The sequence below is a fragment of the Pseudomonas sp. ICMP22404 genome (assembly GCF_006227205.1).
Lineage (GTDB): Bacteria > Pseudomonadota > Gammaproteobacteria > Pseudomonadales > Pseudomonadaceae > Aquipseudomonas.
Window position 1 is genome coordinate 461374 of sequence record NZ_VCNG01000004.1, and the last position, 57671, is coordinate 519044.

The following is a 57671-nucleotide window of genomic DNA, read 5'->3' on the forward strand; positions in this document are numbered from 1 at the left end:
ATGCAATTGCTCGAGGTAGGCCAGCCAGTCGCCCAGGGTGCGTTCAGTCATAGCCCGGCAGGCACCGGCGGAACCACCATCGGTTCGATGGGTGCGGCGACGTACTGAGGCGTCGGCAGGCCCATCAGTTGAGCCAACAGGTTACCCAGGCGCGGACGCAGCTCCTGACGATGGATGATCATGTCGATGGCACCGTGCTCCAGCAGGAACTCACTGCGCTGGAAGCCTTCCGGCAGTTTTTCGCGCACGGTTTGCTCGATGACCCGCGGGCCGGCGAAGCCGATTAGGGCTTTCGGCTCGCCGACGATCACGTCGCCCAGCATTGCCAGGCTGGCGGAAACGCCGCCGTAGACCGGATCGGTCAGCACCGAGATGAACGGAAGGCCTTCTTCGCGCAGACGCGCCAGGACGGCGGAGGTCTTCGCCATCTGCATCAGCGAGATCAGCGCTTCCTGCATCCGCGCGCCGCCGGAAGCAGCGAAGCAGATCATTGGGCAACGGTTTTCCAGGGCATAGTTGGCGGCGCGAACGAAACGCTCACCGACGATGGCGCCCATGGAACCACCCATGAAGGAGAACTCGAAGGCCGAGACCACCACCGGCATGCCCAGCAGGGTGCCGCTCATGGACACCAGGGCGTCTTTCTCGCCGGTCTGCTTCTGGGCCGCGGTCAGGCGATCCTTGTACTTCTTGCCGTCGCGGAATTTCAGGCGATCCACGGGTTCCAGGTCGGCACCCAGCTCAACACGGCCTTCGGCGTCCAGGAAAATATCGATACGGGCACGCGCGCCAATGCGCATGTGGTGGTTGCACTTGGGGCAAACGTCCAGGGTCTTTTCCAGCTCCGGGCGGTACAGCACCGCTTCGCAGGATGGACACTTGTGCCACAAACCTTCAGGCACCGAGCTTTTCTTCACCTCGGAACGCATGATCGAAGGGATCAGTTTGTCTACCAACCAGTTGCTCATGCTTTCTTTCTCCAGTACCGGCGGCCCGAACGCTCTGGTTCGCGGCCCCGCGTATGCCCTTGAGCTAAATTCATTGTGCGGCGAGGGCCGAAAAGCCACCACGGTCAGCGCGAAACATGACCTGCGTGCAGCCCAACCTTCCTCAACCATTCCTGCAACCGCTGCACCGCGGTTGCCGCTACGCTATCGGCCCGCCCGGAGGCGGTGCCTGCCTGCTTGTACAGTGCAGGTATGGACGGCGGCAGTCTGCCAGCCGTCACATTGGCAACTGGCTGCTGCGCACAGCGGCCATGAACGCCCGGATCTTCGCCGGATCCTTGATGCCCTTGCCCTGCTCCACCCCGCCGCTCACATCCACCGCGTAAGGACGAACCTGGCGAATTGCTTCGGCCACGTTGTCAGCCGTCAGGCCACCGGCGAGGACGATCGGCTTGCTCAGGCCACGGGGCACCAGCGACCAATCGAATGCTTCACCGGTACCGCCGGGAACGCCCTCCACATAGGTGTCCAGCAAAATGCCACTGGCGCTGGCAAACGTCTCGCACGCAGCCGCGATGTCATCCCCCGCCTTGACCCGCAGCGCCTTGATGTAGGGACGGTGCCAGCCTTCGCAATCGGCCGGCCCCTCGTCGCCATGGAACTGCAACAGCCCCAGCGGCACCGCATCGAGTATCTCGCCCAACTCGCAACGACTGGCATTGACGAACAGGCCGACCGGGGTCACGAACGGCGGCAAGGCCTGGATGATCGCCCTCGCCTGCTGCACAGTCACCGCCCGCGGGCTCTTGGCATAGAACACCAGCCCGATGGCATCGGCTCCGGCCTCGACAGCTGCCAGCGCGTCCTCGACGCGGGTGATCCCGCAAATCTTGCTGCGAACGACCGACATGTTGTCAAAACCCCAGCTAAATCCGTGAAAGTCCCGGATGGTAGCAAATGCAGCGGAGGGCGTCAGCCGTCGAGTTCCGAGAAGCCCGTGAGGAAATGTGGCCCGATGTAACGCTCCGGCAGCTCGAACTCGTCGCGGTATTCAACCTGCACCAGGTACAAGCCAAACGGATGCGCCGTCACGCCGCCGGACCGGCGGATGCGGCTGTCGAGCACTTCCTTGACCCACTCCACCGGCCGCTCACCGGCACCGATGGTCATCAGCACGCCGGCGATGTTGCGCACCATGTGGTGCAGGAATGCACTGGCGCGGATATCGAGCACGATCATCTTGCCGTGACGGGTCACGCGCAGGTGATGCAACTCCTTGATCGGCGACTTGGCCTGGCACTGACCGGCACGAAAGGCGCTGAAATCGTGAACCCCGACCAGGTACTGCGCGGCTTCGGCCATGCGCTCGACGTCCAGCGGACGGTGGTTCCAGGTGATTTCCTCGTTCAGGTGCGCCGGACGGATCTGATCGTTGTAGATCACATAGCGATAACGCCGGGCGATGGCCTTGAAGCGCGCATGGAAATGCGCCGGCATCACCTTGGCCCAGCTGACGCTGACGTCATGGGGCAGGTTGATGTTGGCCCCCATGACCCAGGCCTTCATCGAACGCTCGACCTGGGTGTCGAAATGCACCACCTGGCCGCAGGCGTGCACGCCGGCATCGGTGCGCCCGGCGCAGTGCAGCGCCACCGGTGAATCGGCGACTTTGGACAGCGCGTTTTCAAGGGTTTCCTGCACGGTCGCAACGCCAGAGGCCTGGCGCTGCCAGCCGCGATAACGCGAGCCTTTGTATTCAACGCCCAGGGCGATCCGGAAAAAGCCGTCAGCCGCCATTTCGGCAGCCGGGTTGTCTATGTTTGCCAAGGAATTACAGCCTGCTGAGGTACGCAAAGGCGGGCATTATAAGGCCGGCGGGGTGGGATGCCAGTGCAACCGTTGATCCGGTGCCGGATGTGCTGGCCTTATCGCGAGCAGGCTCGCTCCCACAGGGATTTGCAGCGCTCACAAAACTTTGTGGGAGCGAGCCTGCTCGCGATGAGGCCCACCTGAACGCCCCAAACAAAAACGGCAGCCTCAATGGCTGCCGCTCCTGTCACTGCGAACATCTCACGCCAGGCGCGCCAGCATCTCCTGCGCTTCGCTCTTCTGGGTGGCATCGCCTTCGCTGAGGACTTCGCCGAGGATATCCCGGGCACCATCATGGTCGCCCATGTCGATGTAGGCCTGGGCCAGGTCGAGCTTGGTGGCTACTTCATCGGTGCCGCTGAGGAAGTCGAAGTCCGGCTCATCTTCGACACCGGCCAGGGCGTCTTCCGCCGTGAAAGTTGGCTGGCCCAGGCTGTCGGACAAGCGATCCAGTTCAGCGTTGACATCGTCCAGCTCGGACTCGAAGGCATCCTTCGGCGCGTCCATTTCGTCGGCCAGGGACAGATCGAAATCCGCTGGCAGTTCGAGATCGTCGGCCGGGGTGTCGAGCAAGGCTGGCGCCTCGGCCGCAGGCTCGTCCAGGCCCTTGAGATCGTCGCCCAGGTCCAGCAGGAAATCCTCGTCGTCCAGGGCTGGGGCCGGCGCATCGGCGCCCAGGTCCAGGTCGAACTCCGACAGATCGTCCAGGCTTTCGTTGGCTTCAGTCTGTTGCTTGAGCACCGATTCGAAGCTCAGATCGTCGTCCATCGGGAAAGCATCCAGCTCCGGTACCGGCTCAGGTGTCGGCGCCGCTGGTGTGTTTTCCAGGTCATCCAGGCTCAGATCGAAGGCATTGTCCAGCTCTTCATTGGTTGCCGGCGTTTCTTCCAGCAGCTCCTTGACATACTGGGCGTCCAGCTCGGCAGCCACCGCCGCCGCGGCCAGACCGGCGCTGGTGGCAACCACCATGGCCGGGAAGCGGCTCTTGAGTTGCTCGACCTGGGCGAAGTTTTCACCATTGGCCACCAACTGGCGTTCCTGGGCGACAAACGCGTCGCGGTCGCCCTGCAGACCATAGACTTCCATCAACTTCAGACGCAGGTCGCTGCGCTGTGGCTCAGCCTTGATGCCTTGCTCGAGCTGATCGGCAGCCTGGTTCAAGCGACCGCGATCGATGTGGGCCTGAGCCTGGTCCAGCACGTCGTCGAAACGATCGGCAGCGGGGGCGACCAAGGGCGCGGCGATAGGTGGCGAGACCACCACCGGCGCGACCACAGGGGCCGGCTGGGGAATGGGCTTGGGCGCCGGCGCAGGAGCTGGCTTAGGGTCGAGCTTGACGCTTGGCGCGGGTACTTCAATGCCCTCGAAGCTGCTCGGGGGCAGATCGAGCTCCGGGGAGAAGTCGGCCTCCTCCTCGAGGGCTCGGGCCATGCGCAGATGTTTCTCGGCTTCTTGCTGGGCCTTGCGGCGGCGGGCCAGCAACAGCAGCAGTAACAGCAGGACCAACGCACCACCACCGATCAAGCCGAGCAGGATCGGGTTGGTCAGCAGGTCGTTGTATTTTTGTTCGCTGGGTACCGCCGGGGCCTCGGCCGGAGCAGCCGGTGGCGTCGCCTCGGGCGTCGCTTCGGGAGCGGCTTGCGGTGCTGGTGCCGGTGCCGGAACCTGCGCCGAGGGTGCGGGCGTCAACTGCGCCGACATCGCCGGCGGCACTTCGTTGGCTGGCGGAACCGCGGCCCCTTCGGCCTGCATCTTCGCCAGTTGATTATTCTTCAGCTCGATCAGGCGCTGCAGCTTATCCAACTGGCTCTGCAGATCCGCCATGCGGCTTTTCAGCTCTTCATTGTCACGACGAGCCGAGTCGAGGCTTTCCTGGGTGACCGCGAGCTTGTTGCTCAGGGCCTGGGCATCGCCGGCAGCCCCCTTGCCTTTGCCCTTGCCTGCCTTCGCAGACTCCGCCGTCACCAGGCTCAGGTTATCGCGGCCAGCGGTCTGTGCCGGTGCGGCTTCACTCTGACCACGCTTGGTCGCGTCCAGTTGCTGCCGGCCACCAGGTGCCGCGGTCGCACGGCCTTGGCGTCCCTGGCGCCAGGCGGCGTTCTGCGCAGCCACTTCGGCAATGGCCTGGGGTTGCGGCAACGCAGTGCTTTGCACCGGATCCGGCATGCGCAGGACCTGGCCGGTCTTGAGCAGGTTGATATTGCCGTTGATGAAAGCGTGCGGGTTCAACGCCTGGATCGCCAGCATGGTTTGCTGGACCGACCCACCGTTGCGGGCCTTGGCGGCGATTTCCCAGAGGGTATCGCGCGGCGTGGTGGTGTACTGGGACGACTTGGTGGCGCCAGTGACCGGCGTCGACACTACCTGGGGCGGTTTCGGTCGGGCAGCCTCGGCAGCCTGGGGCGAGAACTTGGACGGGTCGAGCAACACGCTGTAGTCACGCAGCAGGCGGCCGTTGGGCCACATCACCTGCACGAGGAACTTGACCAGCGGCTCGGACAGCGGCCGACTGGAGGTCACCCGCAGGACGCTCTTGCCATTGGCGTTGATCACCGGGGTGAACGTCAGGTCATTGAGAAACGCCTGGCGGTCGACGCCGGCTTTGGCGAAATCTTCAGGCGAGGCCAGGCTCGGCACGACTTCGGCGGCGGTCAGTTGCTGGACATCGAGCAGCTCGATCTCCGCGACCAGAGGCTGGTTCGGCGTCGACTTCAGGGTCAATTCCCCGAGCCCGAGCGCTTGCGCCATACCGGAGGACAGCGCCGAGGCGGCCGCTATTGCTAACACCAGTTTGCGAACTTGAACCATAGCCTCTTCCTTTGTTTGAACATTCCTCGGCCAGCGAGAAGGTATTGATGTCGCTGCCGCAAGGCATTTCGCGCCCCCCCAAAACGACGGGTGCACGATCGTTTCTACTCATGCCCGGGAACGTCCCCAGCGGGAGATTTTCGCCTTCAGCGTCCAGGCCAAGCATAGCGCCCGCCTAGAATCATTCGACAAATTGTTGCCAAGTATCTTTTACAGCAGGTCTTTTATCAACAACTCCGCCACCTGCACTGCGTTGAGCGCCGCGCCCTTGCGCACGTTATCCGTCGTCAGCCACATATTCAGTTCCGTCGGATCGTCGATACCGCCGCGCACACGCCCTACATAAACCACATCCTGCCCCACCGCATCGCCAACCGGCGTCGGGTAGTCGCCCTCCTCCACCAGTTCGATGCCGGGGGCCGCTTCCAGGGCCGCGTTGACTTTCTTCAGGTCGACGGCGTTCGCAGACTGCACGGTCACGCTAAAGCTATCGCCAAAAAACACCGGGGCTTGAATGCAAGTGACGGAAATCTTTAACAAAGGTTGATCCAGCACCTGGCGCAACTCACGCACCAGGCGTTTTTCCAGCGGTGTATGGCCCTGTTCGTCCGGGGTACCGACCTGGGCCAACAGGTTGAACGCCATCTGCCGGTCGAAGAAGGTCGGCTCCAGTGGACGGGCGTTGAGCAACTCGGCGGTCTGGCGCGCCAACTCGCTCACGGCGACTCGACCCTGGGCCGACACGGCGAGGCTGGCGGTCAGGCTGATGCGCTGTAGATCCAGGCATCCGCGCAACGGGGCCAGCGCCACGGCCAGTGCGGTGGCCGATGCACTCGGGCTGCTGACCTGGAACGGCTTGCCGAGGCCCGCCAGCACCTGGGCGTTGGCTTCCGGCACGATCTGCGGTGCCTGTTCCGGCGGCAGGGCACCGGACAGGTCGATGAGCGCGCAACCGGCGGCCGTGGCACGCGGGGCGAAGCTCAGGGTCACCGCCGGACCGGCCGCGAAAAATACCAATTGCACTTTGCTGAAATCGAACTCGTCGACTTCTCGTACCCGCACGTTTTTGTTGCGGAACATCACCGAACTGCCTGCCGACTCACTGCTGGCCAGCAGGTGCAGGTTGCCAACGGGAAAATCCCGCTCTTCGAGGATCTGGATGAGGGTTTCGCCGACCGTACCGGTGGCGCCGATCACGGCGATGTCAAAGGACTGGCTCATGGGGTCTACCTCGGGTAATGCGTGGGGAGCGGCACTTTACCGGGTGGCTGGTATGCAGGCAATTGGCGGGGAGTTCTTGCGCTGACTGCATCAACCAAATCGCGGGCAAGCCTTGCTCCCACAAGCCCGGTGCTCATTGAAGACCCACTGTGAGAGTTTCATTGTGGGAGCATAGCTTGCTCGCGATGGCGATCTCATTGCCGATGCAACACCCATAAAAAAACCCGCACCTCTCGCAAGGCACGGGTTCTTTCACAGCAGCAAGGATCAACGCTCGAGCAAGATCCGCAGCATGCGACGCAGCGGTTCGGCCGCGCCCCACAGCAGTTGGTCGCCGACGGTGAAGGCACCGACGAATTGCGAGCCCATGTTCAGCTTGCGCAGGCGTCCCACCGGCACGTTCAGGGTGCCGGTGACCTTGGTCGGGCTCAGCTCCTGCATGCTGGTTTCGCGGTTGTTCGGCACCAGCTTGACCCAAGGATTGTGCTGGCTGATCAACCCTTCGATGTCGGCGATCGGCACGTCCTTGTTCAGCTTGATGGTCAGCGCCTGGCTGTGGCAGCGCATGGCGCCGATGCGCACGCAAATGCCGTCCACCGGGATCGGGCTCTTGAAGCGACCGAGGATCTTGTTGGTTTCGGCCTGGGCCTTCCACTCTTCGCGGCTCTGACCGTTCGGCAGCTCCTTGTCGATCCAAGGAATCAGGCTGCCGGCCAGCGGCACACCGAAGTTCTCGGTCGGGTAGGCATCGCTGCGCATCGCCTCGGCGACCTTGCGGTCGATGTCCAGGATGGCGCTGGCCGGGTTGGCCAGGTCATCGGCGACGGCGGCGTGGGTCGCGCCCATCTGCTTGATCAGCTCACGCATGTTCTGCGCGCCGGCACCGGAAGCCGCCTGATAGGTCATGGCGCTCATCCACTCCACCAGACCGGCTTCGAACAGACCGCCCAGGCCCATCAGCATCAGGCTGACGGTGCAGTTGCCGCCGATGTAGTTCTTGGTGCCGGCGTCCAATTGCTGGTCGATGACCTTGCGGTTGACCGGGTCGAGGATGATCACCGCGTCGTCCTGCATGCGCAGGCTGGAAGCAGCGTCGATCCAGTAGCCCTGCCAACCGGCCTCGCGCAGTTTCGGGAAGACTTCGCTGGTGTAGTCGCCGCCCTGGCACGTCAGGATCACATCGAGGGTCTTGAGCTCTTCAATGCTGTAGGCATCCTTGAGCGCACCGGTGTCCTTGCCCACGGACGGGCCCTGGCCACCGACATTGGAAGTGGTGAAGAACACCGGCTCGATGAGATCGAAATCCTGCTCTTCCAGCATTCGCTGCATGAGCACGGAACCGACCATGCCCCGCCAACCGATCAGACCTACACGTTTCATCGCAACTGCACCTATACAAAAGTGGGCCACCGTCGAAGCGGTGGACCGGAGAGATTACAGATTCCGCAGCGCGGCGACTACCGCGTCGCCCATTTGCTGCGTACCGACTTTGGTACAACCGGCCGACCAGATGTCGCCGGTGCGCAAACCCTGGTCCAACACCACGCTGACGGCCTTTTCAATGGCATCGGCGGCGTCATTGAGGTTGAAGCTGTAGCGCAGCATCATCGACACCGACAGGATAGTCGCCAACGGGTTGGCAATGCCCTGCCCGGCAATGTCCGGCGCCGAACCGTGGCACGGCTCGTACATGCCTTTGTTGTTGGCATCCAGGGAGGCCGACGGCAGCATGCCGATGGAACCGGTGAGCATCGACGCTTCGTCGGACAGGATGTCGCCGAACATATTGTCAGTGACGATCACGTCGAACTGCTTCGGTGCGCGCACCAGTTGCATCGCGGCGTTGTCGACGTACATGTGGCTCAGTTCGATGTCCGGGTAATCCTTGGCCACCTGCTCGACCACTTCGCGCCACAGTTGGCTGGACGCCAGCACGTTGGCCTTGTCCACCGAGCACAGCTTCTTGCCACGCACGCGGGCCATGTCGAAGCCGACCCGGGCGATACGGCGGATTTCGCTCTCGCTGTACGGCAGGGTGTCGTAGGCCTGACGCTCGCCATTATCCAACTCGCGAGTACCACGCGGGGCACCGAAGTAGATACCGCCGGTCAGTTCACGGACGATAAGGATATCCAGGCCCGAAACGATTTCCGGCTTCAGGCTCGAAGCGTCGGCCAGTTGCGGATAGAGGATCGCCGGGCGCAGGTTGCCGAACAGGCCCAGTTGCGCACGGATCTTCAGCAGGCCGCGCTCGGGGCGGATGTCGCGCTCGATCTTGTCCCATTTCGGGCCACCCACGGCACCCAGCAGCACGGCATCGGCCGCGCGGGCACGGTCCAGGGTTTCATCGGCCAGGGGCACGCCGTGCTTGTCGATGGCAGCGCCGCCGATCACGTCGTGGCTGAGCTCGAAGCCCAGGCCGTACTTGTCGTTCGCCAGTTCCAGGACCTTGACCGCTTCGGCCATGATTTCCGGGCCAATACCGTCGCCTGGGAGAATCAGAATCTGCTTGCTCATGCTTTCCTCGTTTGTTGTACCGGCGCGCCAGGTTTTCTACTTCCGGGCACCAGGAAAAATGCTATCGCTCGGCCCACAGCACCAGTACATCCGTACTGAAAGAACCATCGGCCTCAATTTCGAAATATTCACGCACTTCATCGCCCATCGCGCGTTGCAGCTCGAGAATCGCACCACGCATCACCTCGGGTGTGCGCATGCGCTCGACCCAGGAGTGGTATTCCAGGCGCAAGCGTTGGCGAGAGGTGCTGCTCACCTGCAGCCCCGCTTCGCTGACCTGGCGCAGCCACTCGGCGGCCGAATAGTCACGCACATGGCTGGTGTCGCGCAGTACTTCGACGCTTTGCAGGTAGGTATCCAGCAACGGCGTGCCGGGCGACAGGATATCAATGAACGCCATCACCCCACCCGGCTTGAGCACGCGGCGCACTTCGCGCAACGCCAAACCCAGGTCGCTCCAATGATGCGCCGAATAGCGGCTGAACACGAAGTCGAACTCGCCATCGGCGAACGGCAAGCGCTCGGCGGCACCGCACACCGTGGCGATGTTACCCAAGCCACGCCCCACTGCCGCCGTGGCCACCACGTCCAGCATCTGCTGGGACAGGTCATAGGCCACCACTTCACCGGCCAATGGCGCCACGTGAAAACTCACGTGGCCGGCGCCGCATCCCAGGTCCAGCACACGGGCATTGTCCTTCCCCGCCAGTGCCGCCTGCAGCAGCGCGAACTCGGCGCCCTGGGCGTGCACGGCACTGCTCAGATAGGCCGAGGCCTGTTCACCGAATTGCTTTTGTACAACCTGACTGTGGGCGGTGCTGGTCATGGGATGTCCTTAGGGTGTTGTAGTGCCTGGGCTGGCCTCTTCGCGAGCGGGCTCGCTCCCACAGGGTTTTGGGTACACCGCAAATCCAATGTGGGAGCGAGCCTGCTCGCGATAACGTTGTCACGCCTTACGCGAAATCAAGCATCGCGAAACAACCAAGGCTGGCTCGCCCGATGCTTCGCTTCGAACGCGGCAATCGCCTCGCTGTCCTGCAGGGTCAAACCGATGTCGTCCAGCCCGTTGAGCAGGCAATGTTTGCGAAACGCATCGATCTCGAAGCTCAACACCTTGCCGTCGGGACGGGTCACGGTCTGGGCTGCGAGGTCGATCTGCAACTGGTAGCCCGGGTTGGCCTCGACCTGCTGGAACAGCTCGTCCACTTCAGCATCGCTGAGGATGATCGGCAGCAAACCGTTCTTGAAGCTGTTGTTGAAGAAGATGTCGGCGTAGCTCGGCGCGATGATGCTGCGGAAGCCGTACTCTTCAAGAGCCCATGGCGCGTGTTCGCGGCTCGAACCGCAACCGAAGTTCTCCCGGGCCAGCAACACGCTGGCGCCCTGGTAGCGCTCGGCGTTGAGCACGAAGTCCTTGTTCAGCGGCCGCTTGGAGTTGTCCTGGTAGGGCTGGCCCACATCCAGGTAACGCCATTCGTCGAACAGGTTCGGACCGAAGCCGGTGCGCTTGATGGACTTCAGGAATTGCTTGGGAATGATCTGGTCGGTGTCGACGTTGGCACGATCCAGAGGCGCGACAAGACCAGTGTGCTGGGTAAAAGCTTTCATGCTGCGCTCTCCTTCAGATCAATTCACGAACGTCGACGAAACGGCCGTTGACGGCAGCCGCCGCGGCCATGGCCGGGCTGACCAGGTGGGTACGCCCACCAGCGCCCTGACGGCCTTCGAAGTTACGGTTGGAGGTGGAGGCGCAATGCTCGCCCGACTCCAGGCGGTCCGGGTTCATCGCCAGGCACATCGAGCACCCTGGCTCACGCCATTCGAAACCGGCTTCGATGAACACCTTGTCCAGCCCTTCCGCTTCGGCCTGGGCCTTCACCAGGCCCGAACCCGGTACCACGATGGCCTGTTTGATGGTCGAGGCGACCTTGCGGCCCTTGGCAATCACTGCTGCGGCGCGCAGGTCTTCGATCCGCGAGTTGGTGCAGGAACCGATGAACACGCGGTCGAGCTGAATGTCGGTGATCGCCTGGTTCGCGCTCAAGCCCATGTACTTCAAGGCGCGCACGATGGAGTCGCGCTTGACCAGGTCCATTTCCTTGGCCGGATCCGGCACCTTCTGATCCACCGCCAGGACCATCTCGGGCGAAGTGCCCCAGCTGACCTGCGGCTTGATCTGAGTGGCATCGAGCTCGACCACCGTGTCGAACCTGGCGTCGGCGTCCGACACCAGGTCTTTCCAGGCCTCTACCGCCAGGTCCCACTCGGCGCCTTTCGGGGCGAACGGACGACCCTTGACGTACTCGACGGTCTTTTCATCGGCAGCCACCAGGCCCACGCGGGCACCGGCTTCGATGGACATGTTGCAGATGGTCATGCGGCCTTCGACGGACAGGTCGCGGATCGCGCTGCCGGCGAACTCGATGGCATGGCCGTTACCGCCAGCGGTGCCGATCTTGCCGATCACAGCCAGGACGATGTCCTTGGCGGTCACGCCGAACGGCAGCTTGCCCTCGACGCGCACCAGCATGTTCTTCATTTTCTTGGCCACCAGGCACTGGGTGGCGAGCACATGCTCGACCTCGGAGGTGCCGATGCCGTGGGCCAAGGCACCAAAAGCGCCGTGGGTGGAGGTGTGGGAGTCGCCGCAGACCACGGTCATGCCGGGCAAGGTCGCGCCCTGCTCCGGGCCGATGACGTGGACGATGCCCTGGCGTACGTCGTTCATCTTGAATTCAACGATGCCGTATTCGTCACAGTTGTCATCGAGGGTCTGAACCTGCAAACGCGAAACCTGGTCGACAATGGCTTCGATACCGCCCTTGCGCTCCGGGGTGGTCGGCACGTTGTGGTCCGGGGTCGCGATGTTGGCATCGATCCGCCATGGCTTGCGCCCGGCCAGGCGCAGCCCTTCGAAGGCTTGTGGCGAGGTCACTTCGTGGATGATGTGACGGTCGATATAGATCAGCGCCGAGCCATCGTCGCGCTGCTTGACCAAATGCGAATCCCAGAGCTTGTCGTAGAGCGTTTTGCCGGCCATCAGACGGTTCCTCATCAGCTTGTTTCTATGCCCCGGGTCTTGAACGACTCAATAACCCTTTGGCTTGTGAGGCTGATGGTATGGGGCTACATTAAATAACTCAAATTCATAATTTTTATACTTTGCATAACCAACAGGAATTCGACAAAGACTGCCATGGACCTCGCCAACCTCAACGCCTTTATCGCCATTGCCGAGACGGGCAGTTTCTCCGGCGCCGGTGAACGCCTGCACCTGACCCAGCCGGCCATCAGCAAGCGTATCGCCGGGCTGGAACAGCAGCTCAAAGTCCGCCTGTTCGATCGACTGGGGCGTGAAATCGGCCTGACCGAGGCGGGTCGGGCCCTGCTGCCACGGGCCTATCAGATCCTCAATGTGCTGGATGACACCCGTCGTGCCTTGACCAACCTGACCGGCGAAGTCACCGGCCGGCTGACGCTGGCCACCAGCCATCACATCGGCCTGCACCGCCTACCGCCTCTATTGAGGGAATTCACCCGACGTTATCCACAAGTGGCCCTGGACATTCAGTTCCTGGATTCGGAAGTGGCCTACGAAGAAATTCTTCACGGACGGGCGGAACTGGCGGTCATCACCCTCGCCCCCGAGCCGCATGCGCTGATGCGTGCCACGCCGGTGTGGGACGACCCCCTGGATTTCGTGGTGGCGCCGGAACATGCGCTGCTGGACAACCGCGCGGTCAGCCTGGCGGACATCGCCCTGCACCCCGCGGTTTTTCCAGGGGGCAACACGTTTACCCACCACATCGTCCGGCGCCTGTTCGAGGCCCAGGGCCTGACACCGAACATCGCCATGAGCACGAATTATCTGGAAACCATAAAGATGATGGTCTCCATCGGGCTGGCCTGGAGCGTCCTGCCGCGCACCATGCTCGACGATCAGGTGGCGCGCATCCCTTTGCCGGGCATACAGCTCAGTCGCCAGCTAGGCTATATCGTGCACACTGAACGGACGCTGTCGAATGCTGCGCGCGCTTTCATGTCCTTATTGGACGCACAAATCGATCTGCCAGGGACAAGGGCATAGGTTGTGCTACTCCTATAGAGCCGAAAATGCCTGCGCTTAACGCTCACTGCCCAAGGCTCGCTAGATAATGCCCAAACCCGCTGACCATCTCCCGCCCCTGCCGCGTATCCAGGCGCTTGACCCGAAACGGTCGGAGCAAAGCTGGGACAGCGCGCCGCAGTTGCTGGCCGCGCTGAACGGAGCGCGCCTGGGGGCCTGGTCGTGGGACATCGATACCGGGCGGATCAGTTGGTCCAGGGGCACCCAGGCGCTGTTCGGCTTCGACCCGCGCCAACCGCTGCCAGGGGATGTGGATTACCTGGACCTGCTATTGCCCGAGGACCGCACCAAGGCCATCCGCGCCTTTCACGCGGCCGTGGCCGGCGCGCCGCTGGAACAGGCGATGCACCATCGCATTGTCTGGCCCGACGGCAGCCTGCACTGGCTGGAAATCAGCGGCAGCGTATCGCCCGACAAGCACGGACGCCCACGCATGATCGGGGTCATCCGTGAGATCACCCACCAGCGCGAGCGCGAACAGGCCTTGCGCAGCTCGGAGAAACGCTTTGCCACGCTCTTTCACCTCTGCCCGAACATGGTGCTGCTGACCCGCCAGGAAGACGGGCTGATCAGCGAAGCCAACCAGTATTTCGAAAGCCTGTTCGGCTGGCCGGTGCACGATGTCATCGGCCGTACCACCCTGGAACTGGGCCTGTGGGTCGATCCCAGCCAGCGGGCAAGACTGGTGGAAGCCACCAAGGCCAAGGGCGAACTGGTGAGCATGGAGGTGGAATTCCGCGCCAGTAACGGCCAGATCCACAACGGCATCCTCAGCGCGCAAAAGGTCGAACTTGAAGGGCAGCCCTATCTGCTGAGCACGTTTCTCGACACCACTGAACGCAAACTGGCCGAACTGGCCCTCAAGGACAGCCAGGAACGCCTCGACCTGGCCCTCGACTCGGCGCAGTTGGGCACTTGGGACTGGCACATACCCAGCGGCATGCTCTACGGCTCGGCCCGTGCCGCGCAGCTCCATGGCCTGGAGCCCAAGCCGTTCCACGAATCATTCGACGCTTTTTTCGAAGGGGTGCCCGACGAAGAGCGCAACAACATGCGCAATGCGTATCGCAGCCTGCGCGAAGGCCCGGCGGGCAATTATCAACTGACCTACCGCGTGCAATTGCCGGATGGCAGCTCCCGTTACCTGGAGAGCCGCGCCCGCCTCTACCGCAACGAAGACGGCAGCCCCCAGCGCATGGCCGGCACCTTGCTGGACATCACCGATCAGGTCCAGCGCGAGCAGAGCCTGGCGGCGTCCGAGGAAAAATTCGCCACGCTGTTCCAGGTCAGCCCCGATCCGATCTGCGTCACCCACCAGGAAAGCAGCCGCTTCCTTGAGATCAACTCCAGCTTCACCCAGACCTTCGGCTGGTCCGCCAGTGATGTGATCGGCCGCAGTGCCGACGAAATCGGCCTCTGGGACGCCTCGGGCAACAGCCTGCAACGCATCGAACGGGTGATTCGCGAGCAATCGCTGAACAACGTTGCCATTGTCGTCCATCACAAGAACGGCCAGCCGCTGACCTGCGTGATCTCCAGCCGGCAGATCAACGTCAGCAACCAGCCCTGCATCGTCACCACCCTGCGGGACATCACCCAGCAACAACGCTCCGAAGCGGCCCTGAAGGCCAGCGAGGAAAAATTCGCCAAGGCGTTCCACTCCAGCCCTGACGCCATCACCATCACCGAACGCGAAAGCGGCCGCTACCTGGAGGTCAACGACGGTTTCTGCCGCCTGACCGGCTACCGCTCCGACGAGGTGATAGGACACACGGTGTACGAGGTGGGCATCTGGGCCGAGGAAAAACAACGCGCGTCCCTGCTGGCCGAATTGCAACTCAAGGGCCGTGTGCACCACCAGGAAATGCTCGGACGCAACAAACGTGGGGAATTGCTCACGGTTGAGGTGTCGGTCGAGCCCATCATGCTCAACGAAACGGACTGCCTGTTGCTGACCGCCCGGGACGTGAGCCTGCTGCGCAACGCCGAAGCCCAGATCCGTCACCTGGCCTATCACGATCCGCTGACCAACCTGCCCAACCGGGCCTTGCTGATGGACCGGCTCAGCCAGCAGATCGCCCTGCTCAAACGCCATAATTTGCGCGGTGCGCTGCTGTTCCTCGATCTTGACCACTTCAAGCACATCAACGACTCCCTGGGGCACCCAGTGGGTGACACCGTGCTGAAAATCATCACCGCGCGCCTGGAAGCCAGCGTTCGCCTGGAGGACACCGTCGCACGACTGGGCGGTGACGAGTTCGTGGTGTTGCTCAGCGGCCTGGAAGGCACCCGCAACGAAGTCAGCGAGCAGGTGCAGAAGCTGGCCGACACCCTGCGCGAACTGCTTTCAGAGCCGATGTTCCTCGACGGCCAGCGATTGCAGGTCACGCCCAGCATCGGCATGGCGCTGATTCCCGACCACGGTTCCACCCCGACCGATCTGCTCAAGCGCGCAGACATTGCGCTCTATCGCGCCAAGGATTCGGGGCGCAACACCTCGCAGATGTTCCACGCCACCATGCAGAAGGCGGCCAGTGAACGGCTGCGCATGGAAACCGACCTGCGCCAGGCCCTGGCCCGCGACGAGTTCAGCCTGCACTTCCAACCTCAGGTCGACGCCCGGGACAACCGTATCGTCGGTGCCGAAGCGCTGGTGCGCTGGCATCATCCCGAACTGGGCGCACAGTCGCCCAACGAGTTCATCAAGGTCCTGGAAGACAGCGGGTTGATCCTGGAAGTGGGCACCTGGATCCTCGATGAAGCCTGCAATGGCTTCAAGCAATTGATTGCGAAGGGCAAGATCGATCCGCAGCGGTTCAGCCTGTGCGTGAACATCAGCCCGCGCCAGTTTCGTCAGAGCGACTTCGTCGAACGCATCGAAAACAGCCTCACGATCCACGGCCTGCCCTGCACCATGTTGAAACTGGAAATCACCGAAGGCATCGTGATCCAGAACCTGGACGACACCATCGGCAAGATGCGCCGCCTCAAGAAGTTGGGGGTGAGCTTCGCCATGGATGACTTCGGCACCGGTTATTCGTCGCTGACCTACCTCAAGCGCCTGCCGGTGGACACACTGAAGATCGACCAGTCATTCGTGCGCGACGCCACCAGCGACCCCAACGACGCCGAGATCATCCGCGCCATCGTCGCCATGGCCCGCAGCCTCAACCTGGAAATGATTGCCGAAGGCGTGGAAACCCTGGAACAACTGCACTTCCTGCAGGGGCTCGATTGCCATCTGTACCAGGGTTACCTGCACAGCCGGCCGTTGCCGTTGGATGCGTTCGAGCGGTTGCTGCCGTAACGAGTGCAGCTGTCTTCTGTGGCGAGGGGATTCATCCCCTCGCCACAATAAAATCACCGGCATGAAAAAGGGCGCCCTTTCGGCGCCCTTTTTCAATTGCGATGCATCAGTTCTGCAGCGCGGGTTGTTGCTGCGCACCGTTGATCGGGATGCGCTTGGCTTTCGCCTCTTCCGGAATCACCCGCAACAGGTCGATGCTCAACAGACCGTTGCTCAGGCCCGCGGACTTGATCTCGATATGATCCGCCAACCGGAAGGACAGCTTGAATGCACGCTGGGCGATGCCCTGATGCAGGTAGGTCACGCTGTCGTTGCTGGCCTCGCGCTTACCGCCGCTGATGGTCAGCACACCTTTTTCCACCTGCAGGTCCAGGTCTTCTTCCCGGAAGCCAGCGGCGGCGACTACGATACGGTATTCATCATCACCGTATTTTTCCACGTTGTAGGGTGGATAGCTGCTGCCCGGTTCGTTGCGCAGGGCGGTTTCGAACAGGTCGTTGAAACGGTCGAAGCCCACCGAGGAACGGAACAGAGGGGCCAGCGAAAATGCAGTACTCATGATTCAAATCTCCTGAAAATTTCAGCAAGGTTTTTTGTCTCCGCGACCCGAATTCGGCATCGCGTACCCCTTATCTAGGGGTCGCCAAATACTTTTCAAGAGCTTTTTTCGAAATTTTTTTCAGGCCGCTTCGGTGCGCTGCACACCCAGCAAATGGCCCACGGCATCGAGCTCGGTTTCCCGACGCAGCGCGGTAAACAGCTCGACCGCTTCAGGATAATTGCGGGTCAGCATCGCCAGCCACTGCTTCAACCGTCCGGGCGCCTGACGCGGCGTCAGCTGTTCGACCACTTGTACCCAGAAATCCTGGAGCATCGGTTGCAGCTCTGCCCAGGACATCTGCACCACCTCTTCACCAGCGCGGGCGGCGGCGATCTGTCGGGCCAGGTCCGGACGGGAAACGAGGCCACGACCGAGCATGATGTCCTCTACGCCGCTGATTTCACGGCAACGCCGCCAATCCTCGACGCTCCAGATATCCCCATTGGCGAACACCGGCACCTTGACCACTTCCTGCACCCGGGGGATCCACTCCCAATGGGCCGGCGGCTTGTAGCCGTCAGTCTTGGTCCGCGCGTGCACCACGATGTGCGCCGCCCCGCCTTCGGCCAGCGCCGTGGCGCAGACCAGCGCACCGTCCGGACTGTCGAAGCCCAGGCGCATCTTGGCGGTGACCGGAATGTGCTTTGGCACCGCGCGACGGACATGTTCGACGATTTCGTTGAGCAGCTCCGGCTCCTTGAGCAATACCGCGCCGCCCCTGGACTTGTTCACCGTCTTGGCCGGGCAGCCGAAATTCAGGTCAACGACTTCCGAACCCAACTCACAGGCCAACGCAGCGTTTTCCGCCAGGCACACCGGGTCGGAGCCCAGCAACTGCACCCTCAGCGGCACGCCGGCGGCGGTCCGGGCGCCGGTCAGCAGCTCCGGGGCGAGCTTGTGGAAGTAGGCCGGCGTGAGCAGGCGGTCATTGACGCGGATGAACTCGGTCACACACCAGTCGATACCACCGACGCGTGTCAGGACGTCCCGCAGGATGTTGTCGACCAACCCCTCCATGGGCGCCAGGGCAATTTGCATGGGAAAACGCACTCAACGAAAAAACGTGCGGCAGTTTACCGGATTCTGTGGGACCAAGCGTGCTTGCGATAGTGGTGGGTCAGTTTGCAGTGTGCTGGATGTACCTCCGCCATCGCGAGCAGGCTCGCTCCCACAGGGGGCTATGGATGGCCGCCATGGGTCTGCTGGCCTAGGCCGATGTGGGAGCGAGCCTGCTCGCGATAGCGGTGGATCAGTTGGCGAGAATGCTGGATGTACCATGAGCCGCGAGCGCCGGGCCGTAGCCTTCGATGAACTCCGGCGGCATGCGCTTGGGCTTGCCGGTGGAGAGCTCAATGCAGACGAATGTGGTCTGCGCCCGCAGCACGGTGGTGTTGTCGCTGGGGCGGATCAGCTGGAAATGCCGGGTCATCTTCAGTCGCTGGTCCCAGTCGACGATCCAGGTGGCCAGCTGCAGTTCGTCGCCTTCGTAGGCAGCCGCCAGGTAATCGATTTCATGACGCACCACGGCCATCGCCCGGTCCAGTCGGCGGTACTCCGCCAGGTCCAGCCCCAGGCGCTGGGAATGGCGCCAGGCACAGCGTTCGAGCCAGGAGACGTAGACGGCGTTGTTGGCGTGGCCCAGCCCGTCGATGTCTTCGGCGGCTACTTGAAGATCCATGATGAACGGTGTTGCCCGATCCCAGCCCATGCCCCTCTCCCGATCGATGTGAATCGGGGCAGTGTACCCGATCCCTGTGGGAGCCGGGCTGGCCCGCGATGGCGGCGGGTCAAACTGCATCAATGTCGAATATACCGACGCGATCGCGGGCCAGCCCAGCCCCCACAACTCAGGCCGATTGCCGTGCCTGCAGATTGCGCCCGGCCAGCAGCGATAACACGCCATCGATGACACGGGGATCGGCCAGCACCCGCTGGTGCCCGCCCTGGGGCAAGCGCAGCAGGCGGCTGTCAAACCAGGCCTCATGAATCAACTGCGACTCGTTGACCGAGACGGAGGTGTCGTCCTCGGCGTGGACGATCAACCCCGGCACATCCAGCTGATAATGCGCGACGTCCAGCTTCGAGGCGCGCATGCCCACGTCCTTTTCCACCTGACGAATGAACGCCGAACGCGCCTGGGGTGGCAGGCCCACCAGCCGGGCGAAGCCACGCAGCACCCCAAGAATGCGTGCGGGTGCGGCGATGCTGACCAGGGTCTCGGTGCGCAACCCCAACTGGACCGCGAGCATGGCACTGGCCCCGCCCATGGAATGCCCGATCACCGCTTGCAGCGGCGGCAGTTCCGCAGCGGCCTCGAGCATCGCCCTGGCGAACGACAGGAGATTCGCCTCACGGCCAGGTGAGCGGCCATGGGCCGGGCCGTCCAGTGACACCACCGTGTAACCGGCGCCCACCAGCGCCGTAATCAAAGCGGCGAACTGCGTAGGCCGCCCTTCCCAACCATGCATCATCAAGACGGTCGGGCCTTTGCCCCAGCGCAGGGCCGAAAGACCGAAGCGCAAGGTGATGCGCTCGGAGCTTGCCAGCAATGGCAATTCCCAGTCCCGTGGTGGCAGGTTCCGGGGATGCATGAACAGCGCGCGCATTTTCCTTGCCACCAAACGCGGAGCCACCCGACCCAGCGTGCCATTGACGCCACGAATCCAGCTCAATCTGTCCATCGCTCTTCTCCCACGGCTTGCGCCTTAGCTCACCGCACCGCAGATTTGGCGGCGCGCAGCACACGATCCGATAACTCCCCCGGCCCCAACGCCCTTGCCAGGGCCAGGCCACCGACCATCAAGGCAATGTCGGCGAGAGCCTTGTCGGCGTCTTCCGGGCTGGCCGCCAATTGCGCGGTCATTAATTCGATGTGTTCGTTGAGCACTTCACGAAACGGATCCGGCAGCCGTCCCAACTCACCGATCGATGCCGGGATCGGACAGGCGTTCTCAGTGGAGTCCCGATGCTTGCGCGACAGGTAGAACGCCGCCACCAGGGCGCGTCGCTCTTCGCCGGTCAGTTCGGCATCCATGTCGGCGATCAGGCCGCGACGCCGGCTGAGCAGTTGCTTGAAAGCCTCCAGCATCAACGCATCCTTGCTCTCGAAATGGGCGTAGAAGCCGCCCACCGTCAGCCCGGCCGCGCCCATGACCTCGCCCACGCTCGGCTCGGCCGGACCACGCTGAATCAGCGCATCGCTGGCGGCCTTGATAATGCGTTCACGGGTCTGTGCTTTTTTATCGCTCATCGTCGCCTCCGAATATTACGATCACAATATTATCAACATAATAATTTTCCGCAAGCAGAAACTCAGTCCACTGGTCAGCAGTGTCTTTTCGAGGATAGGAGAATTGGCTGAACGCCAGACAAACAAAAGGGCCATTCAAGAATTGAATGACCCTTATAAAATCCCGCAGAGCGGGTAATCGTGGCGTCCCCTAGGGGACTCGAACCCCTGTTACCGCCGTGAAAGGGCGGTGTCCTAGGCCACTAGACGAAGGGGACACAAACCTTCTTGCTTGATCAGTGCTGAGTACTGATCGATTCAAGGCCGGTGTGGCCAGACCTTGAACCTGACGATTGGTGGAGCTAGACGGGATCGAACCGTCGACCTCTTGCATGCCATGCAAGCGCTCTCCCAGCTGAGCTATAGCCCCAGATTTTTCGCCTCGCGGCGGAGCGACATTTTGCAACATCGCTTCTGTAAAACTGGCGTCCCCTAGGGGACTCGAACCCCTGTTACCGCCGTGAAAGGGCGGTGTCCTAGGCCACTAGACGAAGGGGACGCAAACCCTTCTAACTGCTGATCAACGCTGAGTGTTGATCGCTTCAAGGCCGGTGTGGCCAGGCCTTGAAGTGTAAATTGGTGGAGCTAGACGGGATCGAACCGTCGACCTCTTGCATGCCATGCAAGCGCTCTCCCAGCTGAGCTATAGCCCCTCATCGCTGAGGACGGGGCGAATCTTAAGGGCGTATCGGAGGGCTGTCAAATTTATTTTCAACAAATTTGAAAATTTTTTGCCGGGATAACAACCACTTACCGACAAACCCCGGAAAACCGGGGTATGCCCTGCCCTAACGACCGCTTAGGCAATCGCGCCCAGCAGTTTTTCCCACTCCTTGTTTTCCTTCTTCGACACGCCACCGAGCAGATCGATGGCCTGGCGCAGGCGGAAGCGGGTCAGGTCCGGCCCCAGGATTTCCATTGCATCAAGCACCGACACCGAGCTGGCCTGGCCGGTAATGGCGGCGAACATCAGCGGCATGGCGTCACGCAATTTCAGCTCCAGGGATTCGACCACCGCCTGGATAGTCGCGGTGATGCTGTCCTTTTCCCATTGGCGCAGGCTTTCGAGCTTCCACAGGATCAGTTGCATCAGCTGGCGCACCTGATCGCCCGAGAGCTTCTTGGACTCGAACAGCTTCGCATCCGGCGTCACGCCGCCGGCAAAGAAGAAGCCGGCCAGCGGCGCGATCTGGCTGAACGTCTCCACCCTGCCCTGCACGTGGGGAGCGATCTTCATCATGTACTCGGGGTTCAATGCCCACTTCTGCACGCGTGCGGCGAACTCTTCCACCGGCAGGTCGCGCAGCCACTGGCCGTTGAGCCAGGACAGCTTCTCGATATCGAAGATCGGACCGCCCAGGGACACCCGCGACAGGTCGAAATGCTCGACCATTTCCTGCAGCGAGAACTTCTCGCGCTCGTCCGGCATCGACCAGCCCATGCGGCCCAGGTAGTTGAGCATCGCCTCGGGCATGAAGCCCATGCGCTCGTAGAACGTCACCGAGGTCGGGTTCTTGCGCTTGGACAGTTTGCTCTTGTCCGGGTTACGCAGCAGCGGCATGTAGCACAACTGCGGTTGCTCCCAACCGAAGTATTCGTAGAGCAGGATCAGTTTTGGCGCCGATGGCAGCCACTCTTCACCACGCAGTACATGGGTGATGCCCATCAGGTGATCGTCGACCACGTTCGCCAGGAAGTACGTCGGCAAGCCGTCGGTCTTCATCAGCACCTGCATGTCCATGCGATCCCACGGGATCTCGACATCGCCACGCAGCATGTCCGGCACCACGCAGACGCCTTCGCTCGGCACCTTCATGCGGATCACATGGGGTTCGCCAGCAGCCAGGCGACGGGCGACTTCTTCCTTGGACAGCAGCAACGCGCGGCCGTCGTAGCGTGGGGTTTCGCCACGAGCCATCTGCTCGGCGCGCATCTGGTCCAGCTCTTCAGCGGTGCAGAAGCATGGGAACGCGTGCCCCATGTCCACCAGTTGCTGGCAATACTGCTTGTAGATATCGCCACGCTCGCTCTGCCGATACGGGCCGTGCGGCCCGCCAACGTCCGGGCCCTCACTCCAGTCGATGCCGAGCCAGCGCAGGGCGTCGAAAATCTGCTGTTCGGACTCGCGCGTCGAACGCAACTGGTCGGTGTCCTCGATCCGCAGGATGAACTCACCGCCGTGCTGCTTGGCAAAGCAATAGTTGAACAAAGCGATGTAAGCGGTGCCGACATGGGGATCGCCAGTGGGCGAAGGCGCGATGCGGGTACGGACGGTGGTCATGGCATGTCTCGGAAAGAAGGTAAAAGCGAAGATCAAACAAGAGGCGAATGGTAGCAGGCGATGGTAGGCGGGCTCCAGTCAAAGGGATTTGTGCATCTGTCAGACCGCGTCGTCCTCAATCGCGAGCAGGCTCGCTCCCACACTGGACTTGTGGCGTTCACAAATCCCTGTGGGAGCGAGCCTGCTCGCGATAAGGCCCTTAAGGCCACTGCAAAACTCAGACAGTGAGCAAACGCTCGCGCAACTTGCCAATCTCGTCCCGCAACTGCGCCGCCGCCTCGAACTCCAGGTCTCTTGCCAGTTGGTACATCTTCTCTTCCAACTGACGGATGCGCTTGGTGATTTCGCTCGGTGAGCGCAGTTCCGCTTCGTAGCGGGCACTTTCTTCGGCGGCCTTGGCCATGCCCTTGCGCTTCTTGCTGCGCGAACCAGGCACGGTGGCACCTTCCATGATGTCGGCCACGTCCTTGAACACCCCCTTGGGCGTGATGCCGTTGGCCAGGTTGAAGGCGATCTGCTTGTCACGACGGCGCTCGGTCTCGCCGATGGCCCGCTCCATGGAGCCGGTGATGCGGTCGGCATACAGGATCGCCCGACCGTTGAGGTTACGCGCCGCCCGACCGATGGTCTGGATCAGCGAACGCTCGGAACGCAGGAACCCTTCCTTGTCGGCGTCGAGGATCGCCACCAACGACACTTCCGGCATGTCCAGGCCTTCGCGCAGCAGGTTGATGCCCACCACCACGTCGAAGGTGCCCAGGCGCAGGTCGCGGATGATCTCGACCCGCTCCACCGTGTCGATGTCCGAGTGCAGGTACCGCACCCGCACGCCATGGTCGGCCAGGTAATCGGTGAGGTCCTCGGCCATGCGCTTGGTCAGGGTGGTCACCAGGACCCGCTCGTCGATGGCCACGCGCTTGTTGATTTCCGACAGCAGGTCGTCGACCTGGGTCAGCGCCGGGCGCACTTCGACCTGCGGGTCCACCAAGCCGGTCGGGCGCACCACCTGCTCGACCACGCGGCCGGCGTGCTCGGCCTCGTAGTTGCCGGGAGTGGCCGAGACGAAGATGGTCTGCGGACTCACGCTTTCCCATTCATCGAAGCGCATCGGCCGGTTATCCAGCGCCGAAGGGAGGCGGAAACCGTATTCCACCAGGGTTTCCTTGCGGGACCGGTCGCCTTTGTACATCGCGCCGACCTGAGGCACGCTGACGTGGGATTCGTCGATGACCAGCAAGGCGTCGGCCGGCAGATAGTCGTACAAGGTCGGTGGTGGCGCCCCCGCCGGGCGGCCCGACAGGTAGCGCGAGTAGTTTTCGATGCCGTTGCAGTAGCCCAGCTCGAGGATCATCTCCAGGTCGAACCGGGTCCGCTGCTCCAGGCGCTGGGCTTCCACCAGCTTGTTGTTCGAGCGCAGGTACTCCAGGCGCTCCTGGAGTTCGGCCTTGATACCGTCAATGGCATCCAGCAGGGTTTCCCGCGGCGTGACGTAATGGCTCTTGGGGTAGAAGGTGAAGCGCGGCAGCTTGCGGATCACCTCGCCGGTCAGCGGGTCGAACGCCGAAATGCTCTCCACCTCGTCATCGAACAGCTCGATGCGGATCGCCTCCAGGTCGGATTCCGCCGGATAGATGTCGATTACATCGCCGCGCACCCGGAACGTCGCCCGGGCGAAGTCCATGTCGTTGCGGGTGTATTGCAGGTCCGCGAGACGGCGCAGCAAGGCACGCTGGTCGAGTTTGTCACCGCGATCCACGTGCAGCACCATCTTCAGGTACGTTTCCGGACTGCCCAGGCCATAGATGCACGACACCGTGGTGACGATGATCGCATCCTTGCGCTCGAGCAATGCCTTGGTCGCCGACAGCCGCATCTGTTCGATGTGATCGTTGATCGAGGCGTCCTTCTCGATGAAGGTGTCCGACGACGGCACGTAGGCTTCCGGCTGGTAATAGTCGTAGTACGAGACGAAATACTCCACCGCGTTGTTCGGGAAGAACGCCTTGAACTCACCATACAGCTGCGCCGCCAGGGTCTTGTTCGGTGCCAGCACTAGGGTCGGGCGCTGCACCTGGGCGATCACGTTGGCGATGCTGAAGGTCTTGCCTGAACCCGTCACACCGAGCAACGTCTGGTGGGCCAGCCCCGCCTCGATGCCTTCGACCATCAGGCGGATGGCTTCCGGCTGGTCGCCAGCGGGCTTGAATCGGGTGACTAGCTGGAATTCAGACATAACATAACCCCTGGGTTCACGCCTGTCGGCCAGGCGACGGGAATGAAGAAGACCGAAACGACTGATGTCGTCCGAGGAAAAAACTGGAATGCAGACAATGTGGAGGTGAATGCCTTCGCTTTCAAGACGGACGTCCTACACGCCTTGGAGTCTTTGACGCGCCAAAGGGACTAACGGTCGAAAAAAATCGAAAATACTTACCGTAAAAACCGAATCGCCTGTCGCCCTGTCCGGTGATGGCCTCTATACTAGCTCCCCGTTTGTGCACCGCTCTAGTGCATCCGGCTGGAGCGCCACACGTCCCCTCACACTCCATTCAGAGCCGCGCACTAATGAGCCTGTTTTCCGCTGTCGAATTGGCACCCCGCGACCCAATCCTGGGCCTCAACGAAGCATTCAACGCTGACACCCGTACCGATAAGGTCAACCTGGGCGTGGGTGTTTACTGCAATGAAGAGGGGCGCATTCCGCTTCTGCGCGCCGTTGTCGAAGCCGAGACGATTCGCGTGGCTCAGCACGTTTCCCGTGGCTACCTGCCCATCGACGGCATCGCGGCCTATGACCAGGCGGTCCAGACCCTGCTGTTCGGCAAGGACTCGCCACTGATCGCCTCCGGCCGCGTGATCACCACCCAGGCCGTGGGCGGCACCGGCGCACTGAAGATCGGTGCCGACTTCCTCAAGCAACTGCTGCCTGACGCCGTCGTGGCCATCAGCGACCCGAGCTGGGAAAACCACCGCGCCCTGTTCGAAACCGCTGGTTTCCCGGTGCAGAACTACCGCTACTACGACGCCGCCACCCACGACGTGAACCGTACCGGCCTGCTGGAAGACCTCAACGCCCTGCCCGACCGCTCGATCGTTGTGCTGCACGCCTGCTGCCATAACCCGACCGGCGTGGACCTGAGCCCCGAGGACTGGAAAAACGTCCTGGCCGTGGTCAAGGCCAAGAACCATGTGCCGTTCCTGGACATGGCTTACCAGGGCTTTGGCGATGGCATCGACGAAGACGCCGCGGCCGTGCGCCTGTTCGCCGAATCGGGCCTGACCTTCTTTGCGTCCAGCTCGTTCTCCAAGTCGTTCTCCCTGTACGGCGAGCGCGTCGGCGCCCTGTCGATCGTCAGCGAATCGAAGGAAGAAAGTGCTCGCGTGCTGTCCCAGGTCAAGCGCGTGATCCGCACCAACTACTCCAACCCGCCGACCCATGGCGCCAGCATCGTTGCCGCCGTGCTCAACAGCCCCGAGCTGCGGGCCCAGTGGGAAGCCGAACTGGCGGAAATGCGCTTGCGGATCCGTGGCATGCGCAACCAGATGGTGGACATGCTGGCCAAGGCCGCTCCACACCGGGATTTCAGCTTCGTCGCACGCCAGCGTGGGATGTTCTCCTATTCAGGCCTGACCGTTGAACAAGTGACGCGCCTGCGCAACGAGTTCGGCATCTATGCCCTGGACACCGGCCGCATCTGCGTGGCCGCGCTGAACCAGAGCAACATCGATGCGGTGACCAAGGCGATTGTTCAGGTGATCTGAAAACCCGCATAAAACCTGTGGGAGCGAGCAGGCTCGCTCCCACAGTCGTTTTTTGCGGCATGATCCTTACTTGTGTGAAGCGGTAACAAGTGTTTGAGGGAAGCCCACGACCGCTTAAACACACCGCCCACCATCCAAAAGCTTGACTTCTCTTTTCCAATCAGTAACATACGCGTCATTCCGCGATAGCTCAGTTGGTAGAGCAAGTGACTGTTAATCACTGGGTCCCTGGTTCGAGTCCAGGTCGTGGAGCCAGACAGCAAGATCAAAAGCCCCTGGATCGAGAGATCCAGGGGCTTTTTTGTGGGCGAAAAACGTGCTGGAGGCCATATAAGGCCCACCAGCGTCGCTACCGGAACAATATTCCGGCGCCAAAAAGGCATTATGGTCTGAATCCTGCTTTGTTTTTCTTCAACCCGAGCTGTCACATGAGCGTCATGGCCGTGCCGCAAGCTGGCCCTGTCCGTCAACAACAGCTTCATAACAACAAGGACGAAGGTATGCCCACGCAAAATCCCCACCGCATCGTCGGCCTGTGCACCTCTGGCAAGGTGTACAACGTGCTGACCGAGCTCAAGCACCTGGAAGGCCACCGCACTGCCAAGTTCCTTTCGTTGTTGACGGAAAACCTGGTGCGCAAGGGCGTGCTCAATGAACGGGAAGTGGTGCATATGCTCGATCTGGTCGTCGATTGAGCGGCATCGATTCCTACTATTGAAGCAGTTGATTTTCCCCCTTGCCGGCTGAGTCGTAAGGTAACCCCATCGATAGATGGAGGTTCCCATGCTCAACATTCAAATCATGTCTGTCATTGGCAGCGCCGTCCCCGCCGCACTCCGTGAACGTGGCCTGTTGGCTTGCTGGTACCTGGTCCAGGACGGCGTGACCATCAGCGGCCCGCTGACTTCCCTGCCCGCCGCCCAGGCCTTGTCGCAGCGCATCGGCACTTACATGCTGAGCGCCTGATAGGCGCAGTTAGGGCAATTTCACCCGGGGCGCACTTTCGACAAACAAGGCCCAACAGGAAATGAACAGAGCGGCAATGAGCGGCCCGATCACGAACCCGTTCAGCCCGAACACCGCCAGGCCGCCCAGCGTCGAGACGAGCACCATGTAGTCAGGCATCTTGGTGTCCTTGCCCACCAGGATCGGGCGCAGGAGATTATCCACCAGGCCGATCACGAACACGCCGAACAGCGTTAGCACAACGCCTTGCCAGATCGCCCCGGAGAGCAGGAAGTACACAGCCACCGGCGCCCAGACGATGCCCGCCCCCACCGCCGGCAACAGCGACAGGAGGGTCATCAACACGGCCCAGGGCAACACCGTCGGAATCCCCAGGATCCAGAAGATCAATCCGCCCAGCGCCCCTTGGGTGATCGCGACCAACAGGTTGCCCTTGACGGTCGCCCGGACGACCCGATTGAACTTCAATTGCAGACGACGCTTCTGGTATTCCGCCAAGGGAACGGCCGTGCGGACCTTGCGCACCAGTTCCGCGCCATCGCGCAGGAAGAAGAACAGCAGGTAGAGCATGACGGAGAAGCTGACCAGGAACTGAAACGTACCCTGGCCGAAGCTGAAGGCCTGGGTGGCGAAGAACTCGCTGCCCTGCATGGCGCTCTTGACGATCTTGTCCCGCAACCCACTCAGGTTGCCCAGGCCGAAGCGGTCAAGCAGATGCTGGAAGTACGGTGGCAAGGCGTCCTTGAACCGCGCCAGGTAATCGGCAATGTCCAGTTCCCCGCTTTCCAGGCTCTTGTACAACGCCGTGCCTTCCTGGACCAGCAAGGTGCTGATGACGATCACCGGCAGGATTGCGATGACCACACAGATGCCCAGCGTGCACAACGCAGTGACGTTGCGCGGCCAGCCGAATTTCAGTTGCAGGCGACGTTGCATCGGCGCGAAGACAATGCCGAGGATGATCGCCCAGAACACCGCGCCATAGAACGGCAGCAAGATCCAGATGAAAGCGATGCTGACCAGGATCAACAGCAACATCTGGGATTTGTATTGCAGGCTCTTTCGGTTCATTTGCTTTCCATGTCCCAGGCTCGATAAGTGTTAGTCCGTCGGGACTCGCAGGAGTGCCGTTGCGTTCACCGGCGCCATTGATCCAGATCAATAACGCCAGGCCGACCGTGACGTACCCTCGCCGCTTTTTGCGATCAGACGCCACCATGCCCCTCGTAGCCCCCGAACTGCTCGCCCCGGCCGGCACCCTGAAAAACATGCGTTACGCCTTCGCCTACGGCGCCGATGCGGTCTACGCCGGCCAGCCGCGCTACAGCCTGCGGGTGCGCAACAATGAATTCGATCATGCCAACCTGGCCTTGGGCATCCGCGAAGCCCAGGCCATGGGCAAGCGCTTCTACGTGGTGGTGAACATTGCGCCGCACAACGCCAAGCTGCGCACCTTCCTCAAGGACCTCGAACCGGTGATCGCCATGGCGCCCGATGCGCTGATCATGTCCGACCCGGGATTGATCATGCTGGTGCGACGGCATTTCCCGCGGATGCCGATTCATCTGTCGGTGCAGGCCAACACGGTGAACTGGGCGAGCGTCGAGTTCTGGCAGCAGCAGGGCCTGAGCCGGATCATTCTTTCCCGGGAACTGTCCCTGGAGGAGATCGCCGAAATCCGTCAGCAAGTGCCGGCCATGGAGCTGGAAGTGTTCGTCCATGGGGCCCTGTGCATGGCCTATTCCGGGCGCTGCCTGCTGTCGGGCTACCTGAATCGGCGCGACGCCAACCAAGGCAGCTGCACCAACGCCTGTCGCTGGAAATACTCGGCCCAGCCAGCGGTGGAAAACGCCGTGGGCGACATCGTGCAGAGCTATCAACCCGAACCCACCCTGGGCCTCGGCGCGCCCACCGACCAAGTGTTCCTGCTCCAGGAGGCCAATCGTCCGGACGAATCCATGCCGGCGTTCGAGGACGAGCATGGCACCTACATCATGAACGCCAAGGATCTGCGGGCCGTGCAGCATGTGGAGCGGTTGACCCGCATGGGCGTGCACTCCCTGAAAATCGAAGGCCGGACCAAATCGCACTTCTACTGCGCGCGCACCACCCAGGTGTACCGCCGGGCGATCGATGACGCCATGGCCGGCCGGAAATTCGACCTTGGCCTGATGACCGACCTGGAATCACTGGCCCAACGCGGCTATACCGAGGGCTTCCTGCGCCGGCATGTGCATGATGAATATCAGAACTACCAGAACGGCAGCTCAGTCTCGGAGCGCCAGCAGTTCGTCGGCGAGCTCACCGGCGAGCGGCGCGAACGCCTGGCCGAAGTGCGGGTCAAGAACCGCTTCGAGCTGGGCGACCACATGGAACTGATGACGCCCAAGGGCAATTTTCACTTCGACCTGCATCAACTGCAGGACGTGAAAGGTCAGAGCATCGCCGTCGCGCCGGGAGACGGGCATGTGGTGTATGTGCCGATACCGGATGCGGTGGACCTGCGGTTCGGCTTGTTGATGCGGGATGTGCGCAAGCCATAGGACGGGCGGGCTTGGCAGTTGGCATCCTTGCCAACTGAACCACTGCTATCGCGAGCGGGCTCGCTCCCACAGGGTCCGGGCTTAATCTGATACCTGCGTGTCACCACCGATCCCTTGTGGGAGCGAGCCTGCTCGCGATAGCGGTGGGTCAGTCATGAATGTTTAACGGGCTCACCATTCCAACAGGGATGGGTGTTGACCAATGGATCGCGACAGAAACTGCCGAAGGCTGCGATCCTCCTTTCCCGATAGGGCCTGGTACTCCAGGCGAAGACATCTGGATCGGAAGCGGAAGATCGCAGCCTTCGGCAGCTCCTGGCCGTCAGATGCGGAACTGCCCGACCAATTTGCCCAGGCGCTGGCCCAGCTCGTTCAAGCTGCGGGAGGTCTGGGCGCCGAGTTGGGTTTCATCGGCCACGCTGTCCACCGCCACAGCGATCTGGTGCACGCTGCGGTTGATTTCCTCGGCCACCGCGGTCTGCTCTTCCGCGGCACTGGCGATCTGGGCGTTCATCGAGTTGATGGTGCCGATCAACTGCGCCATGGTGTCCAGGGACGCTCCCGCCTCGTTGGCCCGAACCGACGTACCATCACCCGCCTCACTGGATCGACGCATCGCCTCCACCGCCGCATGAGTACCCGATTGCAGGCGATCGATCATGCCCTGGATCTCCTGGGTGCTTTGCTGGGTCCGACTGGCCAGGGCCCGCACTTCATCGGCCACCACCGCGAAACCACGCCCCGCTTCCCCGGCACGCGCCGCCTCGATGGCCGCGTTGAGGGCCAGCAGGTTGGTCTGCTCGGCAATCGAACGGATCACCCCGAGTACGCTGACAATCGAGGCCACATCCTGTTGCAGGCTGTCCAGGGACACGCCGCTGCTGCGGATGTCGTTCACCAGCGCATGAATCTGCTGGATGCTGCCGGCCACCACCCGCTTGGCGGACTGACCTTCTTCGTCGGTCTGCTGGGCGGCCACGGCGGCACCCTGGGCGCTACGGGCCACTTCCTGGGCGGCGGACGACATCTCGTTGATCGCCGTGGCGACCTGATCGGTTTCGTGGCGCTGGCGCTCCATGGCCTGCTCGGAGCGCTGGGCCTGCTCGGAGACCTGCGTCACCAGACCGGTCAGTTGCGAAGTCATGTCGGTGATCTGCCGCACCAGGCCATGGATCTTGTCGACGAAGCGGTTGAACGAGCCCGCCAGTTGGCCGAGTTCGTCCTGGCTGGTGATCGCCAGGCGCCGGGTCAGGTCGCCCTCGCCCGCCGCGATGTCGTCGAGGTTGTCTTTCATCAGGTGCAAAGGTCGCAGGATGGTGTTGGCCAGCAGCACTCCCACCACCGCAATCACCAGCAACACCACGGCGGCGATGCCGATGATGCTCAATATCACGCCTTGTACACGCTCATGGACCTTGGCTTCCACCAACGCCACCTGGGCTTCGATGCCGTCCAGGTTGACCGAACTGCCGACCGCCATGTCCCACTTGGACAGGTATTCGGTGTAACCGAGTTTGGGCACCAGGTCCTTGCTGTTGGGCAGTGGCGAGCTGTATTCGAGGTAGTGGGTCCCGTCCTTGGCGACTTTCACCAGGTCACGGTTGACGTAGACCCCGTTCGGGTCGCGGTTTTCCTTGAAACTCTTGCCCACGCCGTCGGGGCTGTTGGCCTTGAACAGGCGCACGGTTTCGGAGTCGTAGCCGAAGAAGTAACCGTCCTTGCCGTAACTGATGCTCGACAGCAGCTTGATGGCCTCGGCCCGCGCCGCGTTATCACCGGGAGCGGCCGCATCGTACAGCGGCTTGATGGCGGTCAGGCCCACCGCCACGTAACTCTGCAGCGTCGCCTTGGCATCGGCGAGCAAACGTTCGCGGGTCTGCTGGACCTCTTTATCGGCCTGCTCCTGCAGGATGAAGGCCGTGGTCAGACTGATGATCGCCGCAGACAACAGTACCGGCAATACTGCCAGGGACAGAACTTTAGCCTTCAGGCTCAGGCGCATGCTGGTCACCCTTGTTGGTGTTATTGGCGTGGTTAGCTGTATTAACGGCAAGCTTGGGGAAAACTGTAGGGCAATCTCAAAAGCATCGCGAGCAGACTCGCTCCCACAGGACATGCATTCCGATGTGGGAGCGAGCCTGCTCGCGATGGAAGCGCCTCGGTTTTCGGACTACAGCACCATCGCCGCCACCCAACCAAACGCCAGTAACGGCAGGTTGTAGTGGATGAAGGTCGGGACCACGGTGTCCCAGATATGGTGGTGCTGGCCATCGATGTTCAGGCCGGAGGTCGGGCCGAGGGTCGAGTCCGAGGCAGGCGAACCGGCATCGCCCAGGGCACCGGCGGTGCCGACGATGCAGACGATCGCCAGCGGGCTGAAGCCCAGTTGCAGGCACAGCGGCACGAAAATCGTCGCCAGGATCGGTACAGTGGAGAACGACGAGCCGATGCCCATGGTCACCAACAGGCCCACCAGCAGCATCATCAGCGCGCCGATACCCTTGTTGTGGCCGATCCAGGCCGCCGAGGCTTCCACCAGACTCTGCACTTCACCGGTGGCCTTCATGACCTCGGCGAACCCCGAGGCGGCGATCATGATGAAGCCGATCATCGCCATCATTTTCATGCCTTCAGTAAACAGGTCGTCGGTCTCGCGCCAACGCACCACTCCCGACAGCGAGAAAATCAGGAACCCGGCCAGGGCACCGATGATCATCGAATCCACCAGCAACTGAATCGCGAACGCCGCTGCCACGGCGAGCCCCGCCACCATCAGGCTCATCGGGTTGTAGCGCACCGCCACCTGCTCGACCCGAGCGATTTTCTTCAGATCGTAGACACGCTTCTTGCGGTAGCTGAACAACGACAGCAGCAAGCCGAACACCATGCCCAGCGCCGGGATGCCCATGGCGTGGGTGACATTGATGCCGCTGACATCCACGCCGCTGCGGGCGATGTTGGCGAGCAGGATCTCATTGAGGAAGATATTGCCAAACCCCACGGGCAAGAACATGTAAGGGGTGATCAGACCGAAGGTCATGACGCAGGCGATCAGCCGGCGATCCAGTTGCAGCTTGGTCAGCACGTAGAGCAGCGGCGGCACCAGCAGCGGAATGAAGGCGATGTGGATCGGCAGGATATTCTGGGACGCGATAGCAACCGCCCCCAGCAAGCCGATCAGCACCCACTTGATGCCGGAACCACCGACGGCGTCCTGGCGATCCACCAGGGCCAGGGCCTTGTCGGCCAGGGCGTGGGCCATGCCGGACTTGGCGATCGCCACCGCGAAAGCGCCGAGCAAGGCGTAGGACAACGCCACCGTCGCACCGCCACCAAGGCCCGCGTTGAACGCCTTGAGCGTCGCCTCGATGCCCAGGCCGCCGGTCAGGCCACCCACCAATGCGCCGATAATCAGCGCGATCACCACATGCACGCGGGACAGGCTGAGCACCAGCATGATGCCAACCGCGGCAATTACTGCATTTATCATCGTTACCTCAAGGCGCAGTGGTGGAAAGCCACCGGAAAAAAGGCGGGGACTTTGCAGCAAGCGGCGCCAAGCTGCAAGGGCCATGCGGCGGGTTTCGAGGTGTTTTCAATATTCAAAATCACCACAGCCCCCCTGTGGGAGCGAGCCTGCTCGCGATGGCGGTGTATCAGATTGCATCAAGGTGACTGACCCGACGCCATCGCGAGCAGGCTCGCTCCCACAAGGGAATTCGGCGCGATCAGCGCCGCGGCAGCTCGATCAGGACTTTCAGCCCGCCCCACTCGCTGTCGTGCAGGGTCAGCGTCCCGCCCCAGGTGTCGACGATGTCCCGCACGATACCGAGTCCCAGGCCGTGGCCGTCGGTCTGCTCGTCCAGGCGCGTGCCCCGGCTGAAGACCTGGTCGCGCCGCTCCTCAGGGATGCCCGGGCCGTCGTCTTCCACCGCCAGGATGAACGCCCCGCTCGTCTCGGTCACGGTCAGGCGCACTTCGGCATCCGCCCATTTACAGGCGTTGTCCAGCAGGTTGCCCAGCAGTTCCAGCAAGTCTTCGCGATCCCAGGGCAGGTGCTGCCCTGGCGCGGCGACATAGCTCAGGTGCAGATGCTCGCCGTGGATCATGTTCAGCGTCGCCAGCAGCCCTGGCAGTTCCGCATCGCAGTCCAGCTGCGCGCCGGGCAAGGCATCACCGGCCAGTCGCGCACGGTTGAGCTCACGGTTCAGGCGCTGTCGCACCTGCTCCAGTTGTTCGAGCAGCAACGTGCGCAGTTCGGGGTATGGGTCGAGTTTTTCGTTCGAGGCCAGGCTCTGCAACACCGCCAGCGGGGTTTTCAAGGCATGGCCCAGATTGCCCAGGGCATTGCGCGAGCGCTTGAGACTGTCTTCGGTGTGGGCCAGCAGATGATTGATCTGCGCCACCAGCGGTTCCAGCTCAAGGGGCACCTGCTCGTCGAGTTGCGAGCGTTGTCCACGCTGCAACTGCGCGATCTGTTCCCGGGCTTTCTCCAGCGGGCGCAAGGCGCGGCGCACCGTGAACCGTTGCAACAACAGGATCAGCAACAGCCCCGCCAGGCCGAGGCCGAGGCCAATCTGCTGCATGCGCAGGAAACTGTCGCGCACGGGGGTGTAGTCCTGGGCCACGCTGATGGAAATCGACTGACCCAGGCGTCGATAGTCGGTGCGCAATACCAGCAGTTGCTGGCCTTCAGGCCCCAATTGCAGGTTGGCGTGCAGACCCGGATGGTCGAGCCGGGGCAGTTCCTGGTCCCAGAGGGAACGGGAGCGCCAGTGCACGTCGGCGAAATCGATGCGGAAATAATGCCCGGAGAACGGCCGCAGATAGGCCGGCGACAAACGCCGCTCATCCAGTTGCAGCCCCTGGGGTCCACGCGCCAGGGCCACCAACAGGCTTTCGCTGTCGTTGCGCAACCCGGCTTCCAGATAGCGCTGCAGTCCCAGCTCGAACAGCCACAGACTGGTCTGCGCCAGGACCAGGCCGACCACCACCATCACACCGATCAGGCCCAGGCTCAGCCGGCGCTGAATGGACCTCACCGGCCCTGTCCGCCGAACAGGTAACCCTGGCCGCGACGGGTTTCGATCACGCTGCGGCCCAGCTTGCGTCGCAGGTGATTGACGTGGACTTCCAGCACATTGGAATCACGCTCGGTTTCACCGTCATACAAATGTTCGGCGAGATGGCTCTTGGAAAGGATCTGCTCGGGGTGAAGCATGAAATAGCGCAGCAGGCGAAACTCAGCGGCGGTCAGTTGGATGTCCGCGCCGTCGCGAACCACACATTGCCGCCCCTCATCCAGATGCAGCCCGGCGGCCTGCAACGTCGGCTGGTTGGCCTGGCCATGGGAGCGGCGCAGCAACGCCTGGATCCGCAGGTGCAGTTCCTCGGGATGAAAGGGTTTGGTCAGATAATCGTCGGCACCGGCCTTGAGGCCCTCGATGCGTTCAGCCCAGGAGCCGCGGGCGGTAAGGATCAGCACCGGAGTACTCAGGCCGCCAGCGCGCCATTGGGCCAGCACCTCGAGCCCCGGCACACCTGGCAGGCCAAGGTCGAGGATGATCAGGTCATAGGGTTCGCTGCTGCCCTGATACACCGCGTCGCGACCGTCGGCGAGCCAGTCGACGGCGTAGCCCTGTCGTGTCAGCCCAGCCATCAACTCATCGGCCAGGGGAACGTGATCTTCCACCAGAAGCAGGCGCATCAGTCTTCCTTATCTTTGAGCAAGCGGCCGGATGTGGCCTCCAGGTCCAATTCGCGCACAACGCCGTCGGTATCCAGCAGCTCGACCTCATAAATATAGACCCCGTGTTTCTCTTCCAGCTCGGCCTCCAGCAACTTGGCGCCGGGGTGCAGATCCAGCGCCTGTTGCAGCAACTGCTCCAGCGGCAGTATCACGCCCCGCTGGCGCAGTTGCAGGGCCTCGTCCTGGTCCAGGTCCCGCGCCATGACCACCGAACAAAACGCCAGCAGCACCAGCGGCCATGGACTGCGGGCGCAGAGATTAAGCTTCATTAAGTATCCTGATGATTCTTGAACACCTTGCCGGTAACGGCGTCCAATTCCATATCCCATTCAACGCCCTGGGGATCGCGCAGCTCCACCTGATAGATGAACTTGCCGTACTTTTCTTCCAGCTCGGTATCGGTCAAGGTGGCGCCAGGGTGTTTGGCCAAGGCGGCGGCGTTGAGTTTTTCAAAGGATTGAATGGTACCAGCGTCTTGCAGTTTTCGGGATTCGTCGGGGCCGAGGTCCCGTGCGTGAGCAAGGCTGGCGCCCAGGGCCATGAGCGTTGCGATGAAAAAGGCAGTCAGGCGGTTCAAGGGTTATCTCCTTTTTATAATCGTCACGGGGCGACTGTAGCCGGGGGAACTTAACTGAAACTGAATTGCCATCATGGAACACAGATCAACGACCGTGCCCTGTGGAAGCGTGCCTGCTCGCGATGGCGGTGGGTCAGTCACTTTATTGCAATCTGATACGCCGCCATCGCGAGCAGGCTCGCTCCCACAGGGGGTTGTGTCGCTATAATCCGTCGTTTGCCCACGCCAAGAGACCGGTATGACCGCCATCCACATCAAGTTTCCCGCCCTCACCCTCAAGGCCGGCCCCCGTGCCCTGGCGCGGATTCGCGAAGCCGGTCTCAAGGCGGCCGACGTTGGCATCCTGCCAGGCGCCGCCGGTGGCCCCAAGGCCCTGGGCATCCAGGGGCTGGATCTGGCGCTGTTTGGCGAATGGCTGCCCGCCGCCCCCCGGGAACGTTCGTTGATCGGGGCCTCGGTGGGCTCCTGGCGCTTCGCCAGCGCCTGCCTGCCGGATGCCGCCGAAGGCATCCGACGCCTGGGTACTTTGTACAACGGCCAAAGTTTCGCCAAAGGCGTGACCATGGCCGGGGTCAGCCAGAGTTCGCAGCGCATGCTCGACGACCTGCTCGAAGGCCGCGACGCGACGATCCTCGCCAACCCGCATTACCGGCTCAACATCATGGTCGTCAAAAGCCACGGCTTGCTCGCGCAGGATCATCGCGGACGGCTGGGCCTGGGCTTGTCGTCGGTGATTGCCGACAACCTGCGGGGCCGCGCGCGGCTGTCGCGGCATTTCGAACGGCTGATCATCCACGACCCGCGCCTGGCACCGCCGCTGCATCCCCTGAACGACTTTCCGTCACGCTTCGTACCGCTTGCGGCCGGCAATCTGCGCCAGGCGTTGCTGGCCTCGGGCTCGATCCCGATGGTAATGGAGGGGGTGCGCGACCTGCCGGGCGCCGGGGCCGGTACCTACCGCGACGGCGGCTTGCTGGACTATCACCTCGACCTGCCCTACAGCGGCGAAGACATTGTGCTGTATCCCCATTTCACCGACCGGGTCATTCCCGGCTGGTTCGACAAAAGCCTGCCATGGCGCCGGGGTAACGTTGAGCGCCTGCAGGATGTCCTGTTGGTGGCGCCATCCCGTGAGTACCTGGCTCGCCTGCCCTACGGCAAGCTGCCAGACCGAAACGACTTCAAGCGTTTCATGGGCGATGACGCGAGCCGCCGCACCTATTGGCGCACGGCGATGGACGAGAGTCGCCGCCTGGGTGACGAGTTCCTTGAGCTGGCGGCCAACGGTGGGCTGGGCGAGCGTTTGCTGACCCTTTAGTCAGCATGAGCGCGCAACGCCGGAGCCAAACTGATAAACTCCGCCGCCTGCCTCGCGACCGCTACCTTAAAGAGCCTGAACCTGTGGAAATCTTCAAAGAATTCACCTTCGAATCCGCCCACCGCCTGCCCCACGTACCGGACGGCCACAAGTGCGGCCGCCTGCACGGCCACTCGTTCAAGGTGGCGATTCACCTGAGCGGCGACATCGACCCGCACACCGGCTGGATTCGCGACTTCTCGGAAATCAAGGCGATCTTCAAGCCACTTTACGAGCGTCTGGACCACAACTACCTCAACGACATTCCTGGCCTGGAAAACCCCACCAGCGAAGTCCTCGCCAAGTGGATCTGGAACGAGCTCAAGCCATTGCTGCCGGAACTCAGCGCCATCCGCATCCATGAGACGTGCACCAGCGGTTGCATCTATCACGGCGAGTAACCCGCAGTCCCAACCTTGAACAGACTTTTGTGGCGAGGGGATTTATCCCCGCTGGGCCGCGAAGCGGCCCCAAAATCCAACATCAGTGCGTCAGGTTGATTCGCTTCGTATCTTTGGGGCGCGCTGCGCACGCCAGCGGGGATAAATCCCCTCGCCACAGATAGCCCCCCTCTCCACAGATAAATCCCCTCGCCACAGATGTGTTTCCCCAGGAAAACTGCACTGGCCTATGCTCTATCCCCTGAACCCCCTTCAGTGGAGCATCGACCATGACCGACTGGCCGCTGGATCAGGCATACACCTTCAACGGACACGCCATTCGCTACGCCATCCACGGTGACGGCCCGCCATTGGTATTCGTCCATGGCACGCCCTTTTCGTCCTACGTGTGGCATCGAATCGCCCCGCTCTTCAGCGCCACCCATCGGGTGCATTATTTTGACCTGTTGGGTTATGGCCAATCTGCGCAACCCGATGCCGACGTCTCCCTCGGCATCCAGAACCACCTGCTCGCGCAACTGCTGGAGCATTGGGGCCTGGACTGCCCTGACGTGGTGGCCCACGACTTTGGCGGCGCCACCGCCCTGCGCACGCACCTGCTCAATGGCAAAAACTACCGCAGCCTGACGCTGATCGATCCGGTGGCGCTGTCGCCCTGGGGTTCACCCTTCGTCCAGCATGTGCGACAGCACGAAGCAGCCTTCAGCGGCCTGCCCGATTACATTCAGCGCGCCATCGTGCCGACGTATATCCGGGGCGCGATCAAGCGGGACATCCCGGACGCAGAACTGGCCCCCTACGTGCAGCCATGGCTCGGCGAGACCGGCCAGGCCGCGTTCTATCGGCAGATTGCGCAAATGGACGAGCGTTACACCCGCGAGGCAGAGAGCCTGTATTCGAGCGTGCGCTGCCCGACACAGATACTGTGGGGCGAGGACGACCAATGGATCCCCATCGAGCGCGGCCGGGCGTTGCACTCACTGATTCCAGGCGCGCAATTCCACCCGGTGCCGAACGCCGGGCATCTGGTCCAGGAAGACGCCCCGGAAGCCATTGTGGCGGCGATCTTGCGATTCCTGTCGTTGCCTCGCCCTCTTTGAGTATTCCAATCCCCTGTGGGAGCGAGCCTGCTCGCGATGACGGCCTATCCGTTGAAACGGATGTGACTGATCCGGCGCCATCGCGAGCAGGCTCGCTCCCACAGGGGTAATGCGAACCGTGTTCCAACTTGAATCACCGCTGCACCACTTTCACTCCCCACCCGCCCCCATTTCTCCGGATTGTCTATAAATAACCTCGCGATCATTCGCTTGGCACGACCGCTGCACGCTTGCGACATTTCCCCTCCTGCGCAAGGACCGCCACATGACTCAGAACGATCCAGGCAACGATTACCCGTTGAGCGAAGTCCCGATGCATGCCCGCAAGGGCCTGGCTTCCACGGCCATGGTGCTGCTGGGTTTCACCTTTTTCACCGCCACGATGTTTGCCGGCGGCAAGTTGGGAGTCGCGTTCGGTTTTGCCGAGATGCTCACCGTGATCGTGATCGGCAACCTGCTGCTGGGGCTCTATGCCGCGGGACTGGGTTACATCGCGTTCAAGAGCGGGCTCAATTCGGTGCTGATGGGCCGGTTCTGTTTTGGTGAGGTCGGCAGCAAGCTCAGCGACCTGATCCTGGGGCTCACCCAGATCGGCTGGTACGCCTGGGGCACGGCGACCGCCGCGGTGGTGCTGGGTAAATACTTCGGGTTGAGCGAAGGCGCCGTGCTGGGGCTGATGGTGCTGTTCGGCCTGGGGTTCTGCGCCACGGCCTACGTCGGTTATCGCGGGTTGGAGATCCTTTCGTACATCGCCGTGCCGGCCATGATGTTGCTGCTAATGCTGTCAATGTGGGTCGCGACGGTGAAAGTCGGTGGTCTGGAGGGCCTGTTGGCGGTGGTGCCCACGGGCAGCCTCGATGGGTCCACCGCCATCACGCTGGTGTTCGGCACCTTCGTCAGCGGTGCCACCCAGGCGACCAACTGGACTCGGTTTTCCCGCTCGGCGAAAGTCGCGGTGCTGGCGAGCCTGATGGGTTTCTTTCTCGGCAATGGCCTGATGGTGTTGATTGGCGCTTACGGGGCCATCGTCTACCAGCAGCCGGACGTGGTTGAAGTGCTGCTGTTGCAGGGCTTCGCCATGGCGGCGATGGCGATGCTGCTGCTCAACATCTGGAGCACCCAGGACAACACCATCTACAACTTCGCCGTGGCCGGTTGCAACCTGCTGCGCACCCGGCGGCGCAAGACCGTCACCCTGGGCGGCGCCATGATCGGCACCCTGCTGGCGCTGCTGGGCATGTACGACATGCTGGTACCGTACCTGATCCTGCTGGGTACGGTGATCCCGCCCATTGGCGGCGTGATCATGGCGGATTTCTTCTTCCGCTGGCGCGGGCGTTATCCACGCCTGGCCGATGCACGGCTGCCCGCCTTCAACTGGCCGGGGTTGCTGGCTTATGGGCTCGGCACCGTCGCGGCGTTCAATTCGCCCTGGGTGGCACCGCTGGTAGGAATCGCCACTGGCGCGCTAACGTATGTGCTATTGATCGGCGTCATGGGTACCCGGACCACCAACGCGCCACTCCAAGACCTATAAAAAGGATTCGCCCGATGCACATCATCAACGCCCGCCTGCGCAACCGCGAAGGTTTGCATGAACTGCACCTGGAAAACGGCCTGATTGCCAGCATCGCCCGCCAGACCGAAGCCCCCAGCCTCGGCCCGCAGGACCTCGATGCCGGCGGCAACCTGGTGGTACCCCCTTTCGTCGAGCCGCACATTCACCTGGACGCTACCCTTACCGCCGGCGAGCCGCGCTGGAACATGAGCGGCACCTTGTTCGAAGGCATCGAGTGCTGGGGTGAGCGCAAGGCCACCATCACCGAAGAAGACACCCGGACCCGCGCGACGAAAACCATCCAGGCCCTCGCCGCCCATGGCATCCAGCACGTGCGCACCCACGTCGACGTCACCGACCCTGCACTCACCGCCCTCAAGGCCATGCTGGAAGTGCGCGAGCAAAACCGTCATCTGATCGACATGCAGATCGTCGCGTTTCCCCAGGAAGGCATCGAGTCCTACCGCAACGGCCGCGAGCTGATGGAAGAAGCCATTCGCATGGGCGCCGACGTGGTGGGCGGTATTCCGCACTTCGAATACACCCGCGACCAGGGTGTCAGCTCGGTGAAATTCCTGATGGACCTGGCCGAACGCACCGGCTGCCTGGTGGACGTGCATTGCGACGAAACCGACGACCCGCATTCACGCTTCCTTGAAGTGTTGGCCGAAGAAGCCCGCAGCCGCGACATGGGTGCCCGGGTCACCGCCAGCCACACCACGGCCATGGGTTCCTACGACAACGCCTACTGCGCCAAACTGTTTCGCCTGCTGGGGCACTCGGGCATCAGCTTCGTCTCCTGCCCCACCGAAAGCATCCACTTGCAGGGACGCTTCGACACCTTCCCCAAACGCCGCGGCGTCACCCGGGTCAATGAACTGCTGGAAGCCGGGATGAACGTGTGTTTCGGCCAGGACTCCATCGTCGACCCGTGGTATCCCCTGGGCAACGGCAACATCCTGCGGGTACTCGAAGCCGGCTTGCACATCTGCCACATGCTTGGCTATCGCAACCTGCAAAGCGCCCTCGACCTGGTCACCGACAACAGTGCCAAGGCCATGGCCCTGGGCGAACGCTACGGGCTGGAACCCGGCCGCCCGGCGAACCTGTTGATCCTGTCGGCGGACAGCGACTACGAAGTGATCCGCAGCCAGGGGCTGCCGCTCTACTCGATTCGCAACGGTGAAGTGCTGATGAAGCGACAGATGCCGGTGGTGGAGTTTGGGCCGCAATTGGGCTGAGCGATCCGACGATAGCGGGCTGTCCGTTGACCGTGAGGCTGCTGGCCCGACGCTGTCGCGAGCAGACTCGCTCCCACATTGGATCTTCAGCGGCCATACCTTTTGTGTCCGCCGCATCCCCCTGTGGGAGCGAGCCTGCTCGCGATAGCGTCATCAGCCGCACCGCAGGACGCTAAAGAAGCCGCGCCGTCCCAAACAAACTGACCCGCACCAGCTCCCCGCCCACCTCTGTCAGCAAGATCGGCGCCGTCCCCCCCGGCATCACCACACTCACCGGCCCTGCTTTCACCCAACCCACCCGCCACGCGGCGCTGGCCACGGCACTGGCGCTGGTGCCGGAAGAAGCGGTCGGTCCTTCGCCCCGCTCAAACACGCGGGCGGCGATCCGTCCTTCGGACTCGAGCCAAGCCCATTGCAGGTTCACCCCCGCCGGGCATGGAACTCCGGCACCACCAGGCATGGCATAAGCGATGCGGGTCAAGCTTTGGGAAAGTGCCGGGGCGCGCATCTGCGCGTTGCTCGGCAGCGCTTCGGCGCTGTCCACCAACGTCACGCAATGGGGATTGCCCATGCTCACGAACTGACTGTTGCCCCATGCCGGGTTCAACGCATGAAGCCCCGCCACTCGGCTGACTTCACGCTGATTGAAGCGCACGCTTTCCGTTGTTTGGGCAGCGACGGCCAGCGGCCCGAACAGCGGCTGTCCCAGGTTCAGCCAGAAGCCCTGCGTGCCTTCGAACTCAGCGGCCCGAACCGACGTTTGCAGCGGCGACGAGCCTTCGTGTTTGTCGTGATGAACCTGCAACACACAGTCGTCCTCTCCCGGCATCAAGCCTTGCGCCTGCAGGGCATGGGAGAAAATCGTCAAGCCGTTGCCACTGCGCTCGGCCAGGGTACCGTCGGTGTTGACGATCAACAGGTCAAAGGGTGGTTCATCCTGGAACGGCCCGATCAGCAGACCGTCGCAGCGATGAGCCTTGGCGCCCGGAGGCTGCTCACCCGGCGCCCAGGCGCAAAACCCACGCACCGCAGCCGCTGCCCAGGACTCACGGGCCTGTGCCGCCTGGGCCGCCGATGGCGGCAGGTCCACACCTTGGGCACGGACCTGTTGCGGTGAAACGACACCATAGATATTGCCGCGTGCATCATAGAACTGCGTCATGAATCGGGTCCGGAATCAGCCAGCAAGGGCGCCACTGTATGCTGCCCTGGCCCGTGGGAGCAAAGCTTGCTCGCGATGCAGCACCCTCGGTCGGCACCTAGAGGTCGCCGTGAGGTCAGTGGATATGCCAGCATAGGGTTCCCACCTGCATCACAGCATCGCAAAACCAAGGACGATTCATGACTGCCATCACGCCCCCACCCACGTTTGTTCCCGGACGCCTGGAACAGATGTCCACCCGCATCGCCTATCTCATCGCCGGCGTCGGCATTGCCGCCTGGGCGCCACTGGTGCCTTACGCCAAGGTGCGGGCGAACCTGGATGAAGGCACCCTCGGCCTGCTGCTGTTGTGCCTGGGGGTAGGGTCGATCCTGGCGATGCCGATTTCCGGCGCACTGGCGGCGCGGCTTGGCTGCCGGCGGGTGTTGAGCGGTGGCACACTCCTGATCTGCCTGGCGTTGCCTTTGCTGGCGACGATGAGCACGTTTCCCTGGCTGGTGGCCGCGTTGTTCCTGTTCGGCGCCGGGCTCGGTACGGTGGACTCGACCGTGAACCTGCAAGCGGTGATCGTCGAGCGGGCCAGTGGCAAGACCATGATGTCGGGCTTCCATGGCATGTTCAGCCTCGGCGGGATCATTGGCGCGGCCGGCGTCAGCGCCTTGCTCGGCCTCGGGCTGTCGCCACTGGGCGCGACGCTGGTGGTCAACGGGCTGCTGCTGGTGGCGCTGTTCAAGGCGGCGCCGCACTTGCTGCCTTACGGCAGTGAAAGCTCGGGCCCGGCGTTCGCCGTTCCCCACGGCGTGGTGTTGTTTATCGGCATCCTGTGCTTCATCGTGTTCCTCGCCGAAGGGGCGGTGCTGGACTGGAGCGCAGTGTTCCTCGCCTCCGAGCGCGGGGTCGAGACCGCCTACGCCGGGCTGGGTTATGCCGCATTCGCGCTGACCATGACCGTCGGCCGCCTGACCGGCGATGCGGTGGTGCATCGCCTGGGCGCCCGACGGGTGATCATCTATGGCGGCACCACGGCCGCACTCGGTTTCCTGCTGGCCACCCTGGCGCCGATGTGGCAGGCGGCGCTGTTGGGTTGCGCGTTGGTGGGAGCTGGCTGTTCGAACATCGTGCCGGTGTTGTACACCGCCGTCGGCAAGCAGACCTTGATGCCCGAAGCGATTGCCGTGCCGGCCATCACCACCATCGGCTACGCCGGCATCCTCGCCGGTCCGGCGCTGATCGGGTTTATTGCCCATGGCAGCAGCCTGAGCGTGGCCTTCGGACTGTTGGCGTTATCGCTGGTGGGAGTAGCGGCCAGTGGAAAGATCCTGAAAGTCTGAATGTCACCGAAGCCTTTGTGGCGCCCCGTCGGTCTTCGCCCCGATGGCCACCCACTGCAATGTCGCGCGCTGTCCGGTGCAGATAGGCTCGTGCTGCTCGCCCCCCGGAAGGCGTGGTATCAACCGCTATCGAAGTCGACTGATGCAACGCCTTCGCAAGCAGGCTCGCTCCCACCTTGGATTCGGGTGTACGCGGCATCTGCATACGCCACCTGCCCCTGTGGAAGCCGGGCTTGCCGGCGAAGACGGCTGCACATTCAACATCTTTGTAACAGACACTTCACTTTCGCGAGCAAGCAGGCTCCCAAAGGTATTTCGAGCGTCTATGGACGCTTCACGCCTCGGGCATCTTACGGAAGCCCACTGCCAGGCGGTTCCAGCCGTTGATGGCGTTGATGGCGACGGTCAGGTCGACCATTTCCTTGGGGTTGAAATGCTCGTTCAGCAGTTCATAGTCGGCGTCCGGCGCATGGGTGTCGCTCAGGCGGGTCAGGGCTTCGGTCCAGGCCAGCGCGGCGCGCTCGCGAGGGGTGAAGAACGGAGCTTCGCGCCAGGCGGTCACGGCGTACAGCCGACGCTCCGTCTCGCCGTCCTTGCGGGCATCGGCGGTGTGCATGTCGATGCAGAAGGCACAGCCGTTGATTTGTGAGGAACGCAGCTTGACCAGTTCGAGCAGGGACTTCTCCAGGCCCAGTTTCATGACAGCGTTCTCCAGGGCCAGCATGGCTTTGAAGGCGTCGGGGGAAGCAGTGTAGAAATCGATACGCGGTTGCATGGTGTGCTCCAGAACAATGGGGTGTGGCGCTACGTTAGCCCCAGGCTGGCGCGGTACAAATAGCCAATTATTGGGAAGTTCGAGTGACCAATGGGCAGGTTGCTCAGGCCCGGCTGCGCAACCAGTGCAGGAAGCGTTTCTTGGCCACCGGCTTGGGAGCTTCGCGGATCAGGTTCTGGGCGAGGTTCATCCGTACATCCAACAGGTTCTTCATGGCGTCGTTGATGTCGTGACGGGCGTCGAGGCAAGGCTTGAGGTAGTCCTTCTCGATGCGATAAAGGGTGCAGAACGTCTTGGCCGAAAAGTTTGCCAGCGCGGCCAGGTCGGAAATGATGCCGGCTTCGCCAATCACTTCCCCCGGCCCCATGCGCCCACCTTCGAACACTTGGCCGTTGCGCACCATGGTCACGCTGACCACGCCGGACTCGATGATGAACAAATGATCGCTGACCTCGCCGGCCGGCAGAATCATCTCCCCCGCGCGAAAGGTCTGCAGGGTCATGTTCTGGCTGAAGGTCTCTTTCTCTTCCTGGCGCAACGTCGAGAAAATACTCGAGCTGTCCAGCAACGCCCGGGGTCGTGACGAACCGCTGGCCGAGGCGCTTTCGCTGTCGGACAGGAGACTGATCCCCGACGCCCGCAGGTGCCGGAACGCCAGGTCGAACAGTTGATTGCGGACCTCGCGCTTCTGGGCTCGCGTGGCAACGAAACCGCTGATTTCATATTCCGCCCCGGCGCTGCTGGAACTTTTCAGCGTTACGCAAGGGGCCGGGACAGCGAGCAAGGCGCGGCAGCCGATCATGGCGCGCTCCAGCGCCTCGATCACTTTCTGTGGCCGGGCGTGGGGGCTGATCTGAACGCTGATGGCCAACCCGTGCACATCGCTGGGCCGGCTGAAGTTGATGACCTTGGCCTTGGCCGCCAACGAGTTGGGAATCACCGCCATGCTGCCCTGGGCGGTCTGCAAACGCGTGGCACGCCAGTCGATGTCGGTGACCCGGCCCTCGGTGCCGTCGATGGAGATCCAGTCATCGAGCTGATAAGGCTTGGTGGTGTTAAGCACGATGCCGGAGAACACGTCGCTGAGGGTGCTTTGCAAGGCCAGGCCGACGATGATCGCCATCGCGCCGGACGTCGCCAGCACCCCCTTGACCGGCAGATCCAGGACATAGGCCAGCGCGGCAATCACGGCGATCAGGAAGATCACCGCACCGAGCAGATCCTGCAACAGCCGCCCGGTATGACCGACCCGTTGCATCATCGCCGCGCCGATCAGCACCGTCAGGGTCCGTGCAGCGAACAGCCACCAGGCGATCTGCAAACCGGTGGCCGCCAGGTGCCGCGGTACATCATCGACCCACTGTGCCGGCTCCATGGGGTTGAGGCCTTCATTGAACAGCAGCATGCTGAACAATGAAAAAATCACCAGCCGCCCGCCTATTTTCCAATAGGACCGCTGCGCATTGACCAGTCGCCACAACAGCATGTCGAGCACAAGCAGCACCAGGGCGCAGAGCAGCGGGTGATTGGTGATCAGAGACAGCATGGGACAGCTCCAGGAAGGCCATTGGCGAGAAGATTGGCACAGATGAACACGCCGTGGAATCAGCACACCCCATGTAGGAGCGAGCCTGCTCGCGATGTCGGTTGATCCGTCAACGCTTCAGCAACTGGCGGACCGCTATCGCGAGCAGGCTCGCTTCCACAGGGAACAGCAATCAAGCGTCCATCTGGCCAAACCGCCCGGAGTGGAAATCGTTGAAGGCCTGGTGGATTTCCTGCTCGCTGTTCATCACGAACGGGCCATGGCCGACGATGGGTTCGTCGATGGGCTCGCCGCTGAGCAACAGCACCACTGCGTCGTTATTGGCGTGCAGGGTCAACTGGTCGCCGGCCCGGTCGAACAGCGCCAGTTGCCCGGCCTCGATCCGCTCGCGGCCGTTGGCCTGGACTGTGCCATGCAACACCACCAGGGCCGTGTTGCGGCCTTCGTGCAGGTCGAGGGTCAGGCTCTTGCCGGCGTTCAAGCGGATATCCCAGACATCGATGGGTGTGAAGGTCTTCGCCGGGCCTTGTTGCCCCTCGAAGGTCCCGGCGATCAGGCGCAGTCTGCCGGCGTCGTCCTTCAGTTCAATGTTCGGAATGTCATTCTTGAGCAGCGTCTGGTAGCCGGCCGGGGCCATCTTGTCCTTGGCGGGCAAGTTGACCCATAGCTGAACCATTTCCATGAACCCACCCTGGCGGGCGAAGGCTTCGGAATGAAACTCTTCATGGATGATCCCGGAAGCGGCGGTCATCCATTGCACGTCGCCCGGACCGATTTTGCCGCCGCTGCCGGTGGAATCCCGGTGTTCCAATTCGCCCTGGTAAACGATGGTCACAGTTTCGAAGCCCCGATGCGGGTGCTGGCCGACACCGCGACGCTCAGTGGTGGGGGTGAATTCGTTTGGGGCCGCGTGGTCCAGCAGCAGGAACGGGCTGATGTGCTTGCCCAGATTGTCGTAGGAAAACAGCGTGCGTACCGGGAAGCCGTCGCCGACCCAATGGGGCCGCGGGCTGGTGTAGAGGCCAATGAGCTTTTTCATGCTGCGTCTCCCAATCAGGTGTTGCGATTCGATGGGTACAGATTAAAACTGAGACCTTTGGTGCACTAGACTGCAAAAATCGGCTTTAGCGTTCTATCTGGAGAACGATCATCGAAGACCTGAACACGCTTTATTACTTCACCCAGGTGGTCGAACACCACGGCTTCGCTGCTGCCGGCCGGGCGCTGGACATGCCCAAGTCCAAGCTCAGCCGACGCATCGCACAACTGGAGGAGCGCCTGGGCGTGCGGCTGATCCATCGCACCAGCCGGCATTGTTCGTTGACGGAAATCGGTCAGGCCTATTACCAACGTTGCCTGGCGATGCGGGTCGAGGCCGAGAGCGCCGCCGAAGTAATCGAACGCAACCGCTCCGAACCCCAGGGGCTGGTGCGCATCAGTTGTCCGACGGCGTTGCTCAACAGCTGGGTCGGACCGATGCTGACCCGCTACATGATCCGTTACCCACGGGTGGAGTTGTTCATCGAGAGCACTAACCGCCGGGTCGACCTGATTCACGAAGGGTTCGATATCGCCTTGCGGGTGCGCTTCCCGCCGCTGGAGGACACCGACATGGTGATGAAAGTGCTGGGCAAGAGCACCCAATGCCTGGTGGGCAGCCCGATTTTTCGGGAGCGCCTGTCCTCCCCAGCGTCCCCGGCCGATCTCAACGGTTTGCCCAGCCTGCACTGGGGGGCGGCGCAACGGGAATATCAATGGGAGTTGTCGGGGCCGGACGGCGCCAGCGCGCTGATCCGCCACGCGCCACGCATGGTCACCGACGATTTGCTGGTCCTGCGCCAGGCGGCCCTGGCGGGAATCGGCATTGCCCACCTGCCCCACGTGCTGGTCCGCGATGACCTGGCGGCTGGGCAACTGGTGGAGTTGGTACCGGGCTGGGCACCGAAATGCGGGATCGTCCACGCGATCTTCGCGTCACGCCGCGGGTTGTTGCCGTCGGTGCGGACGTTGATCGATTTTCTGGCCGAGGAATTCAGCCAGAGTGATATGGCGTAGCGCAGCTTCATGTGGGAGCGAGCCTGCTCGCGATGCGGTCAGCACGGTCTATTCGCGGACCGCATTATCGTTCATCGCGAGCAGGCTCGCTCCCACAGGGAGAAACCAAGGCTCAGAGGTGATTGCGCTTGGCGAAATCCGACAAGCCCACCAGGGTCTTCAGGCCAAGCTTTTCCAGCAGCCGGGTCTTGTAGGTACTCACGGTTTTCGGGCTCAGGTACAGGGATTCGGCGACATCCTTGCCACGCATGCCCATGGACAGCATTCGCAGGATGGATAATTCGCGGGTTGAAAGGCTTTCCAGGGCCTGCTGTTCGGTGCGCTGCTGGAAATCCAGCCTGACGGGCATCTGGGGAAAATAGGAATAACCGGACTTCAAGGCATGAATGGCCTTGGTCAGCTCCTTCAGGTCGCTTTTCTTGGTCACGAAGCCCCTGGCCCCAGCCGAGATGCAGCGGTTGCAGAAGTGTTGCGCATCCTGGGACGTAAACACCAGCACGCCGCACTCGGGGTGCTGGGCCATGATCCAGACCAGCAAGTCCAGGCCATCGAAACCGTTCATCACCAGATCCAGGATCACCAGCTCCGGCGTACGCTCCTTGATCAGGGCCCTGGCATCGAGCACGCCATTGGCGTCCCTGATCTGGGTAAACCCTTCGTTCTGGCAAATCAGCCGCAATGCCCCCCGTATGACAGGGTGGTCATCCACGATCAACACGTCTTTCAAGGCAACTCCCCAGATGAATACAAACAACGCCGATGCCATGCTGCAGCGGACTCTTGCACAAGCGACAGGCCGGGCCACCTGTCAGGTCTGACAGTGCCGACCAATGGTCAGGATCAACCGCCGTGGCTGTGCCTGAGGGGACGACTCCAGGGACGGGGCACCTCACACTCCGCCGGATCGACCCGTGTCATCAGGCGCGCCAGGGCCGCGAGATCAGGCATCGGCGCAGGATGCAATTGCACGCTTGCTCGCCGCGCGACAGGGACCGACAGGAGGCCGGCCTGCTGCGCGTTGTAGATCATTCCATGGCGCACCTGCGGGTTATCGAGGAAGAAACCCAGCAGGTCCAGAGCCCCTTCCGCCAGGCAGGCATCGACGACCAGCAGGTCGAACGGCTCGATGCCGAACGCCATCAAGGTCATCAGCTCCTGCGCACTGCTCACGGGCGCAATCCGGAAATAGCCCTGTTGGTTGAACAGATACTCAAGCTTCATTCGATGAGAATGGTCTGTATCGGCAATCATGATACGTAGTGCTTTATTCGGCATGACGGGCATCCCAATGACAACGCGACGGGTGTGAACCGACTCGTAAACGTTAAGGGGCCTCAGGCTAGAGGAAGCTTTTGAGGGGCGCTGTAGGACGAGTCCTAAAAACAGTCGGAAAAAGCCCTCCTCGACACTCGGTTGTAGGAAGTCATTCCCGTGGGTGGTCAGGGGAAGCAAGCGCCCTCGTCACATGGCTCTCCAATTGTTCGGTGAGCAGATCCATGGCCTGGCGCAGGTCACCCACCGCGTTGGCAAGCGACACGCCGTCGGCGCTTCGGCAGGCGTTTTCCAGCGCCTCACAGGCAGCGACCAGGCCTTGCGCCTGGATGATCCGCGCACCGCCCTTGATCCGGTGCGCCAGGTCCGCGAGTCCGGATACATCGTGTCGGGTGAACATGTCGATGAGTCGCACCTTGTCGCCAGCATTGGCGTTAACCAGTTCGTTCAGCAGCTTTTTGATCGAGACGGTGTCGCCCCCGGTCAGTTGTTCGAGGCTGGTCAGGTCGAAATTGCCGGTCGACGCAACGGCGCTCTCCTCGTCAGGCGGCGCGCTGAGCGACCCCAGGCGTGCCTGCAGCTCCTTGAGGCCGATAGGCTTGAACAAGCAGTCGTCCATTCCGGCGTCGATGCAGCGATCCTTTTCCTCGGGCTGGGCATTGGCCGTGAACCCAAGGATCACCCCCCGCGACAGCCCTTGGGCCCGCTCTTCGTCGCGAATGGTACGAGCCAGTTCATAGCCGCTCATCAATGGCATGTTGCAGTCGGTGATCACCGCATCGAAATGTGCCGCGCGCCAGGCCTGCAATCCCTGCACACCGTCCCCGGCCTCCTGGACCCGGTGCCCCAGGTAGCTCAGCTGTCGGGACAACAGCAGGCGATTGGCCGGATGGTCATCGATCACCAGGACGTCCAGGGCCTGGGCCGGCACCGGCGCCTCGACCTCGGCCGCTGGTGCTTGTGCTTGCACCTGGGCGTCGAGCACGGGCAGGCGCAGCAGGATCTCGATCTGCGTGCCCGCCCCTGGCACACTGCTCAACGCCAGGGTGCCACCCATCATTTCGCACAGGGTGCGGCTGATCACCAGCCCCAGCCCGGAACCGCTTCGCGCGGACTGGCGATTATTGTCGGCTTGGATGAAGGGGCTGAACAGGCGTTGCTGGTCCTGCAGGGAAATCCCGCTGCCGGTGTCTTCGACCCGCAGGCGAATGCCCAGGCGGTTGTCGTCAGGGCCCGGGACAGCTTGCGCGCTCAGGCGTACCTGGCCTTGATCGGTGAATTTGATCGCGTTGCTCAGCAGGTTCGACACGATCTGCTTGAAGCGCAAGGGATCGATCAGGACATCCTTATCAATCGCCGCGTCCAGATCCAGTTGCAGGCTCAGGTGTTTCTGCCGGGCCAGACCTTCGAACATCCGCGCCACAGACTCGACCAACTGCGCCAGGTTGGCCCGCTCCGGTGCCAGGGACAATCGCCCCGACTCGATACGAGCAATGTCCAGGATGTCACCGATCAAACCGAGCAACCCCTGGGCCGCGTCGGAAGCGACTTCGATGGCAACCCGGTCCACGATGCCCTGGTCGGCTTTTTTCAGGGCCAGTTCCAACATGCCGATCAACGCATTCATCGGCGTGCGGATTTCGTGGCTCATGGTCGCCACGAAGGTGGTCTTGGCCCGATTGGCGTCGTCGGCGCTTTCCTTGGCGACACGTAGCTGCTCCAGCAGCCGACGCAAGTAAACGACCCAGCCCAGGGTCAGCAGCAGCGACAGCGCGGCGATGGTAAACCCCTGGATGATGGTGGTGCGGTTACGCAGCCAGTAGCTGTCGTCGATCACCACTTCACTGCGCCAGCGATTGGTCAGCTCGTCCATTTCTTCGGGGGAGATGCTCAGCAGTGCCTTGTCCAGAATCGAATGCAGCTCCAGTGCATCCCGCCGGGTCGCCAGGGCCACACGCGCCGGCAAGGTGCCCACGGTGCTGGTGATCTGCAGCCTGTCACGGTACTGCCGCGAAATCAGGTAACGGGCGCTGATCAGCGAATTGACCGCGCCGTCCACCGTGCCGGCGGCGACCATGGCCATGACATCGGCGGTGTCTTGCGCCGGAACCCACTGCACGCGGGGGTACTGCTCCAGCAGGTACTCACGCAACACATTGCTCCGCGCCAGCGCCAGTCGCTTGTCGTCCATCTGGTCCAGGGTCAGAGGGACCTTGGCCTGGCGCGGCGTCACCAACACGAATGGCGTGCTCAGGTACGGTCGGGTAAAGCGCAAGGCATCCTCGAACTCAGGGGTCACCGGCGCCGCCGCCAGGACATCGGCCTGGCCGCTCCTGACCTGCTCGATCAGGCCATCAAGCGAACTGCCCCGCTGGAGGTTGAACTTCAGGCCGGTACGCAAGCTGATCCTGGCCAGCACATCGGCGCTGATACCGCGAACATGGTCCTGGTCATCGACGAACGTCAGCGGCGGGAAATGTTCGTTGACGGCCACCGTGATCCGCGGATGCGCATCCAGCCAACGCTGTTCATTGACGCTGAAATGCAGCGCCTGCTGCCCCGGCATGCTGGCGCCACCAGCACTCCAGCGCCGCAGGATGCTCATGCGTTCACCGGTAGGGATTGCTTGCAGGGCGGCATCGACGATGCGCAACAAGCGCGGATTGTCACGTTTGATCGCGAAGGCGAACGGCTGCACCTCCATGCGGGAAAAATCCGCCAGTTGGATATTGTTCAGGTAGTTCTTGCTGATCAGGTAGTTGGCACTGATCGAATCCCCCAGGTAGGCATCGGCCTGACCGAACGCCACTGCGCCAATGGCACTCAAGGTCGAGGGATACAACTGCAAGGTGGCATCGGGATAGAACGCCTCGACCTTGGCCGGCGGCAAATAGTGGTACAGCATCGCCAACCGTTTGCCCGCCAGGTCCGGGGGCAAGTCCTGGCTGTCATCAATGCGCGCCACGAGGGTGGGCAAGTCATCGGCGTACGCCTGGGACATGATCAATTCCGGGTCATCGGCTTCGAAGCCGTTGGCGGTACCCAGCAAGTCGATCTCACCGCTGTGCAGCGCCTGGAGCGATTCGGTACGGGACGGGTACCGCCGCACTTGCACCTCGACCTGCAGCAACTGCCCGAGCAACTGGACATAGTCGGCGGTCAGCCCCTCATAATCGTTGCCATTACCGGTGATGCTGAACGGTGAGTAATCTGGTGCCGAGGCGCCGACCCACAACCTGCCCTTCTGCCGTAACCAGACCCGGTCGGCCTCATCCAGGGACACTGAATAGTCATCCACATGGGAGCGCCCGAGCACGTGCAGCGATTCGGGGGCTGCGCCAACCTGTGGCGCCACACTCAATGAGCCCAGCAACAGCGCCACCAGGCCCGTGCGTAGAAGCAGCATCATCTCAATCAGGTTTTTCGCCTGGCGAAGTCGGCCCCGACACCTATTGTTTTCATATCGGGTCAGGGGAAGCGGCTGATAGGTTCAGACCCGCGTTCGGTTCCCGGTCAGGTCGGCGCCGGAATCTTGCTCGCTGCGATGGCGAGGTCAATCAACGCCTGCCTGTCATCGGCGTCCACATCGTGATCACCATCGATATCGCCATGCGCCGAAACCTTGTCGAACGGCCCTCCTGGCGTCGTCCTGAAGACACGCACGCTGTAGGACGAGATGATCGAGTCGCGGAACTCGTTGTCAGGGTCGTCATCGACGAAGCCAACCATACGCGTCACGAAATCGATCTCTACCGCACGGTAGATCTGGCCGGTTTTCTCGGTCAATGTAATCAGGATGCCCTTGCTGGTTTCCATTCAATGACTCCTTTACGGATGCCCTTATGTCATTGAGCAATGTATTCCGGGTCAACCGGCCTGTCTGCTGTAAGAACTAACAGGTGCGCGCCTCATCCCCCTTGGCCTTTATACTGCCGCGACCCGATTCGATCCGCCGCCCTTCGATCCGACAAAGGAGAACGCCATGAGCTGGTCCGCCCGGCAATACGTCACGTTTGAACAGGAACGCACCCGCCCTGCCCGGGACCTGCTGGCCGCCATTCCTCCTTTGGAAGCGCGCTCGGTGATCGACCTGGGTTGCGGCCCCGGCAACTCCACGGAACTGTTGGTGGAGCATTTCAACGGGGCAACGGTGCGCGGTCTGGACAGTTCCGGCGACATGGTCGACGCCGCTCGCCAGCGCCTGCCCGCCGTGGCGTTCGACATCGCCGATATCGGCCAATGGGACGAGCCCGGGCCATTCGATGTGATCTTCGCCAACGCCGTGCTGCAATGGCTGCCCGACCACGCCAGCCTGCTGCCGTCGCTGGTGAACAAACTCGCGCCGGGCGGCACCTTGGCGATCCAGATGCCCGACACGCTCCATCAGCCGTCCCACCGCTTGATGCGCGATATTGCCGCCAGCGGTCCCTGGGCCCACCTATTGGCCGGGGCGGCCGATACCCGCACGGAAGTCGCCGACGCCAGCACGTATTATTCGATCCTGAAGCCCCATTGCAGCCGCGTCGATGTGTGGCGCACCACCTACCATCACCCATTGGCCGGCGGCGCTGCGGGTGTGGTGGAGTGGTTCAAGGGCAGCGGTTTGCGGCCGTTTCTCGACCCATTGGACGAGGGGCAGCGTGCGCAGTACCTGGAGCAGTACCTCCGCGCCATCGAACAGGCCTACCCGGCCCTGGACGATGGTACGGTGCTGCTACCGTTTCCACGGGTGTTCATGGTTGCGACGCGCGAGGAAGCCGCGTAGGGGGCAAGCCCGGAGGAACATGAAGACCGCCTCCCCCAACTGAACTCTGCAGGCCCCGCGCCAGTCAGCAGGTAAGGCCCTCAGTCCAAGGTGCTAAACCGATGCAGATTTCCCTCGCGCAACAAGTTGCCCTCGTCACCGGCGCCAGCTCCGGCATCGGCGCGGGCTCGGCCAGGGCTCTGGCCGCCGCCGGTGCCGCCGTGGTGCTCAATTACCATTCCAACGCGGCCCCGGCCGAAGCGCTGGCCCGCGAGATCAATGAGAACGGCGGACGCGCCATCGCCCTCGGCGCCGATGTGTCCCAGGAACCAGAGGTCGAGCGGCTGTTCACCCAGACTCTGGAGGCTTTCGGTACGCTGGACATCCTGGTCGCCAACTCCGGCCTGCAAAAAGACGCCGCCGCCGTCGACATGAGCCTGGACGACTGGAATACCGTGATCGGCGTCAACCTCACCGGCCAGTTCCTCTGCGCCCGCGCCGCGCTGCGGATCTTCAACCGCCAGGGCATTCGCCAGGGCGTTTCCCGGGCAGCCGGAAAAATCATCCACATGAGTTCGGTCCACCAGCGCATCCCCTGGGCAGGGCACGTCAACTACGCGGCGTCCAAGGGCGGCATCGACCTGTTGATGCAGAGCCTGGCCCAGGAAACCAGTCACCAGCGCATCCGCATCAACAGCATCGCCCCTGGCGCCATCCGCACCGCCATCAACCGTGAGGTCACCGAAGACGAACAGGGGCAAAAGCTGCTGGAGCTGATTCCTTACGGGCGCATTGGCGACGTCGAGGATGTTGCCAACGCAGTGGTCTGGCTGGCGTCGGACCTTTCCGATTATGTGGTAGGCACCACGCTGTTCATCGATGGCGGGATGAGCCTTTATCCGGGGTTTCGCGACAATGGCTGACCATGACGAACCACAGAGCCCCATTGAAAACCATGGCATCATCGGCGACATGCGCAGTGCCGCGCTGGTCAACGACCGGGGAAGCGTCGACTTTTTCTGCTGGCCGGAATTCGACAGCCCCTCGATCTTCTGTTCATTGCTGGACACCCCGCAGGCGGGCATTTTCCAGATCTGCCCCGACCTGCCGGACGCCCGGCGCCAGCAGATCTACCTGCCCGATACCAACGTGCTGCAAACCCGCTGGCTGAGCGACGGCGTGGTGGTGGAAATCACCGACCTGTTGCCCATCGGCGACACCGAGGATGACTTGCCGGTGCTGATGCGCAAGGTGCACATGGCGGTCGGCCACGCGACGTTTCGCATGCGCTGCGCGGTGCGCCATGACTACGCCCGGGCGACCACCACCGCGCATCTGGAAGGCGCCCACGTGTGCTTCAAGGCGCAGGGGCAACCGAGCCTGCGCCTGCGTTCAGACCAGGCCATGACCCTGGACGGCAACGCGGCGGTGGCCGAATTCACCCTGCCGGAAGGCCAGAGTGCCGAGTTCCTGTTGGGCGGCATCGACGACCCCAGGCTTCAGGACAATGTCAGCGCGATATGCCTGGAACGCACCTTGGCGTTCTGGCGCGGCTGGATCGGCCAGTCCAATTACCGGGGCCGCTGGCGGGAAACAGTCAACCGTTCCGCCCTCGCGCTGAAGCTGCTGACCTCGCGCAAACACGGCGCCATCCTGGCCGCCGCCACCTTCGGCCTGCCGGAAACACGCGGCGGCGAGCGCAACTGGGATTACCGCTACACCTGGATCCGCGATGCCTCGTTCACCGTCTACGCGTTCATGCGCCTGGGCTTCGTCGAAGAGGCCAATGCCTACATGCGCTGGATGCGCGGTCGGGTCAGTGACTGCCACGGGCAACCGGTCAAACTCAACATCCTGTATGGCCTCGACGGCAGGCAGGAATTGCCGGAAACCGAGCTGTCGCACCTGAGCGGCTTCGGCAACGCACAGCCGGTGCGCATCGGCAACCAGGCCTACGAGCAAGTGCAATTGGACATCTACGGCGAGTTGATGGACGCGGTGTACCTGGTCAACAAATACGGCGAAGCCATTTCCCACCAAGGCTGGAAACATACCGTGGAGGTGATCGACCAGGTGTGCGAAATCTGGCAGGACAAGGACGTGGGAATCTGGGAAATGCGCGGCGATAAACAGGATTTCCTGCATTCGCGCCTCATGTGCTGGGTGGCGGTCGACCGTGCCATCCGACTCGCTGGCAAACGCTCCCTGCCCGCGCCGTTCAGCCGCTGGGACGAGACTCGCCAGGCCATCTACAAAGACATCTGGACCCGTTTCTGGAACGAGGAATGCCAGCATTTCGTCCAGCGCCTGGGCAGCACCGCCCTGGATGGCTCGATGCTGTTGATGCCGCTGGTGCGCTTTGTCAGCGCCCAGGACCCACGCTGGCTGTCCACCCTCGACGCCATCGAAAAGCATCTGGTGCGCGACGGCATGGTGTACCGCTACCGCAACGACGATGACCCCATCGATGGCCTCAGCGGCACCGAGGGTTCGTTCGTTGCCTGCTCGTTCTGGTACGTCGAATGCCTGGCCCGTGCCGGCCGTGTGGAAAAAGCCCAACTGGAAT

General features: G+C 62.4%; 49 protein-coding genes, 5 tRNA genes and 1 pseudogene (2 of these 55 only partly in view). 17 read left to right on the forward strand and 38 right to left on the reverse strand.

What is annotated here, in order from left to right; all coding sequences use genetic code 11:
* From folC to leuC, 11 genes are all read right to left on the reverse strand, one after another.
* Window positions 1-51 carry the 5' end (the start) of a bifunctional tetrahydrofolate synthase/dihydrofolate synthase gene (gene folC, locus FGE05_RS10355; protein ID WP_139644593.1) on the reverse strand. The gene continues 1257 nt to the left of window position 1, outside the view, so 51 of the gene's 1308 nt are visible here — the first part of the coding sequence; its start codon is at window positions 49-51; its stop codon lies beyond the left edge, outside the window.
* Entirely contained in the window at window positions 48-968 is a 921-nt protein-coding gene (accD, locus tag FGE05_RS10360; RefSeq protein ID WP_024779156.1) for an acetyl-CoA carboxylase, carboxyltransferase subunit beta, read from the reverse strand. The genes folC and accD overlap by 4 nt, the downstream gene beginning before the upstream one ends.
* Window positions 969-1224: 256 nt before the next feature.
* Entirely contained in the window at window positions 1225-1857 is a 633-nt protein-coding gene (locus tag FGE05_RS10365) for a phosphoribosylanthranilate isomerase (RefSeq protein WP_139644595.1), read from the reverse strand.
* A gap of 62 nt (window positions 1858-1919) precedes the next feature.
* On the reverse strand, window positions 1920-2744 hold the full coding sequence (truA, locus tag FGE05_RS10370) for a tRNA pseudouridine(38-40) synthase TruA (protein ID WP_139644700.1): 825 nt from the start codon (window positions 2742-2744) through the stop codon (window positions 1920-1922).
* A 273-nt stretch (window positions 2745-3017) separates the two neighbouring features.
* Window positions 3018-5624 (reverse strand): FimV/HubP family polar landmark protein, encoded by a 2607-nt coding sequence (locus tag FGE05_RS10375; RefSeq protein WP_139644597.1) that lies wholly within the window; start codon window positions 5622-5624, stop codon window positions 3018-3020.
* A gap of 210 nt (window positions 5625-5834) precedes the next feature.
* Window positions 5835-6845: an aspartate-semialdehyde dehydrogenase gene (locus FGE05_RS10380; RefSeq protein ID WP_139644599.1), complete on the reverse strand. Its 1011-nt coding sequence runs from the start codon at window positions 6843-6845 to the stop codon at window positions 5835-5837.
* A gap of 267 nt (window positions 6846-7112) precedes the next feature.
* Window positions 7113-8225 carry an aspartate-semialdehyde dehydrogenase gene (gene asd / locus FGE05_RS10385; RefSeq protein WP_024779161.1) on the reverse strand — a complete coding sequence of 371 codons (1113 nt, stop codon included), beginning with the start codon at window positions 8223-8225 and terminating at the stop codon, window positions 7113-7115.
* 54 nt (window positions 8226-8279) lie between these two features.
* A complete protein-coding gene (leuB, locus tag FGE05_RS10390; protein ID WP_139644601.1) occupies window positions 8280-9362 on the reverse strand; it encodes a 3-isopropylmalate dehydrogenase in 1083 nt (360 codons plus the stop codon).
* Window positions 9363-9423: 61 nt separating this feature from the next.
* The gene (locus FGE05_RS10395; protein ID WP_139644603.1) at window positions 9424-10188 is read right to left on the reverse strand and encodes a class I SAM-dependent methyltransferase; all 765 of its coding nucleotides are present in this window, start codon (window positions 10186-10188) and stop codon (window positions 9424-9426) included.
* Window positions 10189-10325: 137 nt separating this feature from the next.
* The gene (leuD, locus tag FGE05_RS10400) at window positions 10326-10970 is read right to left on the reverse strand and encodes a 3-isopropylmalate dehydratase small subunit (RefSeq protein ID WP_139644605.1); all 645 of its coding nucleotides are present in this window, start codon (window positions 10968-10970) and stop codon (window positions 10326-10328) included.
* A gap of 13 nt (window positions 10971-10983) precedes the next feature.
* Complete coding sequence (leuC, locus tag FGE05_RS10405; protein WP_139644606.1) at window positions 10984-12402, reverse strand: 3-isopropylmalate dehydratase large subunit; 1419 nt, start codon at window positions 12400-12402, stop codon at window positions 10984-10986.
* A gap of 156 nt (window positions 12403-12558) precedes the next feature.
* Between leuC and FGE05_RS10410 the strand changes: the two genes are divergently transcribed.
* Both FGE05_RS10410 and FGE05_RS10415 read left to right on the forward strand, forming a co-directional pair.
* Complete coding sequence (locus FGE05_RS10410) at window positions 12559-13449, forward strand: LysR family transcriptional regulator (protein ID WP_139644609.1); 891 nt, start codon at window positions 12559-12561, stop codon at window positions 13447-13449.
* 67 nt (window positions 13450-13516) lie between these two features.
* Window positions 13517-16795 carry an EAL domain-containing protein gene (locus tag FGE05_RS10415; protein ID WP_139644611.1) on the forward strand — a complete coding sequence of 1093 codons (3279 nt, stop codon included), beginning with the start codon at window positions 13517-13519 and terminating at the stop codon, window positions 16793-16795.
* Between the two features lie 106 nt (window positions 16796-16901).
* On the opposite strand, the gene FGE05_RS10420 is transcribed toward FGE05_RS10415, so the two are convergent.
* The 11 genes from FGE05_RS10420 to uvrB all read right to left on the reverse strand — a co-directional run bounded on the left by FGE05_RS10420 (window position 16902) and on the right by uvrB (window position 25199).
* Window positions 16902-17354, reverse strand: coding sequence for an Hsp20 family protein (locus FGE05_RS10420; RefSeq protein WP_047700569.1), 453 nt, complete (start codon window positions 17352-17354; stop codon window positions 16902-16904).
* Between the two features lie 120 nt (window positions 17355-17474).
* Window positions 17475-18434, reverse strand: coding sequence for a tRNA-dihydrouridine synthase (locus tag FGE05_RS10425; protein ID WP_024779169.1), 960 nt, complete (start codon window positions 18432-18434; stop codon window positions 17475-17477).
* A gap of 211 nt (window positions 18435-18645) precedes the next feature.
* On the reverse strand, window positions 18646-19104 hold the full coding sequence (locus tag FGE05_RS10430; protein WP_139644613.1) for a thioesterase family protein: 459 nt from the start codon (window positions 19102-19104) through the stop codon (window positions 18646-18648).
* Window positions 19105-19243: 139 nt separating this feature from the next.
* Window positions 19244-20077: an alpha/beta fold hydrolase gene (locus FGE05_RS10435; RefSeq protein WP_139644616.1), complete on the reverse strand. Its 834-nt coding sequence runs from the start codon at window positions 20075-20077 to the stop codon at window positions 19244-19246.
* Window positions 20078-20106: 29 nt separating this feature from the next.
* Window positions 20107-20646 (reverse strand): TetR/AcrR family transcriptional regulator, encoded by a 540-nt coding sequence (locus FGE05_RS10440; protein ID WP_139644618.1) that lies wholly within the window; start codon window positions 20644-20646, stop codon window positions 20107-20109.
* A gap of 181 nt (window positions 20647-20827) precedes the next feature.
* Window positions 20828-20903, reverse strand: a tRNA-Glu gene (locus FGE05_RS10445).
* 76 nt (window positions 20904-20979) lie between these two features.
* Window positions 20980-21055: transfer RNA gene (locus FGE05_RS10450), tRNA-Ala, on the reverse strand.
* Window positions 21056-21108: 53 nt separating this feature from the next.
* Window positions 21109-21184, reverse strand: a tRNA-Glu gene (locus tag FGE05_RS10455).
* Window positions 21185-21262: 78 nt separating this feature from the next.
* A tRNA-Ala gene (locus FGE05_RS10460) sits at window positions 21263-21338 on the reverse strand.
* A 146-nt stretch (window positions 21339-21484) separates the two neighbouring features.
* Window positions 21485-22966, reverse strand: a complete 1482-nt coding sequence (gltX, locus tag FGE05_RS10465) for a glutamate--tRNA ligase (protein ID WP_041023763.1) — start codon at window positions 22964-22966, stop codon at window positions 21485-21487.
* A gap of 217 nt (window positions 22967-23183) precedes the next feature.
* The gene (uvrB, locus tag FGE05_RS10470; RefSeq protein ID WP_041023764.1) at window positions 23184-25199 is read right to left on the reverse strand and encodes an excinuclease ABC subunit UvrB; all 2016 of its coding nucleotides are present in this window, start codon (window positions 25197-25199) and stop codon (window positions 23184-23186) included.
* Window positions 25200-25531: 332 nt separating this feature from the next.
* Here uvrB and FGE05_RS10475 point away from each other — a divergent pair, with 332 nt between their 5' ends.
* From FGE05_RS10475 to FGE05_RS10490, 4 genes are all read left to right on the forward strand, one after another.
* Window positions 25532-26728 carry an amino acid aminotransferase gene (locus FGE05_RS10475; RefSeq protein WP_139644621.1) on the forward strand — a complete coding sequence of 399 codons (1197 nt, stop codon included), beginning with the start codon at window positions 25532-25534 and terminating at the stop codon, window positions 26726-26728.
* 179 nt (window positions 26729-26907) lie between these two features.
* Window positions 26908-26983 (forward strand) — tRNA-Asn (locus tag FGE05_RS10480).
* Window positions 26984-27228: 245 nt separating this feature from the next.
* Window positions 27229-27423 carry a hypothetical protein gene (locus FGE05_RS10485; protein WP_024776483.1) on the forward strand — a complete coding sequence of 65 codons (195 nt, stop codon included), beginning with the start codon at window positions 27229-27231 and terminating at the stop codon, window positions 27421-27423.
* Between the two features lie 88 nt (window positions 27424-27511).
* Window positions 27512-27694 carry a hypothetical protein gene (locus FGE05_RS10490; RefSeq protein ID WP_024776482.1) on the forward strand — a complete coding sequence of 61 codons (183 nt, stop codon included), beginning with the start codon at window positions 27512-27514 and terminating at the stop codon, window positions 27692-27694.
* Between the two features lie 9 nt (window positions 27695-27703).
* Here FGE05_RS10490 and FGE05_RS10495 read toward each other — a convergent pair whose 3' ends face one another.
* Window positions 27704-28765 carry an AI-2E family transporter gene (locus FGE05_RS10495; RefSeq protein WP_139644623.1) on the reverse strand — a complete coding sequence of 354 codons (1062 nt, stop codon included), beginning with the start codon at window positions 28763-28765 and terminating at the stop codon, window positions 27704-27706.
* Between the two features lie 146 nt (window positions 28766-28911).
* Here FGE05_RS10495 and yegQ point away from each other — a divergent pair, with 146 nt between their 5' ends.
* Window positions 28912-30237, forward strand: coding sequence for a tRNA 5-hydroxyuridine modification protein YegQ (gene yegQ, locus FGE05_RS10500; protein ID WP_139644625.1), 1326 nt, complete (start codon window positions 28912-28914; stop codon window positions 30235-30237).
* 322 nt (window positions 30238-30559) lie between these two features.
* Here the strand turns inward: yegQ and FGE05_RS30355 are convergent, their stop codons facing one another.
* From FGE05_RS30355 to FGE05_RS10530, 7 genes and pseudogenes are all read right to left on the reverse strand, one after another.
* Complete coding sequence (locus FGE05_RS30355) at window positions 30560-31381, reverse strand: methyl-accepting chemotaxis protein (protein WP_373682455.1); 822 nt, start codon at window positions 31379-31381, stop codon at window positions 30560-30562.
* Window positions 31382-31465: 84 nt separating this feature from the next.
* Window positions 31466-32353: pseudogene (locus FGE05_RS30360) on the reverse strand (cache domain-containing protein); the annotation flags it as partial.
* 54 nt (window positions 32354-32407) lie between these two features.
* Window positions 32408-33724, reverse strand: coding sequence for a Na+/H+ antiporter family protein (locus FGE05_RS10510; RefSeq protein WP_175363737.1), 1317 nt, complete (start codon window positions 33722-33724; stop codon window positions 32408-32410).
* A 241-nt stretch (window positions 33725-33965) separates the two neighbouring features.
* Window positions 33966-35279 carry a sensor histidine kinase gene (locus FGE05_RS10515; protein ID WP_139644631.1) on the reverse strand — a complete coding sequence of 438 codons (1314 nt, stop codon included), beginning with the start codon at window positions 35277-35279 and terminating at the stop codon, window positions 33966-33968.
* On the reverse strand, window positions 35276-35944 hold the full coding sequence (locus FGE05_RS10520; RefSeq protein ID WP_139644633.1) for a response regulator transcription factor: 669 nt from the start codon (window positions 35942-35944) through the stop codon (window positions 35276-35278). The genes FGE05_RS10515 and FGE05_RS10520 overlap by 4 nt, the downstream gene beginning before the upstream one ends.
* Window positions 35944-36255 (reverse strand): PepSY domain-containing protein, encoded by a 312-nt coding sequence (locus FGE05_RS10525; RefSeq protein ID WP_139644635.1) that lies wholly within the window; start codon window positions 36253-36255, stop codon window positions 35944-35946. The genes FGE05_RS10520 and FGE05_RS10525 overlap by 1 nt, the downstream gene beginning before the upstream one ends.
* Window positions 36255-36563 (reverse strand): PepSY domain-containing protein, encoded by a 309-nt coding sequence (locus FGE05_RS10530; RefSeq protein ID WP_139644637.1) that lies wholly within the window; start codon window positions 36561-36563, stop codon window positions 36255-36257. The genes FGE05_RS10525 and FGE05_RS10530 overlap by 1 nt, the downstream gene beginning before the upstream one ends.
* Before the next feature lie 238 nt (window positions 36564-36801).
* Between FGE05_RS10530 and FGE05_RS10535 the strand changes: the two genes are divergently transcribed.
* The 5 genes from FGE05_RS10535 to codA all read left to right on the forward strand — a co-directional run bounded on the left by FGE05_RS10535 (window position 36802) and on the right by codA (window position 42220).
* A complete protein-coding gene (locus FGE05_RS10535; RefSeq protein ID WP_139644639.1) occupies window positions 36802-37881 on the forward strand; it encodes a patatin-like phospholipase family protein in 1080 nt (359 codons plus the stop codon).
* 83 nt (window positions 37882-37964) lie between these two features.
* The gene (gene queD / locus FGE05_RS10540; RefSeq protein WP_003203918.1) at window positions 37965-38321 is read left to right on the forward strand and encodes a 6-carboxytetrahydropterin synthase QueD; all 357 of its coding nucleotides are present in this window, start codon (window positions 37965-37967) and stop codon (window positions 38319-38321) included.
* A 269-nt stretch (window positions 38322-38590) separates the two neighbouring features.
* Window positions 38591-39421, forward strand: coding sequence for an alpha/beta fold hydrolase (locus FGE05_RS10545; RefSeq protein ID WP_139644641.1), 831 nt, complete (start codon window positions 38591-38593; stop codon window positions 39419-39421).
* Between the two features lie 265 nt (window positions 39422-39686).
* The gene (gene codB / locus FGE05_RS10550) at window positions 39687-40958 is read left to right on the forward strand and encodes a cytosine permease (RefSeq protein ID WP_139644643.1); all 1272 of its coding nucleotides are present in this window, start codon (window positions 39687-39689) and stop codon (window positions 40956-40958) included.
* A gap of 14 nt (window positions 40959-40972) precedes the next feature.
* Complete coding sequence (gene codA / locus FGE05_RS10555) at window positions 40973-42220, forward strand: cytosine deaminase (RefSeq protein ID WP_139644645.1); 1248 nt, start codon at window positions 40973-40975, stop codon at window positions 42218-42220.
* Window positions 42221-42392: 172 nt separating this feature from the next.
* Here codA and FGE05_RS10560 read toward each other — a convergent pair whose 3' ends face one another.
* Window positions 42393-43382, reverse strand: a complete 990-nt coding sequence (locus tag FGE05_RS10560; protein WP_139644646.1) for a diaminopimelate epimerase — start codon at window positions 43380-43382, stop codon at window positions 42393-42395.
* Between the two features lie 179 nt (window positions 43383-43561).
* Here FGE05_RS10560 and FGE05_RS10565 point away from each other — a divergent pair, with 179 nt between their 5' ends.
* A complete protein-coding gene (locus FGE05_RS10565) occupies window positions 43562-44713 on the forward strand; it encodes an MFS transporter (protein ID WP_139644647.1) in 1152 nt (383 codons plus the stop codon).
* A gap of 334 nt (window positions 44714-45047) precedes the next feature.
* Here the strand turns inward: FGE05_RS10565 and FGE05_RS10570 are convergent, their stop codons facing one another.
* From FGE05_RS10570 to FGE05_RS10580, 3 genes are all read right to left on the reverse strand, one after another.
* A complete protein-coding gene (locus FGE05_RS10570) occupies window positions 45048-45488 on the reverse strand; it encodes a carboxymuconolactone decarboxylase family protein (RefSeq protein WP_041020941.1) in 441 nt (146 codons plus the stop codon).
* 103 nt (window positions 45489-45591) lie between these two features.
* Window positions 45592-47034, reverse strand: a complete 1443-nt coding sequence (locus tag FGE05_RS10575; RefSeq protein WP_139644649.1) for a mechanosensitive ion channel family protein — start codon at window positions 47032-47034, stop codon at window positions 45592-45594.
* Between the two features lie 172 nt (window positions 47035-47206).
* A complete protein-coding gene (locus FGE05_RS10580; RefSeq protein WP_139644651.1) occupies window positions 47207-48073 on the reverse strand; it encodes a pirin family protein in 867 nt (288 codons plus the stop codon).
* 107 nt (window positions 48074-48180) lie between these two features.
* On the opposite strand from FGE05_RS10580, the gene FGE05_RS10585 reads away from it, so the two are divergent.
* Window positions 48181-49089 (forward strand): LysR family transcriptional regulator, encoded by a 909-nt coding sequence (locus FGE05_RS10585; protein WP_175386785.1) that lies wholly within the window; start codon window positions 48181-48183, stop codon window positions 49087-49089.
* A gap of 112 nt (window positions 49090-49201) precedes the next feature.
* Here the strand turns inward: FGE05_RS10585 and FGE05_RS10590 are convergent, their stop codons facing one another.
* From FGE05_RS10590 to FGE05_RS10605, 4 genes are all read right to left on the reverse strand, one after another.
* Entirely contained in the window at window positions 49202-49816 is a 615-nt protein-coding gene (locus tag FGE05_RS10590; RefSeq protein WP_139644702.1) for a response regulator transcription factor, read from the reverse strand.
* A 113-nt stretch (window positions 49817-49929) separates the two neighbouring features.
* Window positions 49930-50364: a response regulator gene (locus FGE05_RS10595; protein ID WP_139644654.1), complete on the reverse strand. Its 435-nt coding sequence runs from the start codon at window positions 50362-50364 to the stop codon at window positions 49930-49932.
* A gap of 148 nt (window positions 50365-50512) precedes the next feature.
* Window positions 50513-53770: a transporter substrate-binding domain-containing protein gene (locus tag FGE05_RS10600; protein ID WP_139644656.1), complete on the reverse strand. Its 3258-nt coding sequence runs from the start codon at window positions 53768-53770 to the stop codon at window positions 50513-50515.
* A gap of 104 nt (window positions 53771-53874) precedes the next feature.
* Window positions 53875-54177, reverse strand: a complete 303-nt coding sequence (locus FGE05_RS10605; protein ID WP_139644658.1) for a hypothetical protein — start codon at window positions 54175-54177, stop codon at window positions 53875-53877.
* A gap of 166 nt (window positions 54178-54343) precedes the next feature.
* Between FGE05_RS10605 and tam the strand changes: the two genes are divergently transcribed.
* From tam to FGE05_RS10620, 3 genes are all read left to right on the forward strand, one after another.
* On the forward strand, window positions 54344-55126 hold the full coding sequence (tam, locus tag FGE05_RS10610) for a trans-aconitate 2-methyltransferase (RefSeq protein WP_139644660.1): 783 nt from the start codon (window positions 54344-54346) through the stop codon (window positions 55124-55126).
* 101 nt (window positions 55127-55227) lie between these two features.
* Entirely contained in the window at window positions 55228-56028 is an 801-nt protein-coding gene (locus FGE05_RS10615) for an SDR family oxidoreductase (RefSeq protein WP_139644662.1), read from the forward strand.
* Window positions 56021-57671, forward strand: the 5' portion of a protein-coding gene (locus FGE05_RS10620) for a glycoside hydrolase family 15 protein (RefSeq protein WP_139644665.1). Its footprint extends 173 nt past the window's final position; the window shows 1651 of its 1824 coding nt (coding positions 1-1651); its start codon is at window positions 56021-56023; its stop codon lies beyond the right edge, outside the window. The genes FGE05_RS10615 and FGE05_RS10620 overlap by 8 nt, the downstream gene beginning before the upstream one ends.

Bases quoted from the DNA above. Each gene is read 5' to 3' on its own strand.
- FGE05_RS10520 (WP_139644633.1), bottom strand. From the start codon at position 35,944: ATGCGCCTGCTTCTGGTGGAAGATCACGTTCCCCTGGCCGATGAGTTG.
- FGE05_RS10495 (WP_139644623.1), bottom strand. From the start codon at position 28,765: ATGAACCGAAAGAGCCTGCAATACAAATCCCAGATGTTGCTGTTGATC.
- FGE05_RS10395 (WP_139644603.1), bottom strand. From the start codon at position 10,188: ATGACCAGCACCGCCCACAGTCAGGTTGTACAAAAGCAATTCGGTGAA.
- truA (WP_139644700.1), bottom strand. From the start codon at position 2,744: ATGGCGGCTGACGGCTTTTTCCGGATCGCCCTGGGCGTTGAATACAAA.
- yegQ (WP_139644625.1), top strand. From the start codon at position 28,912: ATGCCCCTCGTAGCCCCCGAACTGCTCGCCCCGGCCGGCACCCTGAAA.
- FGE05_RS10545 (WP_139644641.1), top strand. From the start codon at position 38,591: ATGACCGACTGGCCGCTGGATCAGGCATACACCTTCAACGGACACGCC.
- FGE05_RS10580 (WP_139644651.1), bottom strand. From the start codon at position 48,073: ATGAAAAAGCTCATTGGCCTCTACACCAGCCCGCGGCCCCATTGGGTC.
- FGE05_RS10570 (WP_041020941.1), bottom strand. From the start codon at position 45,488: ATGCAACCGCGTATCGATTTCTACACTGCTTCCCCCGACGCCTTCAAA.
- uvrB (WP_041023764.1), bottom strand. From the start codon at position 25,199: ATGTCTGAATTCCAGCTAGTCACCCGATTCAAGCCCGCTGGCGACCAG.
- FGE05_RS10420 (WP_047700569.1), bottom strand. From the start codon at position 17,354: ATGAGTACTGCATTTTCGCTGGCCCCTCTGTTCCGTTCCTCGGTGGGC.
- leuB (WP_139644601.1), bottom strand. From the start codon at position 9,362: ATGAGCAAGCAGATTCTGATTCTCCCAGGCGACGGTATTGGCCCGGAA.
- FGE05_RS10535 (WP_139644639.1), top strand. From the start codon at position 36,802: ATGACCGCCATCCACATCAAGTTTCCCGCCCTCACCCTCAAGGCCGGC.
- FGE05_RS10430 (WP_139644613.1), bottom strand. From the start codon at position 19,104: ATGGGCTGGGATCGGGCAACACCGTTCATCATGGATCTTCAAGTAGCC.
- FGE05_RS10410 (WP_139644609.1), top strand. From the start codon at position 12,559: ATGGACCTCGCCAACCTCAACGCCTTTATCGCCATTGCCGAGACGGGC.
- FGE05_RS10595 (WP_139644654.1), bottom strand. From the start codon at position 50,364: ATGCCGAATAAAGCACTACGTATCATGATTGCCGATACAGACCATTCT.
- leuC (WP_139644606.1), bottom strand. From the start codon at position 12,402: ATGGCCGGCAAAACGCTCTACGACAAGCTCTGGGATTCGCATTTGGTC.
- FGE05_RS10600 (WP_139644656.1), bottom strand. From the start codon at position 53,770: ATGATGCTGCTTCTACGCACGGGCCTGGTGGCGCTGTTGCTGGGCTCA.
- FGE05_RS10615 (WP_139644662.1), top strand. From the start codon at position 55,228: ATGCAGATTTCCCTCGCGCAACAAGTTGCCCTCGTCACCGGCGCCAGC.
- FGE05_RS10575 (WP_139644649.1), bottom strand. From the start codon at position 47,034: ATGCTGTCTCTGATCACCAATCACCCGCTGCTCTGCGCCCTGGTGCTG.
- codB (WP_139644643.1), top strand. From the start codon at position 39,687: ATGACTCAGAACGATCCAGGCAACGATTACCCGTTGAGCGAAGTCCCG.
- FGE05_RS10435 (WP_139644616.1), bottom strand. From the start codon at position 20,077: ATGGACAGATTGAGCTGGATTCGTGGCGTCAATGGCACGCTGGGTCGG.
- FGE05_RS10380 (WP_139644599.1), bottom strand. From the start codon at position 6,845: ATGAGCCAGTCCTTTGACATCGCCGTGATCGGCGCCACCGGTACGGTC.
- FGE05_RS10605 (WP_139644658.1), bottom strand. From the start codon at position 54,177: ATGGAAACCAGCAAGGGCATCCTGATTACATTGACCGAGAAAACCGGC.
- gltX (WP_041023763.1), bottom strand. From the start codon at position 22,966: ATGACCACCGTCCGTACCCGCATCGCGCCTTCGCCCACTGGCGATCCC.
- FGE05_RS10525 (WP_139644635.1), bottom strand. From the start codon at position 36,255: ATGAAGCTTAATCTCTGCGCCCGCAGTCCATGGCCGCTGGTGCTGCTG.
- leuD (WP_139644605.1), bottom strand. From the start codon at position 10,970: ATGAAAGCTTTTACCCAGCACACTGGTCTTGTCGCGCCTCTGGATCGT.
- FGE05_RS30355 (WP_373682455.1), bottom strand. From the start codon at position 31,381: ATGACTTCGCAACTGACCGGTCTGGTGACGCAGGTCTCCGAGCAGGCC.
- FGE05_RS10490 (WP_024776482.1), top strand. From the start codon at position 27,512: ATGCTCAACATTCAAATCATGTCTGTCATTGGCAGCGCCGTCCCCGCC.
- FGE05_RS10565 (WP_139644647.1), top strand. From the start codon at position 43,562: ATGACTGCCATCACGCCCCCACCCACGTTTGTTCCCGGACGCCTGGAA.
- FGE05_RS10440 (WP_139644618.1), bottom strand. From the start codon at position 20,646: ATGAGCGATAAAAAAGCACAGACCCGTGAACGCATTATCAAGGCCGCC.
- FGE05_RS10560 (WP_139644646.1), bottom strand. From the start codon at position 43,382: ATGACGCAGTTCTATGATGCACGCGGCAATATCTATGGTGTCGTTTCA.
- FGE05_RS10475 (WP_139644621.1), top strand. From the start codon at position 25,532: ATGAGCCTGTTTTCCGCTGTCGAATTGGCACCCCGCGACCCAATCCTG.
- FGE05_RS10425 (WP_024779169.1), bottom strand. From the start codon at position 18,434: ATGCAAATTGCCCTGGCGCCCATGGAGGGGTTGGTCGACAACATCCTG.
- FGE05_RS10365 (WP_139644595.1), bottom strand. From the start codon at position 1,857: ATGTCGGTCGTTCGCAGCAAGATTTGCGGGATCACCCGCGTCGAGGAC.
- codA (WP_139644645.1), top strand. From the start codon at position 40,973: ATGCACATCATCAACGCCCGCCTGCGCAACCGCGAAGGTTTGCATGAA.
- asd (WP_024779161.1), bottom strand. From the start codon at position 8,225: ATGAAACGTGTAGGTCTGATCGGTTGGCGGGGCATGGTCGGTTCCGTG.
- FGE05_RS10415 (WP_139644611.1), top strand. From the start codon at position 13,517: ATGCCCAAACCCGCTGACCATCTCCCGCCCCTGCCGCGTATCCAGGCG.
- FGE05_RS10485 (WP_024776483.1), top strand. From the start codon at position 27,229: ATGCCCACGCAAAATCCCCACCGCATCGTCGGCCTGTGCACCTCTGGC.
- FGE05_RS10375 (WP_139644597.1), bottom strand. From the start codon at position 5,624: ATGGTTCAAGTTCGCAAACTGGTGTTAGCAATAGCGGCCGCCTCGGCG.
- tam (WP_139644660.1), top strand. From the start codon at position 54,344: ATGAGCTGGTCCGCCCGGCAATACGTCACGTTTGAACAGGAACGCACC.
- accD (WP_024779156.1), bottom strand. From the start codon at position 968: ATGAGCAACTGGTTGGTAGACAAACTGATCCCTTCGATCATGCGTTCC.